The sequence below is a fragment of the Bradyrhizobium sp. WSM2793 genome (assembly GCF_000379585.1).
Classification (GTDB): domain Bacteria; phylum Pseudomonadota; class Alphaproteobacteria; order Rhizobiales; family Xanthobacteraceae; genus Bradyrhizobium.
Map to the genome: position 1 here is coordinate 1 of NZ_KB902784.1, position 54613 is coordinate 54613.

The 54613-nt window shown below is 63.5% G+C and carries 62 protein-coding genes; 33 read left to right on the top strand and 29 right to left on the bottom strand.

Translation table 11 applies throughout. The features are described 5' to 3' along the window. Positions 1-837: 837 nt before the first annotated feature. The 4 genes from A3AS_RS0118940 to uraD all read left to right on the top strand — a co-directional run bounded on the left by A3AS_RS0118940 (position 838) and on the right by uraD (position 3447). A complete protein-coding gene (locus A3AS_RS0118940; RefSeq protein ID WP_026202131.1) occupies positions 838-1113 on the top strand; it encodes a hypothetical protein in 276 nt (91 codons plus the stop codon). A 90-nt stretch (positions 1114-1203) separates the two neighbouring features. Next, entirely contained in the window at positions 1204-1617 is a 414-nt protein-coding gene (locus A3AS_RS0118945) for a DUF3830 family protein (RefSeq protein ID WP_014493672.1), read from the top strand. Then, the gene (gene puuE, locus A3AS_RS0118950) at positions 1618-2553 is read left to right on the top strand and encodes an allantoinase PuuE (RefSeq protein WP_018319144.1); all 936 of its coding nucleotides are present in this window, start codon (positions 1618-1620) and stop codon (positions 2551-2553) included. It begins immediately after the preceding gene. A 6-nt stretch (positions 2554-2559) separates the two neighbouring features. Continuing rightward, positions 2560-3447, top strand: a complete 888-nt coding sequence (uraD, locus tag A3AS_RS0118955) for a 2-oxo-4-hydroxy-4-carboxy-5-ureidoimidazoline decarboxylase (RefSeq protein WP_018319145.1) — start codon at positions 2560-2562, stop codon at positions 3445-3447. 67 nt (positions 3448-3514) lie between these two features. Here the strand turns inward: uraD and A3AS_RS0118960 are convergent, their stop codons facing one another. Then, positions 3515-6256, bottom strand: a complete 2742-nt coding sequence (locus tag A3AS_RS0118960; RefSeq protein ID WP_018319146.1) for a molybdopterin cofactor-binding domain-containing protein — start codon at positions 6254-6256, stop codon at positions 3515-3517. After that, entirely contained in the window at positions 6253-7080 is an 828-nt protein-coding gene (locus A3AS_RS0118965) for an FAD binding domain-containing protein (RefSeq protein WP_018319147.1), read from the bottom strand. The genes A3AS_RS0118960 and A3AS_RS0118965 overlap by 4 nt, the downstream gene beginning before the upstream one ends. Before the next feature lie 147 nt (positions 7081-7227). On the opposite strand from A3AS_RS0118965, the gene A3AS_RS0118970 reads away from it, so the two are divergent. Further along, a complete protein-coding gene (locus A3AS_RS0118970; RefSeq protein ID WP_020508700.1) occupies positions 7228-8577 on the top strand; it encodes an 8-oxoguanine deaminase in 1350 nt (449 codons plus the stop codon). Positions 8578-8671: 94 nt separating this feature from the next. Here A3AS_RS0118970 and A3AS_RS0118975 read toward each other — a convergent pair whose 3' ends face one another. The 4 genes from A3AS_RS0118975 to A3AS_RS0118990 all read right to left on the bottom strand — a co-directional run bounded on the left by A3AS_RS0118975 (position 8672) and on the right by A3AS_RS0118990 (position 13394). Then, positions 8672-9748: a BMP family ABC transporter substrate-binding protein gene (locus A3AS_RS0118975; protein WP_026202132.1), complete on the bottom strand. Its 1077-nt coding sequence runs from the start codon at positions 9746-9748 to the stop codon at positions 8672-8674. A gap of 77 nt (positions 9749-9825) precedes the next feature. Then, the gene (locus A3AS_RS0118980) at positions 9826-10743 is read right to left on the bottom strand and encodes an ABC transporter permease (protein WP_018319150.1); all 918 of its coding nucleotides are present in this window, start codon (positions 10741-10743) and stop codon (positions 9826-9828) included. Then, the gene (locus A3AS_RS0118985; protein WP_018319151.1) at positions 10730-11821 is read right to left on the bottom strand and encodes an ABC transporter permease; all 1092 of its coding nucleotides are present in this window, start codon (positions 11819-11821) and stop codon (positions 10730-10732) included. The genes A3AS_RS0118980 and A3AS_RS0118985 overlap by 14 nt, the downstream gene beginning before the upstream one ends. After that, the gene (locus A3AS_RS0118990) at positions 11805-13394 is read right to left on the bottom strand and encodes an ATP-binding cassette domain-containing protein (RefSeq protein ID WP_084674859.1); all 1590 of its coding nucleotides are present in this window, start codon (positions 13392-13394) and stop codon (positions 11805-11807) included. Before A3AS_RS0118990 ends, A3AS_RS0118985 begins: the two co-directional genes overlap by 17 nt. Positions 13395-13941: 547 nt before the next feature. On the opposite strand from A3AS_RS0118990, the gene A3AS_RS0118995 reads away from it, so the two are divergent. Then, positions 13942-15045 (top strand): hypothetical protein, encoded by a 1104-nt coding sequence (locus tag A3AS_RS0118995; protein WP_018319153.1) that lies wholly within the window; start codon positions 13942-13944, stop codon positions 15043-15045. A 134-nt stretch (positions 15046-15179) separates the two neighbouring features. On the opposite strand, the gene A3AS_RS0119000 is transcribed toward A3AS_RS0118995, so the two are convergent. Beyond that, positions 15180-15665 (bottom strand): nucleoside deaminase, encoded by a 486-nt coding sequence (locus tag A3AS_RS0119000; protein WP_026202133.1) that lies wholly within the window; start codon positions 15663-15665, stop codon positions 15180-15182. Positions 15666-16030: 365 nt separating this feature from the next. Here A3AS_RS0119000 and A3AS_RS0119005 point away from each other — a divergent pair, with 365 nt between their 5' ends. Then, complete coding sequence (locus tag A3AS_RS0119005; protein WP_026202134.1) at positions 16031-17290, top strand: allantoate amidohydrolase; 1260 nt, start codon at positions 16031-16033, stop codon at positions 17288-17290. Positions 17291-17393: 103 nt separating this feature from the next. Further along, positions 17394-18767 carry a hypothetical protein gene (locus tag A3AS_RS0119010; protein ID WP_018319156.1) on the top strand — a complete coding sequence of 458 codons (1374 nt, stop codon included), beginning with the start codon at positions 17394-17396 and terminating at the stop codon, positions 18765-18767. A gap of 11 nt (positions 18768-18778) precedes the next feature. On the opposite strand, the gene A3AS_RS0119015 is transcribed toward A3AS_RS0119010, so the two are convergent. Further along, positions 18779-20098, bottom strand: a complete 1320-nt coding sequence (locus A3AS_RS0119015; RefSeq protein ID WP_018319157.1) for a dicarboxylate/amino acid:cation symporter — start codon at positions 20096-20098, stop codon at positions 18779-18781. A 201-nt stretch (positions 20099-20299) separates the two neighbouring features. Then, positions 20300-20521 (bottom strand): hypothetical protein, encoded by a 222-nt coding sequence (locus tag A3AS_RS0119020; RefSeq protein WP_018319158.1) that lies wholly within the window; start codon positions 20519-20521, stop codon positions 20300-20302. A 351-nt stretch (positions 20522-20872) separates the two neighbouring features. Here A3AS_RS0119020 and A3AS_RS0119025 point away from each other — a divergent pair, with 351 nt between their 5' ends. Then, positions 20873-21055, top strand: a complete 183-nt coding sequence (locus A3AS_RS0119025; protein WP_018319159.1) for a hypothetical protein — start codon at positions 20873-20875, stop codon at positions 21053-21055. A 19-nt stretch (positions 21056-21074) separates the two neighbouring features. Here A3AS_RS0119025 and A3AS_RS0119030 read toward each other — a convergent pair whose 3' ends face one another. The 3 genes from A3AS_RS0119030 to A3AS_RS0119040 all read right to left on the bottom strand — a co-directional run bounded on the left by A3AS_RS0119030 (position 21075) and on the right by A3AS_RS0119040 (position 23770). Then, a complete protein-coding gene (locus tag A3AS_RS0119030; protein WP_026202135.1) occupies positions 21075-22454 on the bottom strand; it encodes a VWA domain-containing protein in 1380 nt (459 codons plus the stop codon). A 5-nt stretch (positions 22455-22459) separates the two neighbouring features. Next, entirely contained in the window at positions 22460-23407 is a 948-nt protein-coding gene (locus A3AS_RS0119035) for a MoxR family ATPase (protein WP_026202136.1), read from the bottom strand. A 162-nt stretch (positions 23408-23569) separates the two neighbouring features. Further along, a complete protein-coding gene (locus A3AS_RS0119040; protein ID WP_018319162.1) occupies positions 23570-23770 on the bottom strand; it encodes a hypothetical protein in 201 nt (66 codons plus the stop codon). A gap of 224 nt (positions 23771-23994) precedes the next feature. Between A3AS_RS0119040 and A3AS_RS0119045 the strand changes: the two genes are divergently transcribed. Continuing rightward, positions 23995-24969 carry a quinone oxidoreductase gene (locus tag A3AS_RS0119045; RefSeq protein WP_018319163.1) on the top strand — a complete coding sequence of 325 codons (975 nt, stop codon included), beginning with the start codon at positions 23995-23997 and terminating at the stop codon, positions 24967-24969. Positions 24970-24983: 14 nt separating this feature from the next. On the opposite strand, the gene A3AS_RS0119050 is transcribed toward A3AS_RS0119045, so the two are convergent. Both A3AS_RS0119050 and A3AS_RS0119055 read right to left on the bottom strand, forming a co-directional pair. Further along, entirely contained in the window at positions 24984-25259 is a 276-nt protein-coding gene (locus A3AS_RS0119050; RefSeq protein WP_018319164.1) for a hypothetical protein, read from the bottom strand. Positions 25260-25369: 110 nt separating this feature from the next. After that, positions 25370-25978, bottom strand: a complete 609-nt coding sequence (locus A3AS_RS0119055) for a S24 family peptidase (RefSeq protein WP_018319165.1) — start codon at positions 25976-25978, stop codon at positions 25370-25372. Between the two features lie 164 nt (positions 25979-26142). Between A3AS_RS0119055 and A3AS_RS0119060 the strand changes: the two genes are divergently transcribed. Together A3AS_RS0119060 and A3AS_RS0119065 are read left to right on the top strand one after the other, a co-directional pair. Next, positions 26143-26673, top strand: a complete 531-nt coding sequence (locus A3AS_RS0119060) for a GcrA family cell cycle regulator (protein WP_026202137.1) — start codon at positions 26143-26145, stop codon at positions 26671-26673. Between the two features lie 42 nt (positions 26674-26715). After that, positions 26716-27291, top strand: coding sequence for a hypothetical protein (locus tag A3AS_RS0119065; RefSeq protein ID WP_018319167.1), 576 nt, complete (start codon positions 26716-26718; stop codon positions 27289-27291). Positions 27292-27337: 46 nt separating this feature from the next. Here A3AS_RS0119065 and A3AS_RS0119070 read toward each other — a convergent pair whose 3' ends face one another. Continuing rightward, on the bottom strand, positions 27338-27694 hold the full coding sequence (locus A3AS_RS0119070; RefSeq protein ID WP_018319168.1) for a hypothetical protein: 357 nt from the start codon (positions 27692-27694) through the stop codon (positions 27338-27340). A gap of 594 nt (positions 27695-28288) precedes the next feature. Between A3AS_RS0119070 and A3AS_RS0119075 the strand changes: the two genes are divergently transcribed. Then, complete coding sequence (locus A3AS_RS0119075) at positions 28289-28474, top strand: hypothetical protein (RefSeq protein WP_018319169.1); 186 nt, start codon at positions 28289-28291, stop codon at positions 28472-28474. A gap of 154 nt (positions 28475-28628) precedes the next feature. Further along, the gene (locus A3AS_RS0119080; RefSeq protein ID WP_018319170.1) at positions 28629-28970 is read left to right on the top strand and encodes a phasin; all 342 of its coding nucleotides are present in this window, start codon (positions 28629-28631) and stop codon (positions 28968-28970) included. Positions 28971-29195: 225 nt separating this feature from the next. Here the strand turns inward: A3AS_RS0119080 and A3AS_RS0119085 are convergent, their stop codons facing one another. The 3 genes from A3AS_RS0119085 to A3AS_RS0119100 form a co-directional block, all read right to left on the bottom strand. Further along, a complete protein-coding gene (locus A3AS_RS0119085; protein ID WP_018319171.1) occupies positions 29196-29513 on the bottom strand; it encodes a cytochrome c in 318 nt (105 codons plus the stop codon). Positions 29514-29833: 320 nt separating this feature from the next. Next, on the bottom strand, positions 29834-30664 hold the full coding sequence (locus tag A3AS_RS0119095) for an alpha/beta hydrolase (RefSeq protein WP_018319173.1): 831 nt from the start codon (positions 30662-30664) through the stop codon (positions 29834-29836). A gap of 154 nt (positions 30665-30818) precedes the next feature. After that, the gene (locus A3AS_RS0119100) at positions 30819-32615 is read right to left on the bottom strand and encodes a ShlB/FhaC/HecB family hemolysin secretion/activation protein (protein ID WP_018319174.1); all 1797 of its coding nucleotides are present in this window, start codon (positions 32613-32615) and stop codon (positions 30819-30821) included. A 132-nt stretch (positions 32616-32747) separates the two neighbouring features. Here A3AS_RS0119100 and A3AS_RS0119105 point away from each other — a divergent pair, with 132 nt between their 5' ends. Beyond that, positions 32748-33953: a FecR domain-containing protein gene (locus tag A3AS_RS0119105; protein ID WP_018319175.1), complete on the top strand. Its 1206-nt coding sequence runs from the start codon at positions 32748-32750 to the stop codon at positions 33951-33953. A gap of 58 nt (positions 33954-34011) precedes the next feature. Next, a complete protein-coding gene (locus A3AS_RS0119110) occupies positions 34012-36753 on the top strand; it encodes an EAL domain-containing protein (RefSeq protein ID WP_026202138.1) in 2742 nt (913 codons plus the stop codon). Positions 36754-36769: 16 nt separating this feature from the next. On the opposite strand, the gene A3AS_RS0119115 is transcribed toward A3AS_RS0119110, so the two are convergent. Next, the gene (locus A3AS_RS0119115) at positions 36770-37030 is read right to left on the bottom strand and encodes a hypothetical protein (RefSeq protein WP_018319177.1); all 261 of its coding nucleotides are present in this window, start codon (positions 37028-37030) and stop codon (positions 36770-36772) included. 261 nt (positions 37031-37291) lie between these two features. On the opposite strand from A3AS_RS0119115, the gene rocF reads away from it, so the two are divergent. From rocF to A3AS_RS0119150, 7 genes are all read left to right on the top strand, one after another. After that, the gene (rocF, locus tag A3AS_RS0119120; RefSeq protein WP_018319178.1) at positions 37292-38269 is read left to right on the top strand and encodes an arginase; all 978 of its coding nucleotides are present in this window, start codon (positions 37292-37294) and stop codon (positions 38267-38269) included. 304 nt (positions 38270-38573) lie between these two features. Continuing rightward, positions 38574-38912, top strand: coding sequence for a hypothetical protein (locus tag A3AS_RS0119125; RefSeq protein ID WP_018319179.1), 339 nt, complete (start codon positions 38574-38576; stop codon positions 38910-38912). Between the two features lie 139 nt (positions 38913-39051). Continuing rightward, entirely contained in the window at positions 39052-39396 is a 345-nt protein-coding gene (locus A3AS_RS0119130) for a DUF1236 domain-containing protein (protein ID WP_018319180.1), read from the top strand. A 90-nt stretch (positions 39397-39486) separates the two neighbouring features. Next, entirely contained in the window at positions 39487-39909 is a 423-nt protein-coding gene (locus tag A3AS_RS43570) for a hypothetical protein (protein WP_049814920.1), read from the top strand. Further along, positions 39906-40061: a hypothetical protein gene (locus tag A3AS_RS47340; protein WP_157644301.1), complete on the top strand. Its 156-nt coding sequence runs from the start codon at positions 39906-39908 to the stop codon at positions 40059-40061. The genes A3AS_RS43570 and A3AS_RS47340 overlap by 4 nt, the downstream gene beginning before the upstream one ends. A 242-nt stretch (positions 40062-40303) precedes the next feature. After that, positions 40304-40816, top strand: coding sequence for a PRC-barrel domain-containing protein (locus tag A3AS_RS0119145; protein ID WP_018319183.1), 513 nt, complete (start codon positions 40304-40306; stop codon positions 40814-40816). Positions 40817-41082: 266 nt separating this feature from the next. Further along, complete coding sequence (locus tag A3AS_RS0119150) at positions 41083-41367, top strand: hypothetical protein (protein WP_018319184.1); 285 nt, start codon at positions 41083-41085, stop codon at positions 41365-41367. 55 nt (positions 41368-41422) lie between these two features. On the opposite strand, the gene A3AS_RS0119155 is transcribed toward A3AS_RS0119150, so the two are convergent. The 4 genes from A3AS_RS0119155 to A3AS_RS0119170 all read right to left on the bottom strand — a co-directional run bounded on the left by A3AS_RS0119155 (position 41423) and on the right by A3AS_RS0119170 (position 44696). Next, positions 41423-42715, bottom strand: coding sequence for an NRAMP family divalent metal transporter (locus tag A3AS_RS0119155; RefSeq protein WP_018319185.1), 1293 nt, complete (start codon positions 42713-42715; stop codon positions 41423-41425). 242 nt (positions 42716-42957) lie between these two features. Then, complete coding sequence (locus A3AS_RS0119160) at positions 42958-43143, bottom strand: hypothetical protein (protein WP_020508701.1); 186 nt, start codon at positions 43141-43143, stop codon at positions 42958-42960. A 580-nt stretch (positions 43144-43723) separates the two neighbouring features. Beyond that, complete coding sequence (locus tag A3AS_RS0119165) at positions 43724-44350, bottom strand: hypothetical protein (protein WP_018319187.1); 627 nt, start codon at positions 44348-44350, stop codon at positions 43724-43726. 25 nt (positions 44351-44375) lie between these two features. Further along, positions 44376-44696, bottom strand: a complete 321-nt coding sequence (locus A3AS_RS0119170) for a hypothetical protein (RefSeq protein ID WP_018319188.1) — start codon at positions 44694-44696, stop codon at positions 44376-44378. 328 nt (positions 44697-45024) lie between these two features. Between A3AS_RS0119170 and A3AS_RS43575 the strand changes: the two genes are divergently transcribed. The 4 genes from A3AS_RS43575 to A3AS_RS0119200 all read left to right on the top strand — a co-directional run bounded on the left by A3AS_RS43575 (position 45025) and on the right by A3AS_RS0119200 (position 47053). Further along, positions 45025-45327: a hypothetical protein gene (locus A3AS_RS43575; protein WP_245283221.1), complete on the top strand. Its 303-nt coding sequence runs from the start codon at positions 45025-45027 to the stop codon at positions 45325-45327. Positions 45328-45665: 338 nt separating this feature from the next. After that, on the top strand, positions 45666-45893 hold the full coding sequence (locus A3AS_RS0119185) for a hypothetical protein (protein ID WP_026202139.1): 228 nt from the start codon (positions 45666-45668) through the stop codon (positions 45891-45893). A gap of 499 nt (positions 45894-46392) precedes the next feature. Beyond that, positions 46393-46641, top strand: a complete 249-nt coding sequence (locus tag A3AS_RS0119195) for a hypothetical protein (protein ID WP_018319193.1) — start codon at positions 46393-46395, stop codon at positions 46639-46641. 142 nt (positions 46642-46783) lie between these two features. Further along, on the top strand, positions 46784-47053 hold the full coding sequence (locus A3AS_RS0119200; RefSeq protein ID WP_018319194.1) for a hypothetical protein: 270 nt from the start codon (positions 46784-46786) through the stop codon (positions 47051-47053). Here A3AS_RS0119200 and A3AS_RS0119205 read toward each other — a convergent pair. Continuing rightward, on the bottom strand, positions 47047-47253 hold the full coding sequence (locus A3AS_RS0119205) for a hypothetical protein (RefSeq protein WP_018319195.1): 207 nt from the start codon (positions 47251-47253) through the stop codon (positions 47047-47049). The two genes, A3AS_RS0119200 and A3AS_RS0119205, sit on opposite strands and share 7 nt — an antisense overlap. After that, the gene (locus tag A3AS_RS0119210; RefSeq protein ID WP_018319196.1) at positions 47250-47450 is read right to left on the bottom strand and encodes a hypothetical protein; all 201 of its coding nucleotides are present in this window, start codon (positions 47448-47450) and stop codon (positions 47250-47252) included. The genes A3AS_RS0119205 and A3AS_RS0119210 overlap by 4 nt, the downstream gene beginning before the upstream one ends. Positions 47451-47780: 330 nt before the next feature. Between A3AS_RS0119210 and A3AS_RS48375 the strand changes: the two genes are divergently transcribed. Beyond that, positions 47781-47951: a hypothetical protein gene (locus tag A3AS_RS48375; RefSeq protein ID WP_018319197.1), complete on the top strand. Its 171-nt coding sequence runs from the start codon at positions 47781-47783 to the stop codon at positions 47949-47951. Between the two features lie 159 nt (positions 47952-48110). On the opposite strand, the gene A3AS_RS47345 is transcribed toward A3AS_RS48375, so the two are convergent. The 3 genes from A3AS_RS47345 to A3AS_RS0119230 all read right to left on the bottom strand — a co-directional run bounded on the left by A3AS_RS47345 (position 48111) and on the right by A3AS_RS0119230 (position 49223). Then, positions 48111-48329: a hypothetical protein gene (locus A3AS_RS47345; protein ID WP_157644302.1), complete on the bottom strand. Its 219-nt coding sequence runs from the start codon at positions 48327-48329 to the stop codon at positions 48111-48113. A gap of 207 nt (positions 48330-48536) precedes the next feature. Next, on the bottom strand, positions 48537-48848 hold the full coding sequence (locus A3AS_RS0119225; RefSeq protein WP_018319199.1) for a hypothetical protein: 312 nt from the start codon (positions 48846-48848) through the stop codon (positions 48537-48539). A 159-nt stretch (positions 48849-49007) separates the two neighbouring features. Continuing rightward, positions 49008-49223: a dodecin family protein gene (locus A3AS_RS0119230; RefSeq protein ID WP_026202140.1), complete on the bottom strand. Its 216-nt coding sequence runs from the start codon at positions 49221-49223 to the stop codon at positions 49008-49010. 402 nt (positions 49224-49625) lie between these two features. On the opposite strand from A3AS_RS0119230, the gene A3AS_RS47350 reads away from it, so the two are divergent. After that, entirely contained in the window at positions 49626-49820 is a 195-nt protein-coding gene (locus A3AS_RS47350; protein WP_049814922.1) for a hypothetical protein, read from the top strand. A gap of 178 nt (positions 49821-49998) precedes the next feature. Next, entirely contained in the window at positions 49999-50226 is a 228-nt protein-coding gene (locus A3AS_RS0119240; RefSeq protein WP_026202141.1) for a hypothetical protein, read from the top strand. A gap of 83 nt (positions 50227-50309) precedes the next feature. Here A3AS_RS0119240 and A3AS_RS0119245 read toward each other — a convergent pair whose 3' ends face one another. Beyond that, a complete protein-coding gene (locus A3AS_RS0119245; protein ID WP_018319203.1) occupies positions 50310-50774 on the bottom strand; it encodes a GNAT family N-acetyltransferase in 465 nt (154 codons plus the stop codon). A 172-nt stretch (positions 50775-50946) separates the two neighbouring features. Here A3AS_RS0119245 and A3AS_RS0119250 point away from each other — a divergent pair, with 172 nt between their 5' ends. The 3 genes from A3AS_RS0119250 to A3AS_RS0119260 all read left to right on the top strand — a co-directional run bounded on the left by A3AS_RS0119250 (position 50947) and on the right by A3AS_RS0119260 (position 54499). Then, positions 50947-51723 carry a DUF4261 domain-containing protein gene (locus tag A3AS_RS0119250; RefSeq protein ID WP_018319204.1) on the top strand — a complete coding sequence of 259 codons (777 nt, stop codon included), beginning with the start codon at positions 50947-50949 and terminating at the stop codon, positions 51721-51723. Between the two features lie 62 nt (positions 51724-51785). Next, positions 51786-52406 (top strand): imm11 family protein, encoded by a 621-nt coding sequence (locus tag A3AS_RS0119255; RefSeq protein ID WP_018319205.1) that lies wholly within the window; start codon positions 51786-51788, stop codon positions 52404-52406. Between the two features lie 464 nt (positions 52407-52870). Next, on the top strand, positions 52871-54499 hold the full coding sequence (locus tag A3AS_RS0119260; RefSeq protein ID WP_026202142.1) for a hypothetical protein: 1629 nt from the start codon (positions 52871-52873) through the stop codon (positions 54497-54499). Positions 54500-54613 lie beyond the last annotated feature (114 nt).

The window sequence follows — 54613 nt, forward strand, 5'->3', positions numbered from 1 at the left end:
GTCGGCTCCCGGGAGATCACGGCATAAGCCGTCCAACCACCGCGCAGGGAAGGCCGAGTGATCGGCACCACCTGTATGCTGCTGTGCGGTTCTTCCTGCGTGTGCATTTCGCGCAGCGGACCGCGGGTGCGAGCCAGCACCCGGCCTTCCCTGCGCCCTCTTGGCTTTAGAGGGTAGCGAGACCAAGCAAAGCTCGGGCGAATTGCGCCGCGAGGCCGAAGAGGCGTGTCTGCGAGCTGAGCTACGTGCCACAAACTCGATCTCGTAGGGTGGGCAAAGCGCAGCGTGCCCACGCCTTGTCGCTTATGGACGGAGATCGTGGGCACGGCGCTATGCGCCTTTGCCCACCCTACGGCACCGCCGCTGGGATGTGCACTGGAGCATCGCAATGACATGTGGAGACAGCGTGCGCCCGCTCCGCTCTCGTGCCCCGGACGCAGCGCAGCGTGCCCACGCCTTTTGCTTATGGAGGGAGATCGTGGGCACGGCGCTATGCGCCTTTGCCCACCCTACGGCACTGCCGCTGGGATCTGCATTGGAGCATCGCAATGACATGTGGAGACAGCGTGCGCCTCACTCCGCTCTCATGCCCCGGACGCAGCGCGGCGTCCCCGGCGATGCGAAGCATCGTCCGGTGCGGTGCACTGCAGAGCCGGAGCCCATCCATCCGCGTCGTACCGTGTCGCCATCTGGATCCGAGCTATGCGCAGCAGCGGCAAGACGCGCTGCGGCTTGTCCGGGACACGGCTAAATATTCGGCAATCGCGCCCTCCGGCGCCGATGGACTTGCCCGCTTCAATCCGGTTCAATGGCCAATCGAGCTTTCAGGCGACAATGATGTCGAGATATCTGCTGGTCCTGCTGCTGCTGGCGTCACCGGCGGCCGCGCAAGTCAAGTTGGCGCCGAAGACCGCGCCCGGACATCCCGATCCCTGTGCCCCGATCGGGCGTACCGCGGACGGCAAGCTGGTCTACTCCATGAAATGCGAGACCCTGCCGGCACCGCCTCCGACGCCGCGGGCGGAACTGAAGGAAGCCCCTCCGCCGGCCGCCGAGCCGGAACCGGAGACGCGGCGGAGCGGCATTTTCGGCTGGTCCTACGACCGCAGGTGATGCGTCCGCGCCCCTTGCGCGAAACTGTCGGGAGTGCTCTTTGCTTGAAAATTATCCGTGGGGCCACCGGCCCCGATCCAGAGAGATGAGATGAGCAAACTCGTTATCCGTGCCGGCGACTTCACCTTCGATGCCCGTTTCGAGGAGCAACTGGCACCCAAGACCGTCGCCGCCTTCCGCAAGGCACTGCCGTTCGAAAGCCACATCATCCATGTGCGCTGGAGCGGCGAAGGCGTGTGGATGCCGCTCGGCGATCTCGATTTCGGCGTCGGCTACGAGAACCACACCAGCTATCCCGCGCCGGGCCAGATCATCCTCTATCCCGGCGGCATCAGCGAGACCGAGATCCTGCTGGCCTATGGCGGTGTTCACTTCGCCAGCAAGATGGGCCAGCTCGCCGGCAACCACTTCATCACGCTGACCTCGGGCCTGGAGAATCTGGCGACGCTGGGCAAGAGCGTGCTGTGGAAGGGCGCGCTGCCGATCCGCTTCGAGGAAGTCTGAGTGGCTGACACACGCTACCCGCGCGATCTCCGCGGTTACGGCCGCAACCCGCCGCACCCCGAGTGGCCCGGCAACGCGCGAGTCGCGGTGCAGTTCGTCGTCAATTTCGAGGAAGGCGGCGAGAACAACATCCTGCACGGCGACCGCGCCTCGGAAGCGTTCCTGTCCGACGTGCTCGGCGCGCAGCCCTGGCCGGGCCAGCGCCACGCCAATATCGAATCGATGTTCGAATATGGCTCGCGCGCCGGCTTCTGGCGGCTGTGGCGGATGTTCACCGCACGCAACTGGCCGACCACCGTGTTCGGTGTCGCCACCGCGCTGAAGCGCAACCCCGAAATCGTCGCCGCCATGAAGGAGGCGGGCTGGGATATCGCCAGCCACAGCCTGAAATGGATCGAGCACAAGGACATGACCGAGACGCAGGAGCGCGCCGAGATCGCGGAAGCGATCCGCGTCCACACTGAGGCCACCGGCTCGCGGCCGCTCGGCTGGTACACCGGGCGGTCCTCGATCAACACCAACCGTTTGCTGATGGAGGAGAGCGGCTTCCTCTATCTCTGCGACTCCTATGCCGACGATCTGCCCTATTGGGTCAAGAGCGCGGGCGGCAAGCAGCTCATCATTCCCTATACGCTAGACGCCAACGACATGCGCTTCATCAACCCGCAAGGCTTTGCCGAGGGCGAGCAGTTCTTCACCTATCTGAAGGACGCCTTCGACGTGCTCTATGCGGAGGGCGAAACCGCGCCGAAGATGATGTCGGTAGGTCTGCACTGCCGTCTCGCCGGCCGGCCCGGCCGCGCTGCGGGCCTGATGCGCTTCCTCGATTATATCGGCAAGCACGAACGCGTCTGGGTGCCGACGCGTTTGCAGATCGCCCAGCACTGGCACGACAAGCATGCTCATCTTGCGGCCGACGCATTCGAGATCGGTTGAAGGACGATGTCGCAGATCTCGCTCGCCGATCTCAATGCCGCAAGCAAGGCCGACTTCGTCGCGGCGCTCGCCAATGTCGTCGAATATTCGCCGTGGATCGCCGAGCAGCTCGCCGACAAGCGGCCGTTCGCCGGCGTCAACCAGTTGCACGCAGCGCTGATGGCGGCGATCCAGAGTGCCGAACCCGACGCGCAACTGACGCTGATCCGGGCGCATCCCGATCTCGCCAGCAAGACCCAGCGCGCGGCGGGGCTGACGGCGGAATCGACCGACGAGCAGAACAGCGCCGGCCTCGACCGGTTGTCGGATGCGGAATACGCGGCGTTCGAGCGCGTCAACAGCGCCTATCGGGACAAGTTCGGTTTCCCCTATATCGTCTGCGTGCGTCGTCACACCCGGGATTCCGTGCTGCGCGACTTCGAGACGCGATTACGCAATATCGCCAAGACCGAGACGCGGCGCGCGATCGAGGAGATCGGCCGCATCTCCGCGCTGCGGCTGGATCAGCTCGTCATGGCCGACGACAGGCTGAAGGTGCACGGCCGGCTCTCGACTCATGTGCTGGACAACCACGTCGGCAAGCCGGCGTCCGGTATCCCGGTCGAGCTCGTCGAGCTCGCGAGTCTCGGCGAGAGCCGTGTAATCGCGCGCGCGGTCACCAATGCGGACGGCCGCACCGATCAGCCGCTGATCGGCGGCCGTCCGCTGCCGATCGGCCGCTATGAGCTCAAATTCAGCATTGCCAGATACTACGCCGAGCGCAACGTGCCGCTGTCGGATCCGCCGTTCCTCGACGAGATCCCGCTGCGCTTTGCCGTCAGCGAGCCAGAGGGGCACTATCACGTGCCGCTGTTGGTCACGCCATGGAGCTATTCGACCTATCGCGGCAGCTAAATGCAAGGCGCGCTCTTCACCTCGCCCCGCTTGCGGGGCGAGGGAGAACGGCGTCGCCGTGGTCGAGCTATCGTGTCCCGGTGGAGTCGCCAAACTTGTCGAGCAGCGCCGGAAACAGCCGGTCCGGCTTGAACGGTGGCGCGGTGAAGCGGATGCCGGTGGCATTCGCGATCGCGTTGCCGAGCGCGGCTGCGACCGGATTGTACGGGCTCTCGCTCATCGACTTCGCGCCCAACGGACCGATCGTGTCGGACGTCTCGGCGAAGAACACTTCGGTACGCGGGACGTCGGCGAACGAAGGCAGGTGGTAGTCGCGGAATTTCGGGTTGGTGACCCGGCCGGTCGCGTCGATCACCATCTCCTCGTAGAGCGCGGCGCCGAGCGCCTGCGCAACGCCGCCTTCGACCTGACCGCGGCACTGCATCGGATTGGCAACGATGCCGGCGTCCGCGGCGTGGACGCTCCGGAGTATCCTGAGCTCGCCGGTGGCCTTGTTCACGGCGATGCGAAAACCCTGGACGTTGAAGCCGACCGAGCGCGGCGTGCCGTTGGAATTGCCGCTGCCTGCGAACGGCTGTCCGTGCTCGCGCGCGAGCTTCGCCAGCTCCGTAAACGGCATGCGCCGGACGCCGCTGACGACGGCATTGTCCTCGAGCACGCAGCTCCCGATGTCACAGAGCCACGCGCCCGCGGCAGCCGCCTTCAGCTCGGTCGCGAGCTGCATGGAAGCCGCATGGGTCGCCTTGCCGGCGACGAACATGCCCGCGCTGCCATAGGCGCCGGTGTCGTGGCCGCCATGGGCGGTGTCGGACTGGCGCAAGCGGATCCGGTCGACGGTGGTCGCCAGCGTGGTCGCGGCGATCTGCCGGTGCACGGTGCTGGTGCCGTTGCCGAATTCGGCGGTGCCGACGGTGAGATCGAAGCCGCCGTCGTCGTTGAGCGTAATGGTCGCGTCGGCGAGGTGGCCCGCCGGCGGCACGGTGTCGATCATGGTCAGCGCGACGCCGTCGCCGATCAGCCAGTCGGGCGACAGGTCCGGCTGCGGGCCGTCAGCCTGCATCGCGCGCTCGACGAGGTCGAGGCACTGGTCGAGACCGTAGGAGCCGTAAAGCACGTCGTGAAATTCGGACGGCGGCGGCGACAGCATGGGATCGCCGTCCCTCACGATGTTGCGCCGGCGCATGTCGTAGGGGTTGATGCCGAGCTGCTTGCCCAGCTCGTCGATCGCGGCCTCGATCGCGATCAACGTCTGCGGCAGGCCATAGCCGCGAAACGCACCCGCCGGCACCGTGTTGGTGTAGACGGCGTAGCCGTCGACCCGCTTGTTCGGGCAGTTGTAGACTGCGATGGACTCCGACAGGGAGTGGAACATCACCGGGCCGGCGTGATTGCCGTAGGCGCCGGTGTTGGAGAGCACGTCGAGCTGGAGCGCGGTGAGCTTGCCGTCGGCGTCCGCTCCGGCCTTGATGTGGACCCGCATCGGGTGCCGCGTCGAGGTCGCGATGAACTGCTCCTCGCGGGTGAGCTCCAGCTTCACCGGACGTCCCGTCTTGAGCGCAGCGAGCGCCAGAATGTCCTCGACGAACATCTCCTGCTTGCCGCCAAAGCCGCCGCCGACGCGCTCGCAGAACACGCGGACCTTGTCGGGCGGAAGCTTGAAGATGTCCGACAGCGCGCGCCGGGTCAGGAACGGCACCTGCGTCGAGGTGCGGACATTGAGCACGCCGGAAGTATCGAGCCAGGCGAGGCCGCCATGGGTCTCCAGCGCCGCATGCTGGACGCGATGACTGTGGAAGGTGGCCTCGTAGGTGACGGCAGATGTCGCGAGCGCCGCCGCGACGTCGCCGAACTCGCCATGTGTCTCCGCAGCGAGGTTACGCTGGGCGTCGGCGATGCGGTTCGCGGTGGTGCGATCGGGATGAATGATGGGCGCACCGGGCGCCATCGCCTGCTCCGGATCGATCAGCGCAGGCAAAATCTCATAATCGAGCTTCAGCCGGCGGCAGGCCTCCTCGGCGGCGGCCTCGCTCTCGGCGACGATAGCGGCGACCCTCTGGCCGATGAAGCGGACGACGTCGTCGAGAACGCGGGTGTCCTCGGGGTCCATCCAGTCCATCTCGTGCCGCGCGGTCGAGATCAGCATGGAAGGTGCGTCTTCATGCGTGAGCACCGCGTGCACGCCGGGAACCTTCAGCGCTTCCGACTTATCGATCGCGACGATCCTGGCGTGGGCATGCGGCGACCGCACCAGCTTGACGTGGAGCAGTCCGTCGATGGCAGTGTCGAAGGTGTAGCGCGCCTCGCCGCGCACGATGTCGGGGCCTGCGGGCGCCGGCAGGCTGCGGCCAAACGCGGCTCCGGCTTCGACGCTTGCCTCGACATTGGTGTTGCCGAGCAACGCGTCCTCGATCGAGCGATAGCCGGTGCAGCGGCAGATATTGCCCTTCAGCGCCGCGCCGAGATCGGTCCGCTGCGCCTGGTTCAGCGAAGCGCAGGTCAGGATCATGCCGGCGGTGCAGAAGCCACATTGAAAGCCCTGCGCGTCGAGGAAGGCCTGCTGCATCGGATGCGTGCCGTGGTCTCCGCCCAGACCTTCGATCGTGGTGATGGCGCGTCCCTCGGCCCGGAACGCCGGGATCAGGCAGCTGTGCACCGGCTCGCCGTCGAGCAGCACGGTGCAAGCGCCGCAGTCACCGGCGTCGCAGCCCTTTTTCACCCCGAAATGGCCGAGCTCGCGCAGGAACGTGCGCAGGCACTGGCCGGCGCGCGGCTCCTGCGCAAATGGCTTGCCGTTGATCTCGAAGCTCATGACGGCATCGCCCCCAGCAGCTCGCGGCGAACCTCTTCGGCGAGCCGCAATGTCATGTGCTTGCGCCAGAGCGGCTGGCCGTGGATGTCGGTGTGGTACAGGTCGTCCGTGATCTGCTGGACGATCGCATCGTGCAGCACGCTCGCCTCCGGGGCCCGGCGAAAGGACAGCTGGATCGGCCGCGCCGTCGATGCGGTGACCGTCAGCGTCAGCGTGCCATCGGCATCGAGGCTGCCGATCAGGAGCGCCGCCGAGCGGCCGACCGGCGCCAGCGAGATCTGGCGATATGCCGTGCGGCGCTTCAGCGCGGCAATCGGAATATCGATCTGGCGAAGCAGGTCGCCCGGCGTCAGGCGATTGCGCTGGTTGCCGGTGACGAAGTCGACAACAGGAATCTTCTGCTCGCCGCCGCCGGCCTTCCAGATGGTGCAGACGCCGCCCAACGCTGCGGTGAGCGAGATCATCGGTCCCGCCGGCAGCGACATGCAGAGATTGCCGCCGACGGTCGCGGTCTTCCAGATCTTGAACGAGGCAAGGAAGGCGCGGCAGCATTGGTTGATCAGCGGCGCGGCGAGCCAATCGGACGGGCAGGCAAGTCCGTCGAGCTGCGCGACCGTGCAAGTGGCGGCGATGGAGAGATGGCTGTCGGTGATCGTCAGCGCAGGCCATTTCAAATCGGTCAGATCGATCAGCCGCTTCAGATGGACCTGCGGCTCCGAGAACAACCACGTGCCGCCCGCGAGCCAGGCGTCGCCTGCCGTCCAGGCCGGCAATTGTGTCCGTGTTTGCGGACGGGCCACTGTCGTGATGGTATTCAAATCCATGGCTGCGCCAAAGCTTCCGCCGGTGAATCGTGTCGATGAGTCTTGCAAGACCGGAGCCAAGTCGCAACAAGCAAGTCGTGGCGCGAAGGTGATCGAGCCAGCGTTTACCTGGCTGGCCTGTCAGCGGGTATGAGGAGAATCGGGATCATGAGCGACACAAAGCCGATCTGGATCAGGGATCCCCTGGCCGTCCTCGCCGACGGTGCCGAGCGCGGGGTCGTGGTCACCGATGGCCGCATCGTCGAGCTGGTGCCGGCCGGCGCCACGCCTACGACCGCTGACGTCGCGGTATTCGATGCGAGCGCACATGTCGTGCTGCCGGGCCTGATCAACACCCATCATCATTTCTACCAGACCCTGACCCGGGCGCTGCCGGCGGCGATGGATCGGGAGCTGTTCCCCTGGCTCAAGGCGCTCTATCCGGTGTGGGCGAGGCTGACGCCTGAGGCGCTCGAGCTCGGCGTCACCGTGGCGATGTCCGAGCTGTTGCTCTCGGGCTGCACCACCACGACGGATCATCACTACGTCTTCCCCGCGGGTCTCGAGGACGCCGTCGATATCGAGGTCGGCGTCGCAAGTCGTCTCGGCGTGCGGGTGCTGCTGACGCGCGGCTCGATGAACCTGTCGCAGCGGGACGGTGGCCTGCCGCCTGACAGCGTCGTGCAGGACGAGGACACGATCCTCGCCGACAGCGCGCGCGTGGTTGCCAAGCATCACCAGCGCGCCGAGGATGCGATGGTGCAGATCGCGCTGGCGCCGTGCTCGCCGTTCTCGGTGACGACGTCGCTGATGCGCGCCACCGCCGATCTCGCCGACAAGCTGGATGTGCGCCTGCACACCCATCTCGCCGAGACCGAGGACGAGAACAAATTTTGCCAGCAGATGTATGGCTGCCGTCCACTCGACTATCTCGAGCAATGCGGCTGGCTCAATGCGCGGACCTGGCTCGCCCACGGCATATTTTTCAATGCCGACGAGATGAAGCGGCTGGGCAAGGCGAAGACGACCATCAGCCATTGCGCGTGCAGCAACCAGCTGCTGGCGTCCGGCTGCTGCCCGGTCTGCGAGATGGAGGAGGTCGGCGTCGGGATCGGGATCGGTGTCGACGGCTCGGCCTCGAACGACGGATCGAATCTGATGCAGGAGGTGCGGGCCGCGTTCCTGCTGCAACGGGCGCGTTATGGCGTGGCCAAGGTCAGCCACAAGGACGCGCTGCGCTGGGCCACCAAGGGGTCGGCAGCCTGCGTCGGCCGGCCGGAACTCGGAGAGATTGCGGTCGGCAAGGCTGCGGACCTCGCGCTGTTCAGGCTCGACGAATTGCGCTTCTCCGGCCATGGCGACCCCTTGGCCGCATTGGTGCTGTGCGGGGCGCATCGGGCCGACCGGGTGATGGTGGGGGGACGATGGGCCGTGATCGACGGCGCGATCCCCGGCCTCGATGTGGCAGACCTCATCCGCCGTCACAGCTCGGCGGCGCGGCTCATGCGGATGGGATGAAAGAGGGGGCGACCACAAGTGCCGGGTGCTTCTGGCCACCCCCTCCGAACCTCCTCCGGGAGGAGCAGGCGATCTAGCCTAAGCAAGAAGCGTGCTACTTGCCCGGCAGCTTGTCGTCGATGCCTTTGACGTAGAAATTCATGCCGAGGATCTGGCCGTCGTCGAGGTGATCGCCGCCTTTGCACTCGACCGGCTTGCCGTCCTGCCCAACGATCGGGCACTTGAACGGATGCAGCTTGCCTGCAGTGATCGCGGCCTGGGCATCCTCGGCGAGCTTTTTCACCTCGTCGGGCATATTGGTGTAGGGCGCCATCGCGAACATGTGACTGTCGAGGCCGCCCCAGCTGTCCTGGGACTTCCAGGTGCCGGCAAGCTCGGCCTTGACCCGCTCGATGTAATAGGGACCCCAGGTGTCGAGGATCGAGGTCAGCTGGGTCTTGGGCCCGAACTTGATCATCTCGGAGTCCTGGCCGAAGGCGAGCTTGCCGCGTTCGCTGGCGATCTGCATCGCGGCGGGCGAATCCGTGTGCTGCATGATCACGTCGGCGCCCTGGTCGATCAGCGCCTTGGCGGCGTCGGCCTCCTTGCCAGGGTCGAACCAGGTATTGGCCCAGATGATCTTGACCTTGATGTCAGGCTTGATGGACTGCGCCGCCAGGATGGTCGCGTTGATGCCGGAGACGACCTCCGGAATCGGGAACGAGCCGATATAGCCGAGCACGCCGGACTTCGACATCTTGGCCGCGATCAGCCCCTGGATGTAGCGGCCCTGATACCATCTGGCCGAGTAGGTCGACATGTTCGGATTGCGCTTGTAGCCGGTCGCGTGCTCGAAATGCACGTTCGGATATTTTTTCGCGACCTTCAGCGTCGGATCCATGTAACCGAACGAGGTCGTGAAAATCAGCTTGTTGCCGGCGCGGACGAGCTGCTCGATGGAGCGCTCGGCGTCCGGACCTTCGGGCACGTTCTCCAGATAGGTGGTCTCGATCTGGTCGCCCAATTCCTTCAACAGCGCCTGCCGCGCCAGATCGTGCTGATAGGTCCAGCCCAAATCTCCGATCGGACCCAGATAGATGAAGCCGACCTTCAGCTTGTCGGCGGCGGAGACTGCACTGACGCTGCCGGCGAGCAGGAGTCCGGCGGCCAGCGCAAGAAGTGATTTCCTCATCATCGATCTCCAAACATCAGGGGAAAGCCACGATCCGCAACGTGCGCGCCCCATCGCGCGCGCCGCGGAAATGAAATTCAGCGGTCGGGCACGAACACGGTGCCGAGCGCGGCCGGTGCGGTCGAGCCGCCGCTGCGCGCGCGGGAGAGCAGGACCAGCACGATGATCGTCGCAAGATAAGGCAGCGCCGACATGAATTGCGAGGGAATGCCGATGCCCCAGCCCTGCGCATGCAATTGCAGGATCGTCACGGCCCCGAAGAGATAGGCGCCGATCACGAGCCGGCCCGGCCGCCAGGACGAGAACACCACCAGCGCCAGTGCGATCCAGCCGCGGCCCGCGGTCATGCCGGGAATGAAGAACGGCGTATAGGCGAGCGGCAGATAAGCGCCGGCAAGGCCGGCGCAGGCGCCGCCGAACATCACGGCGAAGGTGCGGATACGCAGCACGGGATAGCCGAGCGCATGCGCGGAGACGTGGTTGTCGCCGCAGGCGCGCAGGATCAATCCAGCCCGCGTGCGGTACAGGAACCACCAGACGCCGACGACGAGTGCAATCGAGAAGTAGACGAAGCCATCCTCGCCGAACAGCACGCGCCCGACCAGCGGGATGTCGGTGAGGCCCGGAATGGCGAGATGGACCGCCGGCGTGATGCGCTCGCCGACGAAGCCGGCGCCGATCAGTCCGGACAGCCCGACGCCGAGGATGGTCAGTGCGAGTCCCGTCGCCACCTGGTTGACGGCGAGGCCGAGGGCCATCAATGCGAAGATCAGCGACATCATCGTGCCCGCGATGATGCCGAACAGCGCGCCGACGAAGACCGATCCGGTGAGCCAGGCGCCGGCAAAGCCGCAGGCCGCGCCAACGATCATCATGCCCTCGACGCCGAGATTGAGCACGCCGGAGCGCTCGGTCACGAGCTCTCCGGTCGCGGCGATCAGGAGCGGCGTGGACGCGGCGAGCACGGCCAGGATGATGGCTTCAATGAGTTCCACGGGCCACCTGACGGTTCGGGAAGCTCAGCTTGAAGCGATAGAGAATCAGGGAATCGCAGGCCAGCACGTAGAACAGCAGAATGCCCTGAAAGACCTTGGTGACATCCAATGGAATCTTCATCGCGATCTGCGCCTGCTCGCCGCCGATAAAAGTCAGCGCGAGGAAAAGGCCTGCAATTAATATTCCAAGCGGATTCAGCCGGCCGAGGAAGGCGACGATGATCGCAGTAAAGCCGTAGCCGGGTGAGATGCCGGGCTGGAGATGTCCGACTGGACCTGCCACCTCGATGATGCCGGCGAGCCCTGCGAGCGCGCCTGATATCGCGAAGGTCAGGATGATCAGTTGATTGGCGTTGAAGCCGCCGAACCGTGCCGCGCGCGGCGCTGCCCCGACGACACGAATCTCGAACCCCTTGATGGTTCGCCCGAGCAGGATTGCAGCCGCGGCGACGACTAGAAGCGCAATGATCGAGCCGAGATGCAGCCGGCCGCCCTCGATCAGCAACGGCACCGTCGCCACCGGATCGAACTCGGCCGTGGTCGGGAAGTTGAAGCCGTTGGGGTCGCGCCAGGGGCCGCGCACGAGATAATCGAGGAAGAGGTCGGCGACATAGACCAGCATCAGGCTGGTCAGGATCTCGCTGGCGCCGAACTTCACCTTGCAGATCGCAGGGATCAGTGCATAGAGCGCGCCCGCAGCGGCAGCGAGGACGAGCATGACCGGCAGCACCCAGGCGCCGGCGTCGGTGCCTTGCGTCTTCACCGCGATCCAGCTTCCCGCCACCGCGCCGATCAGGAATTGACCTTCGGCGCCGATGTTCCAGGCATTGGCGAGATAGCACAGTGACAGGCCGATCGCGATCATCACCAGCGGCGTCGCCTTCACCGCGATCTCCTGCAGCGAATAGCCGTCCGTCAGTGGCGCGATGAAGTAGGCATGCAGGGCGAGCAGCGGATTCTTGCCGAGGATCGCGAACAGGATGATCATGGTCACGACCGTGAGGCCGATCGCGATCAGCGGCGAGACCAGCGCGATCGTGCCCGAGCGCTCGGCGCGCTTCTCAAGCACCAATTGCATGCGCGACCTCCTTTGGCTCGAGGCTGCTGCCGCCCATGAGAAGGCCGAGCTTTTCGCGCGTTGCCTCGCGGGTCGCGAGCGGTGCCGACAGCTTGCCGTGGAACATCACGGCGATGCGGTCGGCGATCTCGGCGAGTTCGTCGAGATCCTGGCTGGTCACGAGCACGGCGGCGCCCGCGGTTGCCAGATCAAGCAGCGCCTGGCGAATGACGGCGGCGGCGCCGGCATCGACACCCCAGGTCGGCTGGCTCACCACCAGCACAGCGGGGTTGCGCAGGATCTCGCGTCCCACAATGAACTTCTGCAGATTGCCGCCGGAGAGGGATGCGGCTTCCGGATCGCGCTTGGCCTTGCGGACGTCGAATGTCTCGGTCGCGCGGTCGACGGTCTTCAGCGTGGCCGCGGTATTGATGAAGCCGCGATGGACCATGCCGCTCGCGGCATGTCCGGTGAGCAGCGCGTTCTCCGAGAGCTTCATGCGCGGCGCGGTGCCATGGCCGAGCCGCTCTTCGGGAACGAAAGCTGCTCCGAGCCTGCGTCGCTGCGTGATGGAGAGATGGCCGGCGGCAATGCCTTCGATCACCACGGTGCCGGGGTCCTTCGACAACCGCTCGCCGGACAGCGCGGCGAACAACTCCTCCTGGCCGTTGCCGGCGACGCCGGCGATGCCCAGGATCTCGCCGCCCTTCAGCTCGAACGAGATGTGCTCGAGCCGGACGCCATGCGGCTCGCTCGGCGCGAGCGAAAGATCGTTGACGACGAGCCGCGGCACGGTGGTTGTCCGGCCGGATGCCGCCTTCACTTCCTTGATCTCACCGCCGACCATCATGCGCGCCAGCGAAGCGGCGGTCTCGTGCGGGGGATTGCAGGTCTCGACTTTCCTGCCGCCGCGCAGGATCGTGGCGGTGTCGCAGAGCCGCTTCACCTCCTCGAGCTTGTGGCTGATGTAGAGGATGGCGCGGCCTTCGGCCTTGAGCCGCTCCAGCACGACGAACAGCTGATCGGCTTCCTGCGGCGTCAGGACGGCGGTGGGCTCGTCCAGGATCAGGAATTTCGGATCCTGCATCAGCGCCCGGACGATCTCGATGCGCTGGCGCTCGCCGACCGACAATTGCCAGACCTCGCGCTTGGGATCGAGCGGAAGGCCGTAAGTCTTCGACACCTGCTCCAGTCGCGCCGACATGTCCTTGAAGGATTCCCGTCCTTCGAGGCCGAGCGCGACGTTCTCGGCGACGGCGAGATTGTCGAACAGCGAGAAGTGCTGGAACACCATGCCGATGCCAAGGCTGCGTGCTTCCGAAGGACCGGACAGCAGGATTCGTCGGCCCTGCCAGCGAATCTCGCCGGCGCTCGGCTGGATCAGCCCGTAGATCGCCTTGACCAGCGTCGACTTGCCGGCGCCGTTCTCGCCGAGCAGCGCGTGGATTTCGCCTAGCCAAATATCGATGTCGATGGAATCGTTGGCGAGGAAATCGCCATAGCGTTTGGTGAGTCCGATCGTCCGCAGCAGCGGGGACTCGCCGGAATTCAGGCCGTCAGGTGTCGAATCCAACATTCGCTGATGCGCTTGCATGGTGAAATGCCCCAATAGTGGGCCAGTTTGAACCCCGGCGTAAGGTGGGAAAATGCGTCATCCCTTGCTCAACGCTTTGGCAGGCAGCTTGTGGCAGCGCGCCGGCTCTCGCCGGGACGAAGCCCCGTGTTCAGGCGCCCGCACATTGCCTTACGGGCGCGGCTTCCGCGGGCGCCTGTTGCAGATTTGTGACGGTTCATGGCAAATCGGAACCCGCTATGCAGCCTTGACGTCGCAGTGAGCAAAGTTGCGCCATCGCACTTATGCATTGCGGATCGACGCAACATTGGCCCCTGACCGTCCGTCCCCCCACATCCGCTCGACATGAAAGAAGAGCGAAATCAAACGGGAATGTCCGGCAATAGTCGGCCATGCGGGCCGCATGCCCGCTGCAAGAAAACCTCCTAAATCCCACGAAGAAACGCCGCCCCTTGCCAAAACAAGCGGCACGCCTTGAAAAAAGTTGAGGCTTCTCCCTCCGGGAGATCGGCGCAAGTCTCGCACCCAAGGGCGTTCATTGACGTGTCCAAACTTGGGGGTATTCAGGATGTCGTTTCGTTTCAGGGCAATTGCAGCAACGGCGCTGTCACTTGCCACGCTGGCCACCGGTGGCCTGGCTTTCGCGGCGGATCTGCCGGTCAAGGCTGCCAAGAAGGCGGCGGATCTCCCGTTCTTCCTGGTGATCGATAACCGCGTCACCTTCTCCTACATCTTCAACGCCTCGCAGCCCGGTGCATGGTCGTTCCGGCCGGATGGATCGATCGACAGCAAGACCACCAAGCAGGTTTACTCGTTCACGCATTTCGATCTCTGGGCATACGGCACGAACTTCTTCACCATCTCGATGTTCAAGTCCGACCACAATGACCCGTCTGCGCCCTGCACCAACGCGGGCACGATCTTCGGCGCGCCGGCAACGTGCGCCGGTGCAACGGAGATCTACGGACTGTTCCGCTCGACGTTCGGCTGGAATGAGCTCTTCGACACCAAGGCCTTCACCGCGGGGCCGCTTCACAACATCTCGTTCGAGGTTGGCATGGATGCCAACACGGAAAACCGGTATTTCGGCGCGGCCAAGCGCGACGTCGTCGGCGGTCTGCAGTTTGCGTTCGATCTGCCTTACAAGGGTTACATCAACGTCGCGCCGTTGGTGTACTGGGAGTTCGCCAATCACAACTCATTCAGCCAGTGCGGACTGTTCGGTGCGGGCGTTCCCGGCGTGACCTGTCTTGCAGACGGCAACACCTCGTTCAAGCCGACCTGGGCGGTCGAGGTCAATTACTACATGGATCTCGGCTTCCTCCCGCCGAACATGCAGTATTTCTCGATCAGCGGTCGCGCCGGCTGGTACGGCAAGAAGGGTACCGACACCCAGCCGCTTCCCTACAGCCCCGCGAACGGCGTCTACAACACGGCGGTCGAGTTGAATTCGGAGCCGATCCGGCTGACCTTCGATGCCTCGAAGGCCGCCTGGGGTGACAAATATTCGCACTTCGTGGACGTCTGGGTGGCTTACCGCTACTGGCAGAACAAGTTCGGTCTCGATCACAACCTTGCCGTCGGCTGTACCGCGGCGGTCGGTGGCCGGACGGTGAGCACGGGGTCGTGCACCGAATCCTCGCTCTACTCCGGTATCACCGTGAAGTTCTGACTGATTGACACGTGGCAGCCGTAGGGTGGGCAAAGCGAAGCGTGCCCACGACCTCTGCTGCCGTAGCAATCCGATGGTGGGCATGGCGCAAGGGCGCCTTTGCCCACCCTACAGATCCGAACTTGTGGTAACGCCTACTTCGTCCACACGCCGTCGTGCAGCGCTTCGGCTTCGTCCTCGAGCAGCGGACCAACGACCTCGGTTGGCCGCTGGCCGCTGGCAAAGACCTCGCGGCACGGCAGGTCGAGGGTCGGGTTGTCAGGATGGTTGCCGGTGACGCCGCGCAGGCGATGCTCGCTGAGCCCATAGACGACGCGGCCGATGCCGGCCCAGTAGATCGCGCCGGCGCACATCGCGCAGGGCTCTGCCGAGGAATAGAGCGTCGCTGTCGCCAGCACCTCGCGGCTGAGTGTGCGGCAGGCCTGGGTGGCCGCGAGACGTTCGGCATGCGCGGTGCCGTCATGATCCGGCATGTAGCCGTTCTCGGTCTCGATCAGCACCTTGCCGTCCGCATCGACGACGATGCAGCCGAACGGGTGGTTGCCATGGGTGAGGGAGCGGCGGGCGACCGCGAAGGACAAACGCAGCAACTGCTCGTCACGCTTCGATGTGCCGGCCATCAATCCTCCGCGGTCAGTGCCCCGCCATGCGCCGACCGATCGCGGCGAGACCGGCTTCGCCGGTTCGTCCTTCATACACGAATTCGCCGTGGAACATTCTCCACCAGCCGCCCCCGGCTTATTGACGGTATATTCCGGATAAGCGATTGAAAATATTGATTATACGGGCGGTTCGGGTCCTGATATTGGGTGAATGGTTGCCGCGCCTGTGCATGACCGGCGCGACGCAGCCTGCCGCGTACGCGCATTCATGCTAACCACGCGGCGGTTGGGACGGGCGCCGGTGCGTGATTTGCCGCCGAACGTGTACCGATGGTCGCCAGGACAGCCGCTGCCGCGGTCCAGAGAAGAGAAAGCTCGTCGAGATGGGTGCCGCCAACGCCGTTCAAAATGCATCGCTCGGCGAAGAGATCGTGCGTCGGATCAACGATCTGGCTGCGATCTCGGAAGCAGGCGACAACCTCACCCGCATCTATCTCACCAAGGAGTTGCGCAAGGCAGCGGACCTCCTCCTGAGCTGGATGCGCGGGGCCGGCATGAGCGCGCGCCTTGACGCGATCGGCAATGTCTGCGGCCGCTACGAAGGCGAGCGGCCCGGCGCGCCCTGCCTGATGCTCGGGTCGCACTACGACACCGTACGCGATGCCGGCAAATGGGACGGGCCGTTGGGGGTGATCACGGCCATCGCCTGCGTTGCCGATCTCAATCGCCGTGGCAAGCGCCTGCCGTTCGCGATCGAGATCGTCGGCTTTGCCGATGAGGAGGGCGTGCGCTTCGCTTCGACCTTGCTCGGCAGCCGTGCGGTGGCCGGCACCTTCGACGAGAGTGTGTTGAATGTGCGCGACCGCGATGGCGTGTCGATGCGCGATGCGCTCGTACAGTTCGGCCTCGATCCCGATCATATCGGAGCAGCCGAGCGGACACGGCGCGAGCTGCTTGCCTATCTCGAATTGCACATCGAGCAGGGGCCGGTGCTGGAAGCGCAGGACCTGCCTGTCGGTGTCGTCACCGCGATTGCCGGTGCCACGCGGCTTGCCGCGCGGCTGACCGGCATGGCGGGGCACGCCGGTACCGTGCCGATGGCGCTGCGCCGCGATGCGCTCACGGGTGCGGCCGAGTGCATCGGCGCGATCGAGCAGTTTTGCCGCACCGACGAGAGTGGTCTGGTCGGCACCGTCGGCTACATCCAGGCGAGGCCCGGGGCGACCAACGTCATTCCGGGCGAGGTGTCGTTCACCATCGACATGCGCGCGCCGACCGATATGCACCGCAAGCGCGCGGTCGCCGATATCGTCCGCCAGATCGAGGCGATCGCCAAGCGCCGGCACCTGGCCCTTCAGCTCGACGTCACCCACGAGAACCGCACCGCGCCTTGCGCGCCGTGGCTCAAGGAGCAGATCGCGCGGGCGATCGGAGCTGAGGGGTTCTCCGTGTTCGAGCTGCCGAGCGGAGCGGGGCATGACGGCATGGCCATGATCGACATCGCCGATGTCGGCATGATCTTCGTCCGCTGCCGCGGCGGCATCAGCCACCACCCGGACGAGCATGTGGAGCTCGCCGACGCCGACGCCGGTGCGCGGGTGCTGCTGCGGGTGATCGAGAATTTCAGGCCGCGGGAAGGCTAGGCTGAAGAAGCCCCGCCGGAAGCCGACACACGTCATCTGGACGAAATACGAATCAGCCATGCTTCGGATGGTGGCCGCACCATCGGAGTGACCTTAGCCACATATGAATAGCGATATCTCGTTGCCCTCAGATCACGGAAACCGATTTTACCAAGGCGTGGCCGCGACCTTTTTCGCCAACGCCCTCCAGGCGGTCAATTTTCTCGGTGATCGATTCCTGAGGAAGTCGCACCATTCGTTGTCGGCCATCGAGGACCTTTACCGGCACTCGATGGACAGCGCGTTTTCGGTCACCGAGGCCTTCCTCGTCACGGGCGCGCCGCACGCATCCGCCTATTATCCCCGTGACTTCGCCTGGTTCTACCCTGATGTTCTCGACCCCGAGACCATCATGGATGCGCAGGACGCAGTGCGGCGGGCCCGGCTGCTCGACAAGAGCATCCGTCTGTTGCTGGAGGCGGTTCGCGCCGACGTCGTCACGACGACCATCGTCCCGGCGGGGCGCGGTCGGTACCTCGGCGTAAACTATTTCTCGCGGCCCTCGGATACGCTGCTCGGCATTCTGGCCGGCCTGCAGCAGATGATCTCGGCCGATCAGAGGGCTCCGTCCTATCTGGCGATGTCGCAATGCGCGCATGCCGGCCGCCTGCTGCTGGCAGAATATGGCGGCGACCTGAAGCGTGCGATCCTCCAGCTCGCAAGCGAGCTCGAGCCGTTCGACGATGACGGCACCAGGTATTTGTTGTGTGATGCCCGCGGCCCTCGCTCCGCTGCAACGGATACCCGTGCGGAACGCAGGCGCTTTGTCACCAATGCTTGCGTCTACACGACCTTCGTGTGGAGCGTGCAGCTCGGCATCGTCGACGAGAGCGAGCTAAAGCGGCTGCTTGGACGCGGCCTCGCGCAGTACAAGAAAGACCTGCTCCATCTGTTCGGCAAAGACGGCTACATCAGGCATTCCCTGGATGGTCCGAAGGGCCCGCCGGTGTCCTCGGTTGCGCTGGACTTCGTCGGCGTGCATCGCGGCTTTTGGGACATGACCGATGCCGGCGAACGTGCACTGTTCGCGGCCACGGCGGATCTGATCATTGCGGAGCCGCGCTTCCGCATACCCTCTACGTTCCACTTCCTGGTGTCAGCGGATAATCCGCGGAACAAGATCATCCACAAGATTGCGGCCCCCGCCTATCAGGGGCGCTCATCCTGGCCGACGTTCAACGTCGAGTTCGCGGACCGGATGCTCGATTACGACGAGGTCACCGGCGGTGATCGCTACCGGGCCTGCGCGCAAGGCATATTGAAGGACATTCGCACCGCGACCGAAGTACACGGCGGATATCAAGAGCTGATCTCGGAACAGGGGCTGAAGTATCGCACCTGGGCCTACAAGGGCGCCGTGGCCCATTCCTGGTTTCCGCGCTTCCTGTCGGTCTGGAGGAGAGCGTATGGAACGCCGCTCCTCCAATGGAATGACTGATCCGTAGGGCGCTATCCCGCCGTCACGTCCACCAGCTCGCCGCCCTCCAGCACCTTGGCCGCCTTGGTGCGATCGAGATCGCCTTCCCAGGCCGCGACCACGACGGTCGCCACGCAATTGCCGACGAGGTTGCCGAGTGCGCGGGCCATGCCGATGAACCAGTCGACCGACAACACCAGCACGAGGCCGATTGCAGGAATGCTCGGCACCGCATTGAGCGTCGCGGCCAGGATCACGATGGCCGAACCCGGCACGCCATGCGCGCCCTTCGAGGTGATCAGGGAGACGCCGAGAACCAGCAGGAGATCGCCGAAGGACAGCGGCGTGTTGGTCGCCTGCGCGATGAAGACGACGGCCAGCGTCAGATAGATCGAGAAGGCGTCGAGGTTGAAGGAATAACCGGTCGGGATCACGAGACCGACCACGGAATCCTTCACGCCCATCCGCTCCAGCTTCTTCATGATCTGCGGCAGCACGGCATCGGAGGAGGCGGTCGCGAGCACGATGGTCAGCTCTTCGCGCAGGTAGGCGAGGAATTTGAGGATGTTGAGTCCGGCGAGCGCCATCACGCCGCCGAGCACGCCCAGCACGAAGATGCCGACCGAGACGTAGAACAGCATCACCAGCGACACGAGCTGCTTCAGCGAGCCGACGCCGTATTTGCCGACGGTGTAGGCGACCGCGCCGAGCACGCCGAGCGGGGCAACGCGGACGATCAGCCCCATGACGCGGAACAGCACGGTGGAAGCCGCATCGATCATGCTGGTGACGAGCTTACCCTTCTCGCCGCCGACGAGCGCGAGGCCGACGCCGAACAGGACCGCGAAGAACAGCACCTGGAGCACGTCGTTGCGCGACAGCGCATCGAAGGAGGTGGTCGGGATCACGTTCATCAGAAAGGCGCCGATGCCGCCGCCTGACAGCTTGTGGGCGTTGTCGGCGTAGGTGTTGAGCGCCTTGGCATCCAGCGTCGAGGGATCGATGTTCATGCCGTGGCCGGGGCCGAAGAGATAAGCGAGCAACAGGCCGACGACGAGTGCAACGGTCGTCATGATCTCGAAATAGACCAGCGCCTTGACGCCGACCCGGCCGACCTTCTTGAGGTCGCCGGCGCCGGCAATGCCGTGCACGACGACGCAGAACACGATCGGCGCCACGATCATCGAGATCAGCTTCAGGAAGGCGTCGCTGAGGATCTTGAGCCCGATCGCGAAATCCGGGACGGCCATGCCCAGGATGACGCCAAGCACCAGCGCGGCCAGGACCTGGACGAACAGCGAGGTGTAGAGCGGCTTCGGCTCGGCGGCGGGTGCCGCGGTGATGGTCGACATGGTGGATTCCCCCGGTTTGACGCGACGTGGACGTCAAACAGGAGCAACAACCGTGCCAGATTGTCGCGGGGGTCCGGAAAGCGACGCTGGACATCGCTCTGATATCGCGGGGGCGACGCAACGCTTCTTGGGTCGTGCGCTGTGTCGGGAGCGCGGGACCTGCGGTCAGCCGTTATGCCTTCGCCGAAACGAAAGGCATCGTCATGCCGCAAGATCCAGCAGCCGGCATGATCCGCGCACGAGCGCCTTGCGTCCGGTGGGCGTCATCACGGGTACGCCGTCATTGACGACAACGAGGCCGAACTTGACCAGACTTTCGATAAGATAGGCCTTGGAGAGGCGACCGCCCGACACGGGGTTGCGAAGTGTGCGCAGAGCTTCCCACTGGTCCGGCGAAAGATCGAAGTCGACGTCGTTGCTCATGTTGCCTCAAGCGATAGTACCATTCGCGCGCCTCTGTTAGCGGCGCTGCATGAAGACCATGCGACGACAATGAGTCGGGAATTCGGTGCGCAGTTTAGAACCTCTCTTCACGAATTGCCGCACTTCATTGCGCCACAAGAGTAAAGATCGTTCGACCGCGAATATCGTCCCGAGCTTCGATCACATATTGATGATTTTGGATTGATGTTGCACTGCAAGTTGCCGCGACGCACGGGAAACGCTGCTGTCCCATTCTGCGTCGCAATATGCACAGAAATCGTGAGGCGAAAGGTTGAGGACTCTGTTACGGTGATTCCCGGGGAATGACTTCACGCTGCAGGAGTGGAGTGCATGAACAGGCTTGTCGAAATTCGCAGTCAGGAATCCCTGTGCCGGGAGCGTGCCGCGCTCGATTTCAATCGCCGGGTTTTTTGGCTCGCGCAAGCCGAGGAATGGGAGCAGCGCGCGCTCGACGAAATTGCCTATCACTTCCGGGAGTGTAATATCGGCCAGGCCGAGCTTGCGCGGAGCTGACGTTAGCCGCGGGCAAAACCTACTGATAAGCCGCCACGATATCTGACACCGCGCGCTCGAGCTGCTGCGCGGTGGCGCATTGGCGCACGACCGTACAGAAGGTCGCATAGCGCGGCATCTCGGAATCACCAAAGCCCCAGGCGAGCCGTCCTTCGGGATTGAGCCAGACCAGCCGCTTCGAGCGTTCGGAGATGCGGCGCAGGATGTCGGCACGCGGATCGAGATTGTTGCTGCGGGCATCGCCGAGCACGATCACCGTGGTTTGCGGCGTCAGCGTGCTCATGAAGTCCTTTTCGAAATCGACCAGCGAAGAGCCGTAATCGGACGAGCCGAAGCCGACCTTGGACATGATCTCGGCCATCGCCTCTTCCGGCGATTTCTTTTCCAGGATCTCGCTGACCTCGATCATGTGCGAGGAGAAGGCGAAGGAGCGGACGTCGTCGACCACCTCGTGCAGCGAGTGGATCAGCAGCAGGAAGAAATCGGAGACTTGCGCGACCGAGCCGGAGACGTCGCATAGTGCCACGATCTTCGGCCGGTCACGATGCTTGCGCTTCCATGCGGTGAGGAAGGGCACGCCGCCCCACGCCGCGTTGCGGCGGAGTGTGCGGCGGACGTCGAGATGACCGCGGCGCTGGCGCTTGCGGGGTTTCGAGTAGCGCTCGCGCAGACGCCGCGCGATCTGGCGGATGAGGGCGCGCATCTCCGCGACCTGGCGCCGCTCGATGCGGGCGAGCGGCGCGTTGCGCAGGATCTCGTTGCGGAGATTCTCGGCCTCCTCGCGGGCGTAGAGCGCAAGCCCCTGCGAGACGGTGTCGCGCACGGCTTCGCGCAAGGCGTCGAGCGCGGCGCGCAGACGTTCGGCCAGTGCCGGGTTGCTCGCAGTCAGCGCGTCGAGATCATCGCGCAGGCGCTGGAGGCCCATGGCGTCGAGGATGCGGCTGGAAAAGATCCCGCGCTGGGTGGAATAGCGGATGTCCGACAGGGAGGCGGCGCCGGACGCGCCGGCGATGGCGGCTGCGATCGCATTGCGGTCCTGCGACAGCAGCATCTGCGCCAGCGGACCCAGACTCTCAGGAGGCTGACCTTCACCCGCCTCGCTGGCCGAGCTGGAGGAGGGCGACTGATCTACGTCCTGCGAGGCGCTCTCCTCGCTGTTGGCTTCGGTCTGATCCTGTCGCGGCTCCGGCTGGCTGAAGAACAGATCAAAGCAGTCGCCGAGCGCGAGCTTCTCGTCCTGCGATTTGGCGAGCGTCAGCAGCAGCGCATCGCGCAGGACGGCGCGGTCGGAGATGCCGACCTGTGCGACCGCACGCATTGCATCGATGCTTTCGGCAGGCGAGACGTGAACGCCGACGCCGCGTGCTGCCCGAAAGAAACGATGGAGGTTCTCGCGCATCGGCGTCAACCGAAGACGTTGGACCGGGCCGCCTTGGCAATGAAGGTCGTCACCTGCGGCGATGCGGCCTCGATGTCGGCTTCGTATTTCAGGAGCACGTTGAGCGTGTCCTTGACGATCTCGGTGTCGAGTTCCGTGGCCTGGAGCAGCACCAGCACGCGCGCCCAGTCGATGGTCTCGCTGACCGAGGGCAGCTTCTTCAGATCGAGCGAGCGGATTTCGTGGATAAAGCCGACCATCTGCCGGCGCAGCGCCTGCGCGATGCCGGGCACCCGGCTTTCGACGATACGCTCCTCGAGCCGCTGCTCGGGGAAGCCGATATGCAGATGCAGGCAGCGCCGCTTGAGGGCATCGCCGAGGTCACGCTCGCTGTTGGAGGTGAGGATCACCGTCGGCGGTGTGATCGCCGAGACGGTGCCGAGCTCGGGGATCGTGACCTGGAAATCGGACAGGATCTCCAGCAGCAGCGATTCGAATTCCGCGTCCGACTTGTCGATCTCGTCGATCAGGAGCACGCAGCCGCCGGGCTGTTCCAGCGCCTGCAGCAGGGGGCGCGGCTCGACGAATTCCTTGGAGAAGAACACGTCGCCGAAATCGTGCAGTTGGTCGAGCGCGGCATGCAGCGTCTGGGCGCCGCCGAGGACCTCGCCGAGCTTGTCCTTGAGGATCTGCGTATAGAGAAGCTGCTTGGCGTATTTCCACTCGTAGAGCGCCTTGGCCTCGTCGAGACCCTCGTAGCATTGCAGGCGGATCATCTTCATGCCGCGCCAGGCGGCGATCGCCTTGGCAAGCTCGGTCTTGCCGACGCCCGCAGGGCCCTCGACCAGGATCGGCTTCTCGATCTGCTGCGACAAATAGACGGCGGTCGCGATCTGCCGGCTCGCGATGTAGCCCTGCGCGGCGAGGCCGCTCTCCACTGCCTCGATCGAGGTCGAGGCCTTCTGATCAGCCACGAAAGGGCGCTCCCAAAGGTCTTGCTTGAGGCTTGTTCTGCCTGCGTTCCCGGCAAAGAACAAGCCTCGTTTGGGAGGCATCAGACCCGCACGGACGGCGCTTTTTCCGCTCGACGCAAATACGTGTCGGCGCGGATATTTGCCGGCTCGCCGTTCGCGCGATCAGTGCCGCAGCAGCTCCGGCTTGCGGATCGTCTGTCTGACCTCGGCGCCGCAATCGGCGCATTCATAGACAAAGTCGATCTTGGCGAGGCTCCAATGCGGTTCGACCTCGCGCACATACATCGGCAGGAACCCCATGCACGTCGGGCAATTCACAGGCGCGATCTCGATGTCCTGATGATGCTGTACATAAGCTGGCATCTCGGCTCTCCTTCGCAGGCGACAACCAAACCCCGCGCAGAAGCTACTGCCGGCCGCTCCAGGCGCATCATCAACTCTTTCGAACGGAGATGGAACGGCGGACGTTTCTCGCGCGCTGTGACATTCTTGTTACGTGTCTGTACTGTAACGGGCGGACCGAATGCCTATTTCTGCGGCCAATCCGGTTTTTTCGGCCCTCAACCAACGATAAGGGAGCAACGCCCATGACGCATGCCATTCGTTTTCACAAGACCGGCGGTCCGGAAGTCCTGGTCTGGGAGGAGGTCAGCGTCGGAAAGCCCGGGCCGGGGGAAGCGCGCATCCGCCACACCGCCGTCGGCCTCAATTTCGTCGACATCTACAACCGCTCCGGCTTGTATCCGGCGCAACTGCCGAGCGGGCTTGGCAGCGAGGCGGCCGGAATCGTCGAGGAGGTCGGGCCCGGTGTCACCGATCTGAAGCCGGGCGATCGTGTCGCTTATGGCGCCTCGCCGCTCGGCGCCTATTCCGAGGCGCGGCTGATCCCCGCGGACCGCTTGCTGAAGCTGCCCGACGGGGTCGACGACAAGACCGCGGCGGCGATGATGCTGAAGGGCCTCACCACGCAATATCTGATCCGGCAGACCTATCGGGTGAAGGCCGGCGATACCATCCTGCTGCATGCCGCGGCCGGCGGCGTCGGTCTGATCCTGGGCCAGTGGGCCAAGCACCTCGGCGCGACCGTGATCGGCACCGTCAGCAACGACGAGAAGGCCAAGCTTGCCAAGGCGCATGGTTGCGACCACGTCATCATCTACACCCGCGAGGATTTCGTGAAGCGGGTCGACGAGATCACGGGCGGCAAGAAGGTCGCCGTGGTTTATGACTCCGTCGGCAAGGACACGTTCCTGAAATCGCTGGATTGCCTCGCCCCGCTCGGCGTCGCCGCGCTGTTCGGCCAATCCTCCGGTGCGGTCGAGCCGCTCAATCTCGGCCTCCTGGCCCAGAAAGGCTCGCTCTACGTCACCCGGCCGACTCTGTTCACCTACGCCGCCAAGCGCGAGAACCTCGTGGCGATGGCCGGCGAGTTGTTCGACGTCGTCAAGTCCGGTGCGGTCAAGATCGAGGTGCACCAGACCTATCCGTTGAAGGACGCCGCCAAGGCGCATGCCGATCTCGCCGCACGCAAGACCACGGGATCGACCGTTCTTCTGGTGTAAGGTCCGGGCCCGCGTCACGTCCGTTCATGCTTGCGCAGATCGTGGGCGTGATCGAGGCGAATTGCCTGGAGGTCGACGTCTTCGGGCGGGATCCGGGGCAGGGTGGCCTCGGTCAGGATCGCCTCGGTGACGTCTTCGACCGAACTCCCGGCGATCTCGTGGATGAACGAGACATTCCGGTATTCGCCCGAGGCGATGCGGGAGATGACCTCACGCCTCGTGATTTCGGGGTCGACGACCGCCTCGCGGCCTCGCCGTCCGTAGTCGATCATCACGACGAAATATTGCATCAAAACGACTCTGCCGCGCCCCATTGCGGGCGCGCGGCAGATTATTTCCGAAAAACAGAATCAAGTCAAGGGCGATTTCGAAAAAGCGAAATCGCCGGCCGTGCGAGGCCTTACTTGCCCTTCTTGCGGGGGCGCGCCGACTTGGCGCGCAGCCGCTCGAGCTGGCCCTTGGGCATGGAAAGGCAGATCTCACCCACCCAATCGAGCTTCACGCCGACGATCGGCTTGGCGTTGAAGCTGGTGAGATTGACGAGGGACGGGCTTTTCCCCCGCTCGATCGTTTTCAGATAGCGTTCGCCGGTCTTGAGCCGGACGACGGCCTCTTCGCCGTAGAAACTCGACAGCGGATGGCGCTGATCCTTGTAGACCACGATCACGTCGCCGCTCTCGTATTTGGGCAGCATCGAATCACCCACGATCTCGAAGGCGACAGTCTCTTCCATGATCGGGAAGGGCAGCGCGATGTCGCCGAGACCCTCCGGGGGGACCTGCTCGTAATCCGGCTCGATCACGGCGCCGGCACCGACGCGGCCCATGATCGGCGCGAGATTGAGCTCGAGATATTCCATGATCGGAATGATCTCCGAGGCCTTCACCAGGCGTTCGCCGCCGAGGATCTCCGAGACCGCGCCGGGTCGCACGCCCATGGCCGCCGCGAGGCCGCCCTTGCTCTTGCCCGTCTTCTCCAGGCCCCGCTCGATCATTGCAACGTCCAACATGGTGATTCCCTCGATTACCCATCGTCTCGCTCTTCTAATCCGAAATTCGGAATTATTGCAATTATGAATATCAGAATTATCGCTTGACTTTGGCTTCGGAATACCGGAATGTCCGTTTCGCCCCCGGTCGTGCGGTCGGAGGAGGCGCATCACAGGACAGCAGCATGGAACCGGGCCATTGGCCGTCGGAGCATTCCGACGCGCTTCGCGACTATTTTCTCAAAGGCATGTCTTATGCGGAGATCGGAAGACAGATTAACGCAAGGTTTGGAACGGCTTACACGCGCAATGCGGTGATCGGCCGCGCCAAGCGGCTCGGGCTCGTCATACCGGAATGGATCGTGAGCCCATCGGTCGCGCCATATTTGCCCGGTGAAGCTCCGGTTTCGCCGCGCCGCGCGGTGCTACCGAATCTGAGCGTGCCGCCGAAGTCCGCAGTGAAGCCTGCGGTGCAGGTGAAGCTGCGCTGCGTCGGCGTTCAGCCGCGCCTGATCCAACTGGTGGACCTCGATCCGGCCGACTGCCGCTACCCCTATGGCGGCGACAAGGACGGGGAGGAGATCGGCTTCTGCGGCCATCCGCGCCAGCCGGGCTCCAGCTATTGCGCGCCGCATGCGGGCCTGACGCGTCGCTCCAAGGCGGCGTCCGCCCGTGTCCCCGGTCCGGTCGTGCTGAAGCTGGTCTTCGCGGCCTGAACTCTCACCCGTTCCATCGTCAATTTCGCAAGGAGTATCCAAGTGGCTCGTGCACGACGCAACAAGTCCTACAAATTGGCGCAGATCTACGACCGGCGGTCCCGCGACGTGCCGTTCAATGCCGAAGTGGCGGAGGTCGAGGTCGACAATCCGCTGGCGCTCGATGCCGGTGAGAAGATCGTGGCGATCCGGTCGATCCGCGGCGATCCGCTGGGACGGCTGCACGCACACCACCAGATCGACGAGGCGCAATATCTCGGCGGGCGCGCCTTCCAGAACGATTGGGAGAAAGCGGAGCGGGGCCCTCAGGCGATGGACCCGACCCGCGAATATGTCGATGGCGCGCGCACGCGCGAGCCGGTGACCGAGAGCCAGCGCCAGGCGGTGCTGCGGCTGAACCAGGTCGAGCGCGAACTCGGGACCGACGGCGCTGCGCTGGTGCACGACGTGCTGGTGCTGGGCCTGACCATGGATCAGATCGGGCAGCGTCGCGCCGTCCGTACGCAGCGCTGGAACGACTATTTCGCGCGACGCTTTCGCGAGTGCCTGGACCGGCTGGCACTGATTTACGGCTTTGCGACGGAAACGGGGAAACAGCAGGCAGGGCGGCGCAGATGACCATGGCATGCCCGCGGTTTTGGCCGCGGGCGTGCCGGTCTGCCGCTCACGGATGCGGTACGATCTGGTAGGGTGTCGTATAGGGCTCGACGCGGAGCGAGGCGTTCGCCAAAAGCCCGATCCTGGCGGTCGGTGCCTGCTGCAATTCGCCGTTCGGGCCGCGATGCACGTTATATTGCCAGACCGTGAGATCGCCCTTCTGCGCCAGCGCGTGCGCAACCGCGCTCGCATCATTGCCGCCGAGCGCCTGAAGCTCCTCCGCCGACAACCCGACCACGATTTCGTCCTTGACGGTGACGATCTTGAACAGGTTCATCTTGGTCTCCTGCGCCCATGCGCCTTGTATCGAGAGGGTGAAAAGCGCGACCGCGGCGCCCTTGATGAGATCGCAGCGAGAAAGCATGCCGTCGTCCTTTGGTGCTGAGGCGCGCCCGAATCGAAGAGTTTTCAGCCATGGCGCCCGTTGTCTGCGTGGCCGTGTCGCAACGGCTTGGTCGTTCGTTCATGGACAACGGTTCACGCGGAAACATATCCGGCTTGCGAGATCGATCGTTATTTCGCCGTTAATACAACCGCCGAGGCCGCACTCAACAATTACGTGTAGGCGCTGAGAAACTCATTCGCAGCCGAATGTCCGTCATCTCGGAAACAAGCGGAAACGTTATGCCGATTGATGGCGATCAAGGCTGTGTGTGTGATTGATGACGCTTCTTGACGCAGGTGGGTGACTGCGGTCGATATACCTGTTATCCGGAATTGCCGTGGTGCGATGCAGACGAAGCACCGCTATAGCTACTGTTGGGCTTGCCGGACGGGTTGTTTCTTGACATAATTGCAACCAATCGGTTGAGCTAGTCGTTTGGACATGTCGTTCGGCGTGCCAACTGCCGGGGCCCACCCGGCCGAGAGTTCGTCGCCATAGGTCCTGTTATGGCGTCTTGTTATGGCGTTCGGTTCTTGAGCGGGTCACGAAGCCGATGCTTGTCATAGGTGCGAGATGAAAAACTTCAATTTCGCGGCTGAACTGCACCTCAAGCTCGGCGCGCCCGCGAGCGGTACGGTCGAAAGCCTGCGCCTGCTCCGCGCGTTCCTGAAGCTCGCGCCACGACAGCGTTTCGAGGTCATCAAGCTGGTCGAAGACCTCGCCACCGAAGAGGTTCTGCCCGAGCACCCCTTGTCCTGAGCCCGGCCACGCGCCGGCCTTACGCCGTCTCTTTCATTTTCCCGTTCGTTTTCCCGCCGGAGCCGGACTGCCGGCGACGTTTCCACGCGGCTGGCCGCTGGAAGGCGATCCGGCAAGTGTGGTATTCAATTGGGAAAACGGGAGGAGTGCGACCATGATCGAACCGAAGCTCGAAGTTCCGGCCGAACTGCGCGACCTGGCCGAGAAGACAATTGATCAGGCGGAGAAAGCATTCGGCATGTTTTTCGACGCCGCCACCAAATCGATGTCGTCCGTTCCAGGACCGGGGACGGAGGTGTCGAAGCAGGCGCTGGTTTTCACTGAGCAGAACATGAAGTCGGCCTTCGAGCATGCGCGCAAGCTGGTTCATGCCACCGACCTTCAGGAAGCGATGCGAATCCAGTCCGATTTCCTGCGCAGCCAGTTCACCAGCGCCGGAGATCACATGCGCCAGATGACCGGCAGTCTCATGCAATCGGGCAAGGGGAAGTCCTGATTCTCTGAGTGCGCACCATAGGTCGATGACAGGCCACCGAACGACCACATTCGTCGTCCGTCATCGCTTCTGCTGATCCTTGCCGGTCCTCCGGCAGGGATTTGCATTTGCGGCAGCGTCGTGCCCGGCGCGCGACCAAAGCGCGATGCGATCACCATGTATCGCCATCGCGCTGTTCAAGCATGATCTTTTCGGAAAACCGTGCGCACTTTTCCGGATGACGCTTTAGCGCAGCGATGCGATGTAGGCCGCGATGTCGCCGGCTTCGGTCCGGCTCAGGGGAAAATTCGGCATCTTCGGGTGCGGATCAAGCAGGAAGAAGGCGAGCCTCTCCGGACTGAAGTCCGGCCTGCGCGCGACGGAGATAAAGGAGGGGACGTCGGCGCTCGCCTGGGTCTGGCCGTTCGCGACGACATGGCAGCTTGCGCACCAGCGCTTGGCGAGGTCGGCACCATGACCGGCGTCGGCCGCGAAAGCGGACGACGCGCCGAAGCTCGAGGTCACGGCAAGCAGCAGGCAAATTCGTCTTAAATGCTGGTGCATAGGGCAACCTTCATACATTGATTGGCGGCCACCATGCTTATCCGCAGCACGATCCCGGAAATTGCGAGAGATCAATGCGGGCGATGATCGACCGCAGCAGCTTGCGGACCGAACGATAGAAATGCCGTACGAAAGCCGGCATCCTCGCCGCGGGCAGGCCAAGATCTTTCGTAACGAGACTTCTCGTACCGAGACTTCTCGTATCGAGACCTTTCGCATCAAGACTTTCGATATAGTGCGACACGTGTCTCTCCGAGGCCATATCGCCCTTTTACCCCGGCGCCTCGGAGCCGCCTTGATCTGTCGCAAAGCGTTCCCGGCTAATAGTCGCCCGGGTTCATGATCATCGGGGTTTTCGTATCAGCCGGCGCGAGCGCGCTGCTGGCGCTGTCACGCAGGAAGCGGTCGAGCGTTTCCTGGATCTTCTCCTTGACCGCGTTGGGACCGCGATCGCTCATTTCCGTGTGCTGCGCGCCGGTGTGAACGATGTCGATACCGCGCGCCTTGGCTTCTTCCGGCGTCGGCAGCACGCCTGGATCGGTCACGAAATGCGGGTCCTTCGACCGGAACGACAGGATCTTCATGCCATCGCTGAGCACGAAAGGCACCCGCAGATTGTCGAGCGTGATCACCTTCGACACCAGCTCCGGATGCTGATGGGCCACATACATGGAGACATCGCCGCCGTTGGAATGGCCGACGAGGGTGACGTGGTCGTAATCGACGTTCTCCTGCTGCTTTTTCAGCTTGTCCAGCACGAAAAGAATGTTGGCTTCGCAGCGGATATAGACCTCGCGCCGGCCGACATATTGCTCACCGACATGGGTCATCAACGGCGGATCGCTCGGCAGATCCTGCTGGATGCTGGCAACCAGATAGCCGCGCGCGGCGAGCACGTTGGCGAGGAAGGAATATTCGGTGGCCTTGACGGTGTTGCCGTTGCTGATGATGGCGAGCGGGAGTTTCCAGAGGCCGAGATTGGCCTTGGTCTCGTAATCGCGCCGCACCGCCAACTCGACCGAGATCGGCCGCTGCCGCGCGGCGTCGTACAGGGTCAAAGTCTCATGGCGGATCGCGAACCGGCTGACGACAAAATATTCCCCAACGCCGAGGACACAGAGAAACGCCAGGATTGCAAACACCCTCGTCATGATCTCGTCTCAAATCACGTTTGGCTGAACATGGTCATTGGGAACTCCCGGATCGAGCGACCGTGAGCAGGTTACGGGATTAAATTTAGGCAAGTCTGTGAGCAAGGCCGCAAAAAGGGCTGCACGCCGGCTTACCGCGCGAAAGACCGGGCGGCTAGAGACAGCCAGACTTGCCGCGTTCGGGGCAGAGCCGGAACGCGCTCGATAGGGTCAACAGGAAGCGCGGGCTGCGGCGCTCGTTGTCCGGCGCCCGGTAGCTCAGGGGCACGGCCACGCCGAGATCGGCCTGGAGATCGTCCGGCAGGAAGAAGCGCACACCGGCGCCGGCCGAGGTGAGCGACAGGCCGTCGCTCAGGCGGTAACCGTCGTTCCAGACTGCGCCAGCGTCGCCAAAGGCATAGAGCTGATAGCCGGTCCAGTAGCGGAAGTTGAGCTTCTGGTCGAAGCGCAGTTCGAGCGAGCCGGCAAGACCGTTGTCGCCGCTGATCTCGGCTGCGCCATAGCCCCTGCCGAAGGCCGCACCGCCGAGATAGAATTGCTGCGAGGTGAACAGCGGCCGCGATGCCGTCTGGCTCGCTGCCGAGAGCTTGAGCGACCAGGCATCATTGAGCGTCTGGTAGCGCGTGAACCAGAGGTTCAGCACCGAAAAGTTCGAGGATGCGCCGTCGCGCGACAACAGGTCGTCGTCGAAATGCGAGGCGCCGAAGATGTCGAGGCCCTGGCGGTAGGTCAGCGTCGCAAGATTGGTGCCGCCGAAGCGATCCTGCAGCCGGTAGTCGGCGGTCAGGCTCGCGGTCCTGATATGGTCATTGTACCAGGGGCCGTAGAGGTCGTGCTCGGACACGTTGCTGAACGTCGTCGCCGCGGTCAGCGTGAGCGTGGAGGATTGCGACTGGAGCGGGACGATGCTGGCCCGCACCTCGAACGCCTCGGTCGTGGTGATGTCGCTGTCGAGGCGGCGGGCATCGCCCGGCCGAGCCGCGCTGTACAGGACGGAAGCGCCGAGGCGCACGCCGTCGACGCCGACGGGCGCGTCATAGGACAGCCGCGCAAAGCCGAGCTGGCGTGGGTCGTTGGCAATGGTCGACAGGTTGACCGCCAGCGTGTCGCCGGGCGTGAGGTAGGAGTTGAACGCGCCGGTCGCGTAGGTCTGCCACGGGCCGACCGAGGATGATCCGAGATTGTCCAGGCCGAACGAGGAGAAGACGTGCCAGGTCTTCAAATAGACTGTGAGACGGAAGTGGCCGGTCGCGCCACCGATCTCCTCCAGCGCAGTATCGGTGATCCGGACGCCCGGCCTGCCGTTGATGAGGAAGAGCTGACGTTCGAGGGTGGGGAGGCGCGACGGCTGCTCGGCCAGAACCGGTCCGAGCATCGGCCTTACGCCGAATTGCTCGGCGCCGTCGCCTTTCAGCTCCGCCTGCACGATGGCGCCTTCGATCACCTGGATCCGGACGCGGCCGCCGGCAATGTCCTGCGGCGGGACGATGGCCCGGCTCAGATGGAAGCCGTCGGCGCGGTAAAGATCGCTGATCGCGCCGGCGATCGCGGCGAGATCCGCCTGCGAAACCTTTTTGCCGAGATAAGGCTGATAGACCGCGGCGATGCGATCTTGGGAGACGGCCTGGGCGCCGCTGACATTGACGCCGCGCAGCACGAATTGCGGCTTCGTATCCCCGCCGGTGTTCGGCTGTCCGACGCTCGGAAGCTGGACCGGAGGCCGGCTCAGCGATTCCCGCTCGCTTTGGTTATCGAAATATTTCTCGGGCTGGCGCGGATCGAAACCGGGCTGGTTCGCCTGTTGTGCGAACCCCTGGGAAATTCCCGCAAAGATCGGTACCAGCACTGCCAATGCGGTAATGAGATGCCGCTGCTCGACGCACGTCGCAAATCTGCCTCCGTAGTTTGACGGAGACTTTGCGATGGGGCGGTAAGGGTTCGTTATCCGCATGATTTTTCATAGTTTTTTATGGTCAATGATTGGTTAATGCTGCCACTGCACTGGCCGCTTCCCGCTAAGCCTCTCTTGAGTGATTTCGGATTACCCCTCAGGGCCCGCGCGTAATGCGGACTGAGGATCGTCATGCTTGGCAGAATTGGAATGCGGTGTGCCTTCGTGGCGGCGCTGACCCTTGGAACGGCTTCCGGTGCGTTCGCCGCGGAGGATGGCGTCTGGTCGGTCAGCAAGGCCACCGGTGAGGTGTGGATCGCGACCGAGGGCGCGCAACCGGTGTCGCTGAACCGGGAAGAGACGCTCAAGCCTGGCAATACCATCCGCACCGGACGCAACGGCCGGGTGCTGCTCGTCCGCGGCGAGGAAACCATTCTGATCTCTCCCAACTCCGTGGTCGGCTTGCCGTCGGAGAAGAAGGAAGGGCTCACGACCACCATCATCCAGCGGGCGGGATCGATCCTGCTCGAGGTCGAGAAGCGCAACGTCAAGCATTTCGAGGTCGAGACGCCCTATCTCGCCGCCGTGGTCAAGGGAACGCAGTTCAGCGTCACCGTGGGAGCTGATAGCACCAAGGTCGGCGTGCTTCGCGGCCAGGTCGAAGTCTCCGACTTCAAGACGGGACAGATTGCCCAGGTCATGCCGGGACAAGCGGCCACCGTGTTTGAGCACGGCAAGCCCGGTCTCAGCTTGAGCGGCGCGGGGACGTTCAATCCTATCGAGCATGGCAAGCCGCGCGCCTCGACGATCGAGCGTGTCCCCGTCCCGAAATCGGGCCTGTCGGCGCCGCGCAATGCCGAGAGCGGCCATGCGATCCATGCGCTCGGTCCGATCGACAAGGGGACCAAGGCGGCTGGCGCGCCGAAGGCATCGCATCAGGCGGCTGAAGCTCATGTTTCCAAGGCCGGCGTCGTGCGCATCTCGAGCTCGCTCGGCGAGGTCAAACTCAATGTCCACAAGGTCACGAACGGGCTCGCCCACGGCGCAGTGGCACCCGGACAGGTGCGCAACGCCAACGCCAGCACGGGTGCCGAGACGGTCTGGAGCGACAGCAAGACCAGCACGGCAGCGTCCAACAGCGCCGTCCAGACTGCGGCGACGACAAGCGGTGCCGCAACGGCTGGCAGCAGCTCGTCGAACCCAGGCGCCGCGATAGCGGCAGCTGCCGCCAACAACGGAAACGCCGGCAGCAACGGCAATTCCGGCAATGGCAACAACGGCAATGGCGCCGGCAACGGCAACAGCGGCGCCACCGGCAATGGCTGGGGCAACGACGGTAACGGCAATGGGAATGGCGCCGGCAACGGCAGCAATGGCCGTGGCCACAACAGACATTAAAGCGATTTCCTAGGGGATGAGGGGCGTACCTGCAGAAGCGGGTGCGCAGGAGGGTGGATTGAAACGCTATCGGCCGCATATTCTCGTCGTGATCGCGCTTGCGATCGTGCTGTCCACGGGATGGCATGGTGCGCTTCGCAACGCGCTCACCGATCTGCGGTTCAGCTGGCAATCGCGTGCGGCCAGCGGCAATGTCGTCGTGGTGGCCATCGACGCACCGTCCATCGATCAGATCGGGGTGTGGCCGTGGCCGCGCCGGCTCCACGCCGAGCTGTTGCGCAGGCTCGAGGCGGCGCGCGCGGGGGACATCGCGTTCGACGTCGATTTCAGCACACCCTCGGATCCGGCTTCCGACGAGGCCTTCGTCCACGCCCTTCGCGAGGCCGGCGGCTCGACGATCCTGCCATCCTTCAAGCAGCCGACGCCGAATGGTGGCGCGGCCCACGTCAATCGTCCCCTGAAGCCGTTCAGCAACCAGTCGTGGCCGGCCGTCGTCAACGTCGCTGTCGAATCCGACGGACTCGTTCGCCGCTATCCGTTCGGCGAGAAGCTCGGCGATGCCTTGATGCCGTCGATGGCCGTGGTGCTGGCCGGGCAGGACGCCAACCGGCGGCCGCCCTTCTTGATCGACTTCAGCATTCGTGCGGCCTCCATTCCGAGCATCTCCTATGCCGACGTGCTGCGCGGCGATACTGCGGCTCTCGACAAGGTGAGAGGCAAGAAGATCATCGTCGGCGCCACCGCGCTCGAGCTCGGCGACCGGTTCAGCGTTCCCAACAGCAAGCTCGTCTCGGGGCCGGTCCTGCAGGCGCTTGCGGCAGAATCGATCCTCCAGAGCCGGATGCTGCACTGGACATCCGATATCGGCATGATCCTGGGCCTGGGTCTGATCTGCCTGCTGATGATGTATTCGTGGCGCCGCTTCGCACCAGGAATTCGCGTCGCAGTCCTGATCGCCTCCGGGGCTGCTATCGAGCTGGTCGCGGCCCTCGTGCAGGCAAGATGGCCCTTCGTCATCGACACATCGCTATTTCACATCGCGATCGTCGCCTATCTGGCTGCGATTGCGTTGGACGAAATCGATTTCCGTAGTCTCTTGGGGCGCATCGCCGAGAGCCGCTTTCATCGCATCGCGATGTCGCTCGGTGACGGTCTCGTCTGCACCGACGAGGATCACCGGATCACGGTCTGGAATCCCGGCGCCAGCGCGATCTTCGGCTACGCGCCGGCGGAGATGATCGGCCGTCCATTCGAAACGCTGTGCGCCGTGCCGGCGGACGGTCATGCAAGGCCGTCCATGCATGACGCCGCGCGCCAGGCGCTGCTGGTTCCGGGCGGAGCGGTCGTCGTCGAGTTCGAGGGCCGGCGCAAGAATGGTGAAACCTTCGCTGTCGAGGCGAGCTTCTCGGGCTGGCAGGGAACGGAGGGTTTTCAGTACGGCGCGATCCTGCGCGACATCTCGGTCCGCAAGCGCGAAGCCGAACGCGTCAAATATCTCGCCGAACATGACGCACTGACCGGCCTTGCCAATCGCAACACGCTGCATGCCGGCCTGGCCGGCATGGTCGCGGATGCGGAGCGACGGCCTCGCGAAGTCGCGTTGCTCGTCATCGGGCTCGACGGCTTCCAGGGCATCAACGACACGCTGGGGCATTCGGCGGGAGATCTGGTGCTGCAGGCGGTCGCCATTCGCCTGGAGGGCCGGGCCGGAGATGGGGCGATCGTCGCCCGGCTCGGCGGAGATGAATTCGCCATTGCGCGCGAAGCCGCGGATGGCGGTGAGCCGGTCGCGAAGTTCGCCGAGCGGATCGCGCGTGCATTCGAAACGCCGCTCGCGACGGGTACGCGCCAGCATCGTGTCAGGATCAGCATCGGCGTCGCGGTCTATGGCGAAGGCGGACAGGGTGCCGACGAACTTCTCAGCAATGCTCATCTGGCGTTGAGCAAGGCCAAGATGACGCGGCGCGGCAGCCATGTGATCTTTGAGGCTGCGATCAGGCAGGAGCTGGAGAACCGGCTGACGCTGGAGAGCGCGTTGGCGCTTGCTGCGGATCGCGGCGAGTTTGAGCTGTTCTACCAGCCCCAGGTCCGTCTGATCGACGGCAGCCTTGTCGGGGCCGAAGCGCTCATCCGTTGGCGGCATCCCGTGCGCGGCTACGTCTCGCCCGGAGAGTTCATGCCGGTGGTCAACACTTCCGCACTGTCAGAGCGGATCGCGAACTGGGTGATGGAGACCGCCTGCCGTCAGGCGCGCGCCTGGGAGCTGTCCGGCAACGGCGTGCGCGTCGCGATCAACCTGTCGCCCTCGCAGCTTCACTCCGGCGATCTCGCGCATTCGGTCGCGGCGTTGCTCGAAGCGACGGGGCTTACCCCGTCACTGCTCGAAATCGAGGTGACCGAAGACATCCTGATCCATGACGAACGCCGCGTGCTCGACATGTTCAAGCGAATTCAGGAGCTCGGGGTGCGCGTCCTGTTCGACGATTTCGGTACCGGTTATGCGAGTCTCAGCTATCTGAAGAAGTTTCCGCTCGACGGACTCAAGATCGACCGCTCGTTCGTGCTCGATCTGCTCGCCGATTCCGACGATGCCGCGATCGTCGGCTCGACCATCGGCCTCAGCAAACAGCTCGGCCTCACGGTCGTGGCTGAAGGCATCGAGAACCGCGCGACGGCCGACTTCCTGGTCAGCATGGGATGCGCGGAAGGGCAGGGCTATTTCTTCGGCCGCCCGATGCCGGCCGAGGCGTTTGAAAAGCAATTCCTGGCGGCCGAGCTCGACGCGGTCAGCGCTGCCTGAGCAGGGCGGCTTCGTTCTATCGCCGCCGCGCGACCGCGACCCCGAAGAGGAAAGCGACGAACAGGCTCGCAAGCGGCGCCTCGCGCGTGATCGCTGCGACCGTCGCGAGCGCCCCGCCGGGCTTTCGTGCTTGCTCGATTGCAGAGGTGAGACGATCGACCGCTGCGTGCAGGCCTCCGGCGACTTCACCCACCGTGCGGGAGACGTCCGCCGCGGTATCGATGGCACGTTCGGCCATGCCGGGTTGCGAGGTGGATTGCGGTATCTCCGTGCTCAAGTGCGCGACCTCCAGACCTGACGATGGGCCGGCACCTTTGGCTATCCGCGCGAGCGCTCGTTCTGAACAGCGGGTCTTGATGACCTTTGGCTATCCGCGACAGGCGCCGTGGTTTACGGCGGGTGCCGGCCTTGGATGGGCAATTCAGCGCGCGGGATTTTGTTCCGGACGACAGGACGACCACGGCGGATCTTCCCCGGGAAACGACGGGTGCGAATCTCTGTTAGGCTGGCGGTGGCTTGCTGATGTCAGGAGACAGCCGTGACCGATCGGACCATGACGGATCGAGGCCGGCACATCGCCTTGCTCGGCGCTCCCATCGACATGGGGGCTTCGCAGCGCGGCACCTTGATGGGCCCCGCAGCGCTGCGCACCGCGGGCCTTGCGACAGTGCTCGAAAGTCTGGATTTCGAGGTCGTCGACTACGGCGATCTTTCCGTGGCCGAAGTCGGGGATCTCACCGACAGGCCGCCGGAAAGCGCCAATCACTACCGCGAGATCCAGCGCTGGACGCGCGTTCTGAGCCGCAAAGGCTATGAGATTGCGAAGACCGGCGCGCTGCCGATCTTTCTCGGCGGCGATCACACGCTGTCCATGGGATCGGTCAATGCCATGGCGCGTCATTGGCAGGAGCGGGGACGCGAGTTGTTCGTGCTCTGGCTCGATGCCCATGCCGACTACAACACGCCGCAAACGACGATCACTGCGAACATGCACGGCATGTCGGCCGCGTTCCTGTGTGGTGAGCCCGGCCTTGACGGCCTGCTCGGCGACGATCTGCGCGCTTCGATCACTCCTGACAGGCTCGATTTGTTCGGTGCGCGCTCGATCGACAAGCTCGAGAACGAATTGATGCGCGCGCGCCGGATCAGGGTCGTCGACATGCGTCAGATCGACGAGTTCGGCGTCGCCGTCTTGATCCGGCGCGTCATCGAGCGGGTCAAGGCGAACAACGGCGTGCTGCATGTCAGCTTCGATGTCGATTTCCTCGATCCGTGCGTGGCGCCGGGCGTCGGCACCACTGTGCCGGGTGGAGCGACCTATCGCGAGGCACACCTGATCATGGAGCTGTTGCACGATTCCGGCGTGGTGGGATCGGTCGACATCGTCGAGCTCAATCCGTTCCTGGATGAACGTGGCCGGACGGCGCGCACGGCCGTCGAGCTGATCGGCAGCCTGTTCGGCCAGCAGATCACCGACCGGCCGACGCCGAGCAACGCGATCGCTCCAGGCGAGTGATCGAGCTTCTTGCCGCGGACCTCGCGCCTTCAAAATTGGGCCGGAACATTCCCTCGATTGCCAAGTTTTCCCGGTGCCCTTCCCCAAGGGCGACCCCGTATGGCCTCAACTCGAACGCCCCCGATATCCCCGCGAGCTGAGGCCTTTTTCTGCTCCGGCAGATTGGATATCGATGGTGCATGCAGTTCTCTCTCCTTCGGGGCGCATCGGTATGTTTTGTCAGAGAGATCGGCTGGTGACCCGGCCGGAACTTTGCTGACATAACACCGTTCCCGATGCGCGGGCGCGAACGTAGGCGGACACCATGAAATGGATGCTTGTGGTCCTCGTGGGTGGCGTCGCCCCCGTCAATACCGATCTCGTATTCGACAAGTTCAGTGACTGCCTGTCCGCCGAGGCGCAAATGCGACAGCACTACGCCGATGCGTTCGATGCCTGGGACCGTGTGGCCGCAGCAAGAATCGACCGGCGTAGCGACTACAGGAAAGCCCGCGATCTCGAGGCGAAAAGACTGCTGAGCAACGTAGGCACCTGTGTGCCACACGGCGGAGGAGATTCTGTTGCGCCGGCGGAGCAGCCCAAGCCGCCCGCCGCACCTTCGCAGCAACCCGCTGCGCCGCCGCCGCCGGCGGTGCGACCTTAGCGAACGCGGCGCGAGCCCGATTGCGTTCGGCCAAATTCGGTCCTGCGAGGTCGCATCGGGAAAAAGTGGCAAAATCTTGGAACCTTGTCACCAATTCGCGGGTTTTCGCAGCGCCGCATCCTGCGGTGAGGAGATACCCATGAAGAAGCTGATGTTGACGTGCGCGGCTGCTGCGCTGATCTCGACCGGCGCGCTGGCGCAGTCGACGGTCGTCACCACCACCGGCACCGGCCATGCGGCCGCTGTGCAGATCGAGCCGGAATACCGGACGAAGATCCGTACCTATGTCACCGAACACAAGGTACGTCCGGTGCAGACCCGAGAGAAAATCGTGGTCGGCCAGCCGGTGCCGCGCGAGGTCGAGCTCGAGGCCGTGCCCGCCGATTGGGGGCCCTCGCTCACCAGGTACCGTTACGTCTACTCGGGCGAACGCGTGATGCTGGTCGATCCGTCGACGCGCACGGTCGTCCAAGAGATCGACTAAGTCCCCGGTGGCGGGTCGCTGAGCCGGCGGCCCGCCCCCTTCCTGTCCGGCCCCCCCCGAATACCTCACCCTTGTTTGCGAGCGGCCGTCATGCCGATCATTCGATACTTCGTCTTCGTCGGCGGGCTCCTGGTGACCTTGCTGTTCGCTGCCGACCGGTACTTGCCGGCTCCCGGCGAGCCTGCAGCGACGGCAGATCCTGACAGAACCATCATCCGAATCACGTCGGCAAGAAGACTACCGGAGAAGATCGTATTCGATACGCGTCTGCGCGCCGATGTGCCTGAGATCGCGCAGGCCGATCCGATTCCTGAAGAACCGCGGCAGCACATGCGTGAAGCCATGGCCGCCATGCCTGCAGCACCGTCCGGCCAGATCAAGAAAGAACCGGCCCTCCGCGTCTCCGCAGAGGCCCGTACGCATCCGAAGCGCTCGGCCAAATCATCGAAAAGGGCACCCGAGCGACGGCTTGCCTTCGAGCGGCACGACCCGTTTTCCGGCGGATGGTGGTGAGCGGAAAAGATCGCAAGTGTTATAAAGGAAAAGGCCGCGCTCGTTCGGAGCGCGGTCTTTTTTTGCAGATGGACGAGCGCGAAAGCGATGCCGAAGAACTCGCCAGCTTCGGGATAGCCTACCTGCACCGGCTTCCCAAGGACGAATGTTGACGGACATGAAGATGCTCGTTGCCCGCGTTGCCCGCGGAAGCACAAGGCCGAGTTGGACGCTGCTGGCGATTTCCTTTCTCGTCTCGGCAGTCATCGTGATCGCCTTGCGCATCATATTCGGGAGCTAGATCGGATCGCCGGGCTTGCGGCTCCGCTCCCTGAGTGCCCAACCGGGAACAAGTGGAATATCCAGGCGTTGGCGGCCAGGCATCCATCTGGATGCTGACTCACTGGAGGAGACGATGATGAAAACCACTTTCGCCGCAGCTCTGATCAGCAGCGCTCTGATCGGCGGCGCTGCGTTCGCGCAATCCACTCCGCCGGCTGATCGAGCGGCTCCGGCTGCTACCGCACAGCCGGCCGATAAGATGATGCTCAAGGACAATTGGCGCGCCTCGAAGCTCATGGGCCTGAACGTCTATAACGAAGCCAACGAGAAGCTCGGCGACATCAACGAACTGCTCGTCGACAAGAGCGGCAAGATCAACGCAGTGGTGATCGGCATCGGCGGCTTCCTGGGAATGGGCGAGCACGATATCGCCGTTTCGATGGACAAACTGAAGTTCGTGGAAGAGCCGGTCCGGACCAGCTCGACCAGCACTTCGACCACCCCGCGCGAGACGACGACCGGCGCGGCTTCGACCAGCGCCACGACCCGCAACACCAATGATTGGGTCCCCGATCACGCCGTCATGAGCGGAAACAAGGAGCAGCTGAAGGCACTCCCGCAGTTCAAATATTCGGACTACAACTGACAGGACGAAACGTTATCGAGATCGAGGGCCTCCATTTGGAGGCCCTTTTCATGCCAACCCACATCGGAGCCGCTTGCAGCCGCGCTTCACACTCAGCCGCGTGAAGCTATTCACTCGGTTCGGCAATGCGGTGCCGGGCCGGGTCGATTTCCCGACCGCAGGATCGTGGCCTCTGCAGGGTGGAACCGCCCGTCCCCAAGGAGGCGGGGGAACCGGGAGGGGCGCCATTGAATTAACCCTGCATGAGGACAACAGCGGATCTTTCGATGACAAATACTCGTTTCGCGAGCTCCATCTCTGCCGCCCTCCGCCATCCCGGTGTGATCGCGCTGATCGTGGCTGGCGTGACGATTGCGGCAATGCTGATTGTCGATCACGGCCCCTGGAGCCGCGCCAAGACCCAGCCGGCCCATATTGCGATGTATGCGACCACGGGAGAAGCGGCGCGGGCGGCTGGTGCTGCGGTACTCCCGACCAAACCGAAATCGCCGATCGAGCCGTCGCGGCCGGGGCCCAAGACCTCGCCGACCGTCAACCCCGTGACGCCGTAACTTCGCTCACGATGAGTGGAGCCGCCTCGCAGATCTCGGTGGCGTTGTCGCCGCTCTAGCCTCGACCGATCACCGACGAGCCGAGCAGAGCGAGCACGGCCAGCGCCATCAGCGCGGTGCCGAGCCAGCCCAGCGCGATCAGCCATGACCGGGCCCTGAAGCGGCCCATGATCGCGCGGCTCGAGACGATCAGCATCATCATCGCCATGATTGGCACGGCGACGATGCCGTTGAGCACCGCGCTCCACACCAGCATGTGGATGGAGTCGATGCCGGTGAAGCCGAGGCCGAAGCCGATGAGCGTTGCCGCGGCGATGATGGTGTAGAAGCCGACCGCCTCATCGGGCTTGGCCTCCAGCGTGGCGCGCCAGCCGAAGATCTCTGCGACGCCGTAAGCGGCCGAGCCCGCCAGCACAGGGATGGCGAGCAGGCCGGTGCCGATGATGCCGAGCGCGAACAGCGCGAAGGTGAAGTCGCCGGCGAGCGGCCGCAGCGCTTCGGCCGCCTCCGTCGCCGAACCGATGCTGGTAACGCCGTTGGCGTGCAGGACCGATGCGGTGGTGAGGATGATGAAGAAGGCGATGCCGTTGGACAGCAGCATGCCGGAGATGGTGTCGGCCCTGATGCGCGCGAGCTCCGGGCCGGCGCCACGCTTGACGTCGCGAAGCGGCTTGTCGCGCTTGCCCTGGTTCATCTCCTCGACCTCCTGCGAGGCCTGCCAGAAGAACAGATAGGGGCTGATGGTGGTGCCGAGCACGGCGACGACCATCAGAAAATAGTCGGCGCTGACATTGGCCTTCGGCCACACCGCGGCGAGCAGCGCCGTGCTCCACGGGATCTCGACGGTGAAGGCGGTGGCGACATAAGCGAACAGCGCCAAGGTGAGGAATTTCAGCACCGGGGAATAGCGGCGATAAGGCAGGAAGACCTGGAGCAGGGTCGAGCCCGCCGCGAAGATCAGCGCGTGCTCGTGGTTGAGGCCGCCGATGACCAGCGAAAGCGCCTCGGCCATCGCGGCGATGTCGGCGGCGATGTTGAACGTGTTGGCGGCGACGAGCATGGCGACCAGCGCCAGCACCGCCCAGCGCGGCGCGATCTGCATGACGTTGGCGGCGAGCCCCTTGCCGGTGACGCGGCCGATCTGCGCGCTGACGAGCTGGATGGCGATCATGAACGGCGTGGTCAGAAACACCGTCCACAGCAGCCCGTAGCCGAATTGCGCGCCGGCTTGCGAATAAGTGGCGATGCCTGAAGGATCGTCGTCGGCAGCTCCGGTGATGAGGCCCGGACCCAGCCTTTGCAGCAGCGACGGCGCGGATTTCGTCGGCGTGAGAGCGCTGTCGCTCATGAACGGGACCTCGTCGGGCGGGTGCTTTTATGCAAATGCTAATCGGGAAACGAAAGTTCCTCGCCGCGCCGGCGTCCTATCGATTTCTGATAATGCTAAGTCGACTTGACTGTCGGGCAAAACAGGTGTAGATTGCCATCATCGCAAAAATTCCCGCAGCCCAGATTCTCGCAAGTAGTCCGCGAGGCTACTGGTGTCGGCGGCGGGACTTTGAACGTTGGGGATGAAGGACGACGGACGCGCTACTTGACGCTGACGAACATGCCCCAGGCGGCGGCCAGCGCCGCGCCGGAAAAGACGATCAGCGGGTTATCGCAGAACGCGCCGCCATAGCTGCACATGGTGACGCCGAACGAGCCGATCTCGTGATGGCTCGCGGAGTAGAACAGTCCCGACAGCACCAGCAATGCAGCGGCGACGTAGTACATGGCAATCTCTCCGACGCTTTCCCGATTGCATTCGCGCAAGCACATGTCCCAGCATGGCGCGAAGAGATTGCATCCTGCCGAATTCGGTAGGTTGCATTTGAGTCAAATGTCGGAAAACGCACGGATCGCCTTGTTCCGGAGCAGGAACAGGCATTCGTTAGTGCGGTGCACCTTGCTGAATGTAAGTGCGCGCCCCCGCCGGAATTGCCAAAATTTCCCGGTCCAGCGCTGGGCCAAATCATGAAATACCGAAAACGTGGGGACCGACAATGCATCCCTTTGTCTGCGCACACGATGTCGCACTTCTTCATGAACGAGTTGAAGTGCTCATTCTACAACTCGCTGAGCTGGAAGAATTGCGCATGCGAGTGCTTATAGCCGAGCGGGTGATGAAGAGAACTGGGGCGGGCCCACACGGTGAAGCGCCTGAACAACCGCCGACTGAAGCGGTTGAATGGCAGGAAATGTCTCGCGATTGCTACTGCCCGACTTGATGCGTAGCATCGATATGAGGATCGGCTCTCGACAGGAAAAAAGGCCCCGCACCGCGGGGCCTTTGTCGTCCCGGGTCTGGGCTGCTCTATCGCCGCGTGCCCACGCCGTAGAGCTCGCGCTCGCGGCCGATGTCCTCGGGAGACAGGGGCGGGCTTGCGGCATCGAAGTCGGTCCAGCCGGCTTTCTGCCAGGCCGCGCTGCGGTCCTGAAGGTTCACGGACTTATCGTGGAGAAGCGCATCGAGGCGTGAGCGGTCCTGGTCGGGCACCCTTGCGGACACCAGCGTGCCGCCGCGGCGAATGCCCTCGGCATAGCGCGAGGCATCTTCCCTGGAGACGCCGGCCTGCGTCAGGGCGCCGACGATGCCGCCCGTGGCCGCGCCGGCAGCCGCGCCGACAGCGGTCGAGGCGAGCCAGCCTGCCGCGACGACCGGCCCGAGGCCGGGGATTGCCAGCAGGCCGAGCCCGGCGAGCAGGCCGGCTGCGCCGCCGAGGCCGGCGCCGATGCCGGCTCCGGTCCCGGCGCCTTCAGCGCGATCGTCGACGCCGTCGCGATCGCGGTCGACCTTGCCGGACCGCGAACCGTACCAATTGTCCGAATTGTTGGCGACGATGCTGATATCGGAATGCGGCACGCCGGCGCCTTCGAGCCGGGTCACGGCACGTTCGGCATCGGAGTAATTGTCGTAAAGACGTGAGATGGTGACTGTCATTGTTCGGTCTCCTCGTGATTGCTTGTTACTTGGTGGGGTTCACGTTGCCCTGGAAGTCGACGCTGACGTCGCTCTTGCTGCCGGCCTTGTCGGCCTTGCCGCGCCAGACGCCTTCGTTGTCCTTGTGCAGGCCGGAGACGTTGGAATAACCGGCATCCTCGATCCGCGATTTGGCCTGCCCCTCGGTGAAGCTGTTGCGGCCGGCGACCGGCTTGTTCGAGTTGTTCTGGTCCGAGCTGTTGACGGCGTTGTTGCCCGGCCCACTCTGGGCAGGCTGCGATTGCGCGCTAGCGGGCACCGCTCCGAGCAGCAGCATGGTCGTGGCAAGTAGAGTAAGACGTCGCATTTTTTTGTCCTCCAGCAGGTGAAAGTGCCGGCGACAACAAGTGAGATTCGAATTGGTTGCTTCCGTTTGCAGATGCCGAGTGCCGCAGCCTGTCTCGCGCGAAATGTGCGTGTGCATCGAACCAGATTAGGAACGTCTGCCAGTTTGTCCCGTTTATGCGCGCCGTGCGGATGCTGTTGGCAGATTTATTTCAGCCGCCGCATCAATTGATACGGCACGAAGGCGTGAGGGGCGGATGATGGCCGGAGCGCGCGTTGAGTTGGCGCGCTGGCGGCCCCGGCATTTTCGCTCCCCACGTCCAGCCCCGGAGGTGCCTGGGGTCGCTCCCATGCGGCTTAACTGGTTTTTCGCCTTCGGAACTTCAACTGCGCCGGCCCATTGTCGCCGGGAAATCGAGACGGCTCCCATCATGCAATCTGGCTACCCGCTGCTGAAGAAATGGACGGCGCAAGACCACGAGCGATTGAAGGCATTGGCCGACGCAGGCCGGCGGCCGAACGAGATTGCAAGCGAGCTCAATCGAAGCGAAGCGGCGGTGAGAGTGCGTGCCTGGCAGCACGGCATCGCCTTGCGGCTTGTCATTCAGAGGCGCAAGCCCGTGAAAACGGCTGGTTCGAAGGCCCGCATGTGATTGAACGGCGGCCGCCTCACTTCGACGATTGTGCGTCGGCTTGCGTCCTGGCGGGCTCCCAAAGTGCGGGAAGGATGACGCGGATCGGACGAGCCTCAGTGGAGCCTTGACCAGCAGGCCGGGCTTGATCCCTGGCAGGTTCGGCCAGAGCCACGGACAAGAGTGCAATCAGCATCGCCAGCGAGGTCGTGACAAGTCTCATATCCAGCATCGAGGCCTCCAGTTTTCGCACCAACGCTGGCGGCGGCTGTCGGTTCAGGCTCGATCGGGAACAAGTGGTAATTTTGTATGTTTGAAGAAGACAGGTCCGGATGACCGGACTGCTGGAGGAGGACACGATGAACATCAAGACCATCATTGCCGCTGCCGTGTTGACGTCATTTGCGGCTCCCGCATTCGCGCAGTCGTTCTACGTGGTGCAGGACGTCAAGACCAAGAAGTGCACGATCGCCGAATCGAAGCCGACGAGCACGGAAACGACCGTCGTCAGCGGTGACACCGTGTACAAGACCAGGACTGAAGCCGAGGCCGGCATGAAGACCGTCAAGGTCTGCACGTCGAACTGAGAAGGACAGATGCCTGTACTTTTGCTTTGGGCCGTCCCGGCCGTGATCGTGATCGGTGGCGGCGTTTATCTGATTGGCCACATGCACTGAGAATGGATGCCGAGGGTGCCTGGCGCGCCCACGGCCCCTTGCGAGTGAGGTTGCGCAAGCGTCAAGCAAAAGCCCGCGTGGAGCGATCCGCGCGGGCTTATTGTATATGACGCCTCGTCCGCTTGCCGCGCAGACGACCTCGCGGTGGTGACCATGTTCAATTCTGTACACAAGCAGGCGGCACTCCGACCCCCCCGTCCGACGAAACACGGCTGAAACATTGCTGAAACCAGATCGTCCTGAACTCCGCGCCCGCTCGTCCCGACCAACGGAGCGAAGAGGAGAGACAATCATGATCCAGATCGGTTCGAAGGAAGAAGTCGCGTTCCTGCTGGCGCTGTTCGGCACCCACACCCAGCCGGTGCAGCGGCCGAAGCCGAAATCGCAGCAAAGGTGAGAGGCTGAACCCATGCCAGGTTTGGCCGAATGCCAGAGCCTGCTCAGGCTCCTGATCGCCAGGGGCGATCCCAAGGCCATCCCGCTCGCCAAAGGTGCCATCGATCAGTATCTGAACACGGCGCCGCTCAGCGCCCGCGGGCGCGGCCTGCGCGTGCTCCAGCGCGACGCACTGGACCAGCACGATGTCGCGGTCGGCGTGCAGCGCTCGTTCGCCGAGACGGTGGATGCCTATATCGAGCACAAGCTTGCGGAGGAATAGGGGGCCGCGCAGCCAGGCAAAGTCCCCGTCCTGCCGGATCGACCTCGGCGGCGTTCCCGGAACCCGTTGATCCCTAGCGAATTTTTCGTCGCATTTGGAAACCTTTGCCCGTCCCGGGCCTATTAGGGCAAAGGATGCAACGATGCCGCGTTATTACTTCGACCTTCGCGACCACCAGGGAATTGCGCTCGATGAGGAAGGGCTGGAATTGGCCAGCCCGCGCGCCGTTCGGGCCGAGGCCGCCAAGTCGCTTGCCGACATGGCACGCGATGCCGTTCTTTCCGCGCCGCCCACGGGCGGCAGGCAGACGATGGCGATCGACGTTCGCGACGCCAGCGGTCCCGTCATGCAGCTGACATTCTGGTTCGAGATCGAGACTCCGACCTCGCGATCGCCGTCACGCGATCATTGACGCGTCAACGCGTCCGGCGGCGACGGCTCGGGATCCAGCACGGCGATCTTCCGGCCGAGCTGCCACACCTCGACCTTGCCGTGACGGGTGTACTGTCGTGCGAAGCTGAGAGCGGAGGAATCCGACGGAGCCTCGAACGCTTCGGCGGAGCGGAAGACCCCGTTCTCGCCGACGAGATAAGCGCGATATTGCTGCATCATGTCGGTGCCCTCAGGCCGGGGGAGCGCAGCCAGGCCTCGATCTGCATGGCCGTTTCGTCCTGCCGCGCCCGGCGCAGCAGCATCTCCCGGCGGCGCCCCGGCGCGAGCGCGCGCGCTTCCTCGCGACAGCGCGTGGCTTCGTCGGCGAGTCTTTCGCTGAGAGTCCTGGTCTGTTTGAAACGACGCCGCGTCAGCATGGCGCATCTCCCTGTTCGAGGAGGCGGGAGCGCAAACTGGCGTTCTCATCACCGATAAATGCCACGAGCCTTGCGGTGATGAATTAACGCTACGCCGCCGGCGGCGCCGAGTCTGTATCATTTGGTATGTCCGCAAATTAAATTTTCGGGTGCAAGTTCAGTCCTTTGAGCCACTTACTCATCTTGAGTGCGACACGAGAGCTAAGTTCACTTTTGAACCAAAGCGACCTCTGGTCGTTTGCAAGACATCACCGGCCAAGGATTTGTCCGTAGGCGTCGGTGGCTGAGAGACCCAGCGTGCTCCCGCCTGCAAAGCGAAGGAGCATACCGATGCGGGTTTATCGGCCGTTGCCTGCCGATCATGAGCAGGCAGAATACATGCGACAGCTTTTGCGCGAGGCCCGCGAGCTGCTGAACCAGTCGCCGCCCGATACGTTTCTGGGACGCAAGACAACAGAGGCGCCACCGAAAAAGCAGGAGCCGGACGCGGATACCGGCTGACGCGTGGGTGCTTGTCGAATCCGACCACTGATGCCCGCTCTGAATTTACTTCCGCTTCCGGCGGCACAATGGACATCGCCGGACTTGCTGTCGGTCTGGTCCCGTCGCGAATGACCCAACTGAGACATTGGCGCTGAGCTTCTGTGCCCCGTTTTGCGTTCAGGACCACGGCGGCTCTTCGCTCGCCCCGGCTGCCTCGTGGCGGATCGTGACCTCCGCCGAACGCAACCCGGTCAGCAATACAGTTCTGACAGAGGCAGCATCAAATCCAATATCCTTGGCATTTGGTGGATGTGCCTCGCTGTTCTTCAATCGGAGCGCAAGGTGCAATTGCTCGCAAAGGTGCTGAACGACGAGATTGACCTGATCGTCAGTCATGATCGGCTTCTCCTGCGGCCATTCTGCTACAAAACCAGGTAGCGCACTTGATCGGACGGTATGCGGTTGGACTGCCCATGGGATCACCCTGTGCGATGACCATGTGCGGATGAATGAGACGCATTCCGTTCGCTACAACGCACGAGTCCGAAATTCGACGACATCAGAAAGAGGGCGGCGCTCCCACGCAACTGGCGGCGCTTGCGGCTACTTTATGCCCGAGGACCCATTGGGCTCCATATGCACCAAAACCTCGCCGGTCGTGATTTCGGGAACTCCAAGATCGAGGTCAGGCAGACTTGCCTGAACAAACGCGAGTATCTTGGCATTCGCTGCATTGGCGCTTTCGCAGTCGTCAAATATCATCACAGCGATACCAACACCGTCGCCCGCATCCAGCACATAGTAAGATCTGAATCCGTGCGATTGCCTTAGGATCTCGCCGACGCCGCTCCTGGCGCGGCGAGCAGCGTCCGCGACCGAACGAACCTTGGCGTACTTGCGAATGACCATGTACATGGGGCCACCACGCGCTACACGCCCCCACGCATCAAAGCACATCGGCCCTGGTTGGACTAGGGCCTCCTCCGGATGGGTCACACCGACCGTTGGGCCCGCGCAACGCGCCTTTCCAATCAGCCATCCTCGCCCCGCAAGTGGGGGCCGAGGTGCCGAGGCTCAGGAGCCCTCGAACTTGAACGACACGTTGAGCTTGGCGCGATAGGCCTCAACTTTTCCGTTCTCATCCAGTTGCATGTCGAGCTTGATGACCTCTGCAACGCGAAGATCCCGGAGAGATTTCGCTGCTTGCTCGACCGCATTGGCGGCCGCCTTCTCCCACGAGTCGCTGCTGGTACCGACCAGTTCTATGACCTTGTAGACGCTATCAGCCATGTCGTCCTCCTGTTCGGTATGACCCAGGAAATCTAGCATCAGGATCTCGACGCTGATACCGTTTCGGACGGAGCCGAGAAGGGACAAACTGCTGGCGGAAGGGCGGCTCTTGGCTCCGAATGAACTGCCGGACCGACGCCATCGTGTCCGCTCATGGCGGATCGACGGAAATGCGTCCGATTGGCTGTCTCTTTTCAGTCTGCCGGACCGGAAGGCAGCACGATCCTGTTGGCGCGCAAGCTCACGCCCAGACAAAACGGCTATGGCTCGTGCCGAGCGCGAGAAAGATGGCCCCAAGGAAGCTCTGGAAGGAAGCTCTGGCTCGCACGCGAACCATCTCGGTCACATGCCTCGCCGAAAAAGGGGTAAAGTGCCCAGGGCTCACATCCGAGGAGCAACAACATGACCCTACGCCCCGAACTGGTTCCTGCCAGGATCGACTGGCATGTCTTCGCGGTTATGAGCAACACGATCCCGCCTCGGGATCCTGACGACGAAGAAGATGACGACGAAGAAGAGGATGAGGACGAAGAGCAAGACGAGGAGGAGAACCAAACCGACGAATCGCCGGTCGTGCGCGAGCCGGACGAAGACTAAGCGGGATGCTTGGAGATAGCCTTGAGCTTCGGTGAGTGCGATCCCCAGCCTGCGCGCGGCGCGCTGGTGCGTCCGGCGGCTTTCAAGGTCGGTCTGATTCCGAGAGCCACCGATAGACGCTGAATGGACCAGGTTTCCGGTGCAGCACTATCGGCGTTCACGGGTAGAGGAGGTGAGCATGACCCTCATATGGCTTGGTGTGCTGCTTGTTTTCGGCGGCATACTCCAGATGGCGTTTCAGCCCATCTGGCGAGGCCGATTCAGCGGTGGAAGGTGGCTTCGCTCGGGGCGTGACACGCTGGAGCCTGAAAGGCCGGGTGGCGGCTTCGGCATCAAATCGAACTGGCCTGGACTTGTGATGGTCGCACTTGGCGGCACTTTCTTGCTGGCCGGAGCTGCCATCTGAGTTGAAATGTCTCGGGCGTCGCCCGCTATCTGGCCGCGCCAATCTGCTGGAGCCGAGTCTCGTCGTGGCGTCCGCGCGCCGGCTCAGGCGCGAAGAGCAAGATGCAGGAATTGGTTGAAGGCGCTCGCCTGGTAATCGGCGAACGCCTCGCCGTTGACGAAGCCGCGCTTGTGGTACAGCGCCAGCGCCGGCTCGAACGCCGGGCCGCTTCCGGTCTCCAGGCTCAGCCGGGTCAGCCCGCGCGCCTTCGCCTCGCGCACGATGTGGTCCAGCAGCAGCGCCGCGACGCCGCGGCGCAGATGATCGGGGTGGGTCCGCATCGACTTCACCTCGGCGCCGCCATCGCCCAGCTCCTTCAGCGCGCCGATGCCGACGACGTCGTCGCCCTCACGCACCGACCACACGGTGACCCCGGGCACCTGCAGCCCCGACAGGTCGAGCGCGAACACACGGCCCGGCGGCGAGCTCGCATGCATGCCGGCGAGATGAAGCGCGAGCAGGCGGCGGGTCGGTTCGGAGGTGAGATCGTCGGGGTGGATTGAGAACATGGGGGGACCGTTTGGGAGCTGTGCCGACACTCGGATTGCGGCCGCGCAATATGACGCAAACAAAGGCTGGTTGACAATGTTCCCGTTTTGTTCTAGGTAGTCGAAATACTTCAACTGTTGGGCGAGCGGCGCAGCGGATCGCGTCTCGTCCCCAAATTTCCGCGGGTCGTCGATGAGTAGCTCCCTTCTCGCTTTGGTCTTATTGGATAATCCGGTGACGCCGGACATGTCAGCGGTTGCAGAGGTCCTTCACGCCCGACATCCGGAGTTGGCAACGGAGACGATGGACGACGGGCGTGCACCGCAGGCTCGAGCAAACTCGCCGCTCATTCGTTGCGGCAACGAGCTTGTCGCCGTGATGTCGATGCCGGCACCCATCCCGGACGATCAGGGACTGTGGGCACGCGCTGCGACGACGTGGCCGGAGAGCAAGGCGATGGCCGCCCGGCATCGAGGTCATATGATCGTATCGATGCTCGGTAAGAGCGAACAGCCGCTGGTCGCCGCGCGCATCACGACCGCAGTCATCGGTGCGTTGATTGCGACGATGCCTGAGTGCTGCGGCGTGGTCTGGGCGGGCCGGGTCGCGCGGCCTGCCGATCTCTGGCGCGAGATGTCCCGCGATTCGTTCGCACCGTATCCTGATTACCCCTTTAGGCTATGGGTCGACATTCTTCCGTTCCGGACAGGCGCGAAGATCGCCGCGGTCACGATGGGACTGTCCGCCTTCGTCGGTCGTGAGATCGAGTTCGTGACCGGCAAGCTCACGCTTTCGGCGTTGTTCGACAAGGTGGTTGGGCTTGCCGTGTATCTGATCGAGCATGGCAGCGTGGTGAAGGACGGTGACACGATCGGGGCAAGCGCGAGCGAGCGTATCCAGGTTCGTCACAAGAACTCCGATGCGTTTGGCGGACTGCCGGTGTTTTACTGTGTGGATGATTCTGTTTAGATGGGCGGCATCGGAACACTGCCATGGAATACGAAACAACCTTCGTAAATGAGTGAAGATTGATGGTCGATTCCCTACCAAAGAGGCGCCGGGCCAAGGCAAAGAATCGAAAGTTTTATGTCGTCGGCCTCGGCGGGTTTCACACGGCGCCGGGATGGGAGATGGACAATCTCGCAACTCTCACAGGCGGACGCCTGGTCCTCATTCCGCCGCGGGAGCGGGGCTTCGTGTCTTTCCCTGAAACGCCGCGACTTGTCATCGACAAGTCTCTCGGTCGCGCTCCCGCGGACTGGGAGCTCTTTCATGACTACCGGCTCGTTTCCGACCGGATGAAGAGCCTTCTCGAAACATTGGATCTGGAGGGAGTTCGTTTTGTCAGATGCGAGACCCAATACCGGGATGGCCGTGCGGCGCCAGCTTATTGGCTTTGTGATATTGTCAGGGTTCTCGATGCTGTCGACGAAGCAAAATCGGTTCTTGAGATCGAGTATCGCACGCCCGATCGTAAGGTTTACAATCTGAGTAGAAGAAGCAGTCTTGTCTTCAAAGAGGATAGCGTCGGGGCGGCTCATATTTTCAGGCTCGCCTTTTATCCCATGGTCGTCTGCGACCAAGTCCTGAAGGATGCGTGCAAGGAAGCGGGGATCAGGGGCATTGGATTCACCGATGCGACGAAGTATTGACCTGATGTGCCGCGGCTGCCGATATTGAAATCCTACTTGGAGAAGATCGCCGACCAAAAAGGCGAGAGACTCGGGTTCGTCTGCGGCTCATCGTCCGATTGGTGCAGGATAATTTGCGGTGTCTGTTGTCGTGGCCTGTTCGTTGACACGTCGGGCAAAACACCGGCAGAGTAGTATGGTCTAGAGAAGTCGGCTCGCGGTATTTCGCGAGCCTTTTTTATTGGCTCGTTTCCGTAGCAGCTAGGCATTCTTAGCCCACGTCGTTGCAGAGGCCTACTTCAGGCAATTGCATTGAGCGGACCGTCGTCATTCACGGCGTCGCCATTGGCCGCTAGCTGCCGCTTCGCCCGTCAGAACACACAGGCACGTGGGCAAACCTCACGATTCAATTTTCTCCTCGCATGCGGGCACCGAAGTTTTCGGCGCGCCGCTGATGATTGCATTGGCGCAATGCCAGAGGTAGCATGTTACAAACCCATCACATCTTGCTCCAGGAGCTTGCCGGCCACTTCACACTCAAGGTCTTGGGTGATCGTTTCAGGCTCGATGGCATCAAGAATTTGATGAGCCTGCCATCAAATCAAAAAGCAACTCAAGGGCTGGGATCAAGCCCTCATACGGGCGGCCATCTCGGCAGTTACAGGAAAGTATTTTGCAAGTTTCTTGGTGAACTCCAGGAGCACCCATCCTTTGTTGCCGCTCAGGAAGGCGACACTGCTGCTCTTGATCAGCTGGACGCCGAGATGAGCGGCTTTCTCGCGGCGGCCAAGCACGCGCTTGCAAGGGGGCATCTACTTGCCAATACACCTTCGGGAAGGACACAGGAGGAAGCGAACAAGAATAATGAAGACTGGTACGCAAACCGGAGGACATATGCCAAAGACAATCAGGACAGCATTCAGCAGATGCAGGACACTGTCGACCAACTCCATGCGGCTGGCCAATGGGACGGCGCCCTGCGTGCGCCCATCCTCTTGCCGGACGGCGGCCTCAGTCTCGCCGACAAGATCGAGCTCTTGAAGAGATATGGCTCCAGTTCAGGGATTTCGCAGCATTTCTCCCCGGTTGGGCCTGTCCCGGATCTGCCTGGCTTTGCCGCCCCCGCGGCCGACGTACGACTGCCCGGCTTTATCCCGCCTTCAACAGAAGGTCTGAATCGACCGGAAGGATTTACGCCAGGTAATCCGCTTCCCACGTTGGGAGTACCAGGATTTCCGGTGATCAATCCTCAAGGTTTTGAACAACTACCTCCCACCACGGCGGTCCCTCAGGATCCCTTCATCTTTAAATACGATCTGGCTAGCGGAACGCCGCATCCCTTCTACGAGAACCCATTGGCCGGCGGCACATCCGTGGCGCACAATGCGCTTCCTTGGTTGGCTGGAGCGGCGGCTGTCGGCATAGCGGCTCCCTCCATTCCCGCTTGGCTGCTTGCCATAGGGGGCGCCTTGGCGCTAACGCGCGCTGCCACTGCGGGGGAAAGCAGTTCCGGCACGAGGACAGGCGCCGCCGCTCCCAGCGGAGGAGTGTTCTCGACAGGAGCGCCGCCGCTCAACATCATCGGCAATGGACTCAACGTCGACAGCGCGGCCAGTGGCCGCGGCTCTTCGGCTTCATCGACATTTGGGCGGCAGGTGGGCGGAGCTTCCTCGATCGATCCAGAGACTCGCGCTACCACTTTTGCAGATCGCTTTGGCAGCTGGGCCGGCACGCCAGGCGGCACTGTACCTGCCAAGCCGGCAAACGTGGATAGATTACCAGACGCTCCTGCAGGCGGATCGGTCGCGCCCGAAAACGTTCGGCGCCTCGCCCGCGTCAATGAGTCCAACGCGGGCAGCGTGTTCACGTCCGGCAGTGCGCCGGTCCCGTATCTGCTGCCTTCCACGGAATTCAACGAGCGGTTCGGCAACTGGACCGTGGCGACCACTGGCAGCGCGCAACCGCAACCCAGCAAGCCGATCGGTCTCTTCGCCGACGAGCCGAGCTACGTCATTCCACCCCCGATCTTCGGAGTGGACGGTCCAGGCAATCCGCATAGTGACGCTGAGGAGTGGTTTTCGCGGTGGATACGGCCGTTGCTTCGACCAGAGTAGAGGTTGAGGTTGCGGAGCGGTGAGTATGCCGTCGGATCGTTCGTTTGACACGTCGGGCAAAAACACCCGCAGAATAGCATCATCGGAAGAGTTCGGATCGAGCCCGCGGGGTCC

Coding starts and splice junctions, on each gene's coding strand:
- A3AS_RS0118940 (WP_026202131.1), top strand. CDS start 838: ATGTCGAGATATCTGCTGGTCCTGCTGCTGCTGGCGTCACCGGCGGCC.
- A3AS_RS0118945 (WP_014493672.1), top strand. CDS start 1,204: ATGAGCAAACTCGTTATCCGTGCCGGCGACTTCACCTTCGATGCCCGT.
- uraD (WP_018319145.1), top strand. CDS start 2,560: ATGTCGCAGATCTCGCTCGCCGATCTCAATGCCGCAAGCAAGGCCGAC.
- A3AS_RS0118960 (WP_018319146.1), bottom strand. CDS start 6,256: ATGAGCTTCGAGATCAACGGCAAGCCATTTGCGCAGGAGCCGCGCGCC.
- A3AS_RS0118965 (WP_018319147.1), bottom strand. CDS start 7,080: ATGGATTTGAATACCATCACGACAGTGGCCCGTCCGCAAACACGGACA.
- A3AS_RS0118970 (WP_020508700.1), top strand. CDS start 7,228: ATGAGCGACACAAAGCCGATCTGGATCAGGGATCCCCTGGCCGTCCTC.
- A3AS_RS0118975 (WP_026202132.1), bottom strand. CDS start 9,748: ATGAGGAAATCACTTCTTGCGCTGGCCGCCGGACTCCTGCTCGCCGGC.
- A3AS_RS0118985 (WP_018319151.1), bottom strand. CDS start 11,821: ATGCAATTGGTGCTTGAGAAGCGCGCCGAGCGCTCGGGCACGATCGCG.
- A3AS_RS0118990 (WP_084674859.1), bottom strand. CDS start 13,394: ATGCAAGCGCATCAGCGAATGTTGGATTCGACACCTGACGGCCTGAAT.
- A3AS_RS0118995 (WP_018319153.1), top strand. CDS start 13,942: ATGTCGTTTCGTTTCAGGGCAATTGCAGCAACGGCGCTGTCACTTGCC.
- A3AS_RS0119000 (WP_026202133.1), bottom strand. CDS start 15,665: ATGGCCGGCACATCGAAGCGTGACGAGCAGTTGCTGCGTTTGTCCTTC.
- A3AS_RS0119005 (WP_026202134.1), top strand. CDS start 16,031: ATGGGTGCCGCCAACGCCGTTCAAAATGCATCGCTCGGCGAAGAGATC.
- A3AS_RS0119010 (WP_018319156.1), top strand. CDS start 17,394: ATGAATAGCGATATCTCGTTGCCCTCAGATCACGGAAACCGATTTTAC.
- A3AS_RS0119015 (WP_018319157.1), bottom strand. CDS start 20,098: ATGTCGACCATCACCGCGGCACCCGCCGCCGAGCCGAAGCCGCTCTAC.
- A3AS_RS0119020 (WP_018319158.1), bottom strand. CDS start 20,521: ATGAGCAACGACGTCGACTTCGATCTTTCGCCGGACCAGTGGGAAGCT.
- A3AS_RS0119025 (WP_018319159.1), top strand. CDS start 20,873: ATGAACAGGCTTGTCGAAATTCGCAGTCAGGAATCCCTGTGCCGGGAG.
- A3AS_RS0119030 (WP_026202135.1), bottom strand. CDS start 22,454: ATGCGCGAGAACCTCCATCGTTTCTTTCGGGCAGCACGCGGCGTCGGC.
- A3AS_RS0119040 (WP_018319162.1), bottom strand. CDS start 23,770: ATGCCAGCTTATGTACAGCATCATCAGGACATCGAGATCGCGCCTGTG.
- A3AS_RS0119045 (WP_018319163.1), top strand. CDS start 23,995: ATGACGCATGCCATTCGTTTTCACAAGACCGGCGGTCCGGAAGTCCTG.
- A3AS_RS0119050 (WP_018319164.1), bottom strand. CDS start 25,259: ATGCAATATTTCGTCGTGATGATCGACTACGGACGGCGAGGCCGCGAG.
- A3AS_RS0119055 (WP_018319165.1), bottom strand. CDS start 25,978: ATGTTGGACGTTGCAATGATCGAGCGGGGCCTGGAGAAGACGGGCAAG.
- A3AS_RS0119060 (WP_026202137.1), top strand. CDS start 26,143: ATGGAACCGGGCCATTGGCCGTCGGAGCATTCCGACGCGCTTCGCGAC.
- A3AS_RS0119070 (WP_018319168.1), bottom strand. CDS start 27,694: ATGCTTTCTCGCTGCGATCTCATCAAGGGCGCCGCGGTCGCGCTTTTC.
- A3AS_RS0119075 (WP_018319169.1), top strand. CDS start 28,289: ATGAAAAACTTCAATTTCGCGGCTGAACTGCACCTCAAGCTCGGCGCG.
- A3AS_RS0119080 (WP_018319170.1), top strand. CDS start 28,629: ATGATCGAACCGAAGCTCGAAGTTCCGGCCGAACTGCGCGACCTGGCC.
- A3AS_RS0119085 (WP_018319171.1), bottom strand. CDS start 29,513: ATGCACCAGCATTTAAGACGAATTTGCCTGCTGCTTGCCGTGACCTCG.
- A3AS_RS0119095 (WP_018319173.1), bottom strand. CDS start 30,664: ATGACGAGGGTGTTTGCAATCCTGGCGTTTCTCTGTGTCCTCGGCGTT.
- A3AS_RS0119100 (WP_018319174.1), bottom strand. CDS start 32,615: ATGCGGATAACGAACCCTTACCGCCCCATCGCAAAGTCTCCGTCAAAC.
- A3AS_RS0119105 (WP_018319175.1), top strand. CDS start 32,748: ATGCTTGGCAGAATTGGAATGCGGTGTGCCTTCGTGGCGGCGCTGACC.
- A3AS_RS0119125 (WP_018319179.1), top strand. CDS start 38,574: ATGAAATGGATGCTTGTGGTCCTCGTGGGTGGCGTCGCCCCCGTCAAT.
- A3AS_RS0119130 (WP_018319180.1), top strand. CDS start 39,052: ATGAAGAAGCTGATGTTGACGTGCGCGGCTGCTGCGCTGATCTCGACC.
- A3AS_RS43570 (WP_049814920.1), top strand. CDS start 39,487: ATGCCGATCATTCGATACTTCGTCTTCGTCGGCGGGCTCCTGGTGACC.
- A3AS_RS0119145 (WP_018319183.1), top strand. CDS start 40,304: ATGATGAAAACCACTTTCGCCGCAGCTCTGATCAGCAGCGCTCTGATC.
- A3AS_RS0119150 (WP_018319184.1), top strand. CDS start 41,083: ATGACAAATACTCGTTTCGCGAGCTCCATCTCTGCCGCCCTCCGCCAT.
- A3AS_RS0119155 (WP_018319185.1), bottom strand. CDS start 42,715: ATGAGCGACAGCGCTCTCACGCCGACGAAATCCGCGCCGTCGCTGCTG.
- A3AS_RS0119160 (WP_020508701.1), bottom strand. CDS start 43,143: ATGTACTACGTCGCCGCTGCATTGCTGGTGCTGTCGGGACTGTTCTAC.
- A3AS_RS0119165 (WP_018319187.1), bottom strand. CDS start 44,350: ATGACAGTCACCATCTCACGTCTTTACGACAATTACTCCGATGCCGAA.
- A3AS_RS0119170 (WP_018319188.1), bottom strand. CDS start 44,696: ATGCGACGTCTTACTCTACTTGCCACGACCATGCTGCTGCTCGGAGCG.
- A3AS_RS43575 (WP_245283221.1), top strand. CDS start 45,025: ATGCGGCTTAACTGGTTTTTCGCCTTCGGAACTTCAACTGCGCCGGCC.
- A3AS_RS0119185 (WP_026202139.1), top strand. CDS start 45,666: ATGAACATCAAGACCATCATTGCCGCTGCCGTGTTGACGTCATTTGCG.
- A3AS_RS0119195 (WP_018319193.1), top strand. CDS start 46,393: ATGCCAGGTTTGGCCGAATGCCAGAGCCTGCTCAGGCTCCTGATCGCC.
- A3AS_RS0119200 (WP_018319194.1), top strand. CDS start 46,784: ATGCCGCGTTATTACTTCGACCTTCGCGACCACCAGGGAATTGCGCTC.
- A3AS_RS0119205 (WP_018319195.1), bottom strand. CDS start 47,253: ATGATGCAGCAATATCGCGCTTATCTCGTCGGCGAGAACGGGGTCTTC.
- A3AS_RS0119210 (WP_018319196.1), bottom strand. CDS start 47,450: ATGCTGACGCGGCGTCGTTTCAAACAGACCAGGACTCTCAGCGAAAGA.
- A3AS_RS48375 (WP_018319197.1), top strand. CDS start 47,781: ATGCGGGTTTATCGGCCGTTGCCTGCCGATCATGAGCAGGCAGAATAC.
- A3AS_RS47345 (WP_157644302.1), bottom strand. CDS start 48,329: ATGACTGACGATCAGGTCAATCTCGTCGTTCAGCACCTTTGCGAGCAA.
- A3AS_RS0119225 (WP_018319199.1), bottom strand. CDS start 48,848: ATGTACATGGTCATTCGCAAGTACGCCAAGGTTCGTTCGGTCGCGGAC.
- A3AS_RS0119230 (WP_026202140.1), bottom strand. CDS start 49,223: ATGGCTGATAGCGTCTACAAGGTCATAGAACTGGTCGGTACCAGCAGC.
- A3AS_RS47350 (WP_049814922.1), top strand. CDS start 49,626: ATGACCCTACGCCCCGAACTGGTTCCTGCCAGGATCGACTGGCATGTC.
- A3AS_RS0119240 (WP_026202141.1), top strand. CDS start 49,999: ATGACCCTCATATGGCTTGGTGTGCTGCTTGTTTTCGGCGGCATACTC.
- A3AS_RS0119245 (WP_018319203.1), bottom strand. CDS start 50,774: ATGTTCTCAATCCACCCCGACGATCTCACCTCCGAACCGACCCGCCGC.
- A3AS_RS0119250 (WP_018319204.1), top strand. CDS start 50,947: ATGAGTAGCTCCCTTCTCGCTTTGGTCTTATTGGATAATCCGGTGACG.
- A3AS_RS0119255 (WP_018319205.1), top strand. CDS start 51,786: ATGGTCGATTCCCTACCAAAGAGGCGCCGGGCCAAGGCAAAGAATCGA.
- A3AS_RS0119260 (WP_026202142.1), top strand. CDS start 52,871: ATGTTACAAACCCATCACATCTTGCTCCAGGAGCTTGCCGGCCACTTC.